The sequence below is a fragment of the Sphingobacterium psychroaquaticum genome (assembly GCF_900177625.1).
Taxonomy (GTDB): Bacteria; Bacteroidota; Bacteroidia; order Sphingobacteriales; family Sphingobacteriaceae; genus Sphingobacterium; species Sphingobacterium psychroaquaticum.
The window spans coordinates 230,687-288,357 of record NZ_FXAU01000003.1 but is presented as its reverse complement, the minus strand read 5'-3'; the positions used below and the strand labels follow the sequence as shown (position 1 = coordinate 288,357).

The 57,671-nt window shown below is 41.6% G+C and carries 50 protein-coding genes, 2 tRNA genes and 1 riboswitch (1 of these 53 cut by a window edge); of the genes, 27 read left to right on the top strand and 25 right to left on the bottom strand.

All coding sequences use genetic code 11. From position 1 onward, the window contains the following. The 6 genes from B9Y69_RS09640 to B9Y69_RS09615 all read right to left on the bottom strand — a co-directional run. On the bottom strand, window positions 1-494 hold the 5' portion of the coding sequence (locus B9Y69_RS09640) for a helix-turn-helix domain-containing protein (protein ID WP_085472737.1). Its footprint begins 403 nt before the window's first position; only the first 494 of its 897 coding nucleotides appear in the window; it begins with the start codon at window positions 492-494; its stop codon lies beyond the left edge, outside the window. 117 nt (window positions 495-611) lie between these two features. Beyond that, window positions 612-3,173, bottom strand: a complete 2,562-nt coding sequence (locus tag B9Y69_RS09635; protein ID WP_085472736.1) for a BamA/TamA family outer membrane protein — start codon at window positions 3,171-3,173, stop codon at window positions 612-614. Between the two features lie 14 nt (window positions 3,174-3,187). Further along, window positions 3,188-5,506 carry a hypothetical protein gene (locus B9Y69_RS09630; RefSeq protein ID WP_085472735.1) on the bottom strand — a complete coding sequence of 773 codons (2,319 nt, stop codon included), beginning with the start codon at window positions 5,504-5,506 and terminating at the stop codon, window positions 3,188-3,190. 54 nt (window positions 5,507-5,560) lie between these two features. Beyond that, window positions 5,561-6,643, bottom strand: a complete 1,083-nt coding sequence (locus tag B9Y69_RS09625; protein ID WP_085472734.1) for a metallophosphoesterase — start codon at window positions 6,641-6,643, stop codon at window positions 5,561-5,563. Beyond that, window positions 6,643-7,539 (bottom strand): SdiA-regulated domain-containing protein, encoded by an 897-nt coding sequence (locus B9Y69_RS09620; RefSeq protein WP_159451826.1) that lies wholly within the window; start codon window positions 7,537-7,539, stop codon window positions 6,643-6,645. Before B9Y69_RS09620 ends, B9Y69_RS09625 begins: the two co-directional genes overlap by 1 nt. 105 nt (window positions 7,540-7,644) lie before the next feature. After that, complete coding sequence (locus B9Y69_RS09615) at window positions 7,645-8,817, bottom strand: Pycsar system effector family protein (protein WP_085472732.1); 1,173 nt, start codon at window positions 8,815-8,817, stop codon at window positions 7,645-7,647. Window positions 8,818-8,979: 162 nt separating this feature from the next. Here B9Y69_RS09615 and B9Y69_RS09610 point away from each other — a divergent pair, with 162 nt between their 5' ends. Then, window positions 8,980-9,444, top strand: coding sequence for a hypothetical protein (locus B9Y69_RS09610; RefSeq protein ID WP_085472731.1), 465 nt, complete (start codon window positions 8,980-8,982; stop codon window positions 9,442-9,444). Here B9Y69_RS09610 and B9Y69_RS09605 read toward each other — a convergent pair. After that, on the bottom strand, window positions 9,428-10,012 hold the full coding sequence (locus tag B9Y69_RS09605) for a Crp/Fnr family transcriptional regulator (protein WP_085472730.1): 585 nt from the start codon (window positions 10,010-10,012) through the stop codon (window positions 9,428-9,430). The genes B9Y69_RS09610 and B9Y69_RS09605 overlap by 17 nt on opposite strands. A 79-nt stretch (window positions 10,013-10,091) precedes the next feature. Between B9Y69_RS09605 and B9Y69_RS09600 the strand changes: the two genes are divergently transcribed. After that, a complete protein-coding gene (locus B9Y69_RS09600; RefSeq protein WP_200811775.1) occupies window positions 10,092-10,781 on the top strand; it encodes an HAD family hydrolase in 690 nt (229 codons plus the stop codon). Window positions 10,782-10,785: 4 nt separating this feature from the next. Next, window positions 10,786-11,412 (top strand): chloramphenicol acetyltransferase, encoded by a 627-nt coding sequence (locus tag B9Y69_RS09595; RefSeq protein ID WP_085472728.1) that lies wholly within the window; start codon window positions 10,786-10,788, stop codon window positions 11,410-11,412. A 13-nt stretch (window positions 11,413-11,425) separates the two neighbouring features. Here B9Y69_RS09595 and B9Y69_RS09590 read toward each other — a convergent pair whose 3' ends face one another. Continuing rightward, window positions 11,426-11,869 carry a carboxymuconolactone decarboxylase family protein gene (locus B9Y69_RS09590; protein ID WP_085472727.1) on the bottom strand — a complete coding sequence of 148 codons (444 nt, stop codon included), beginning with the start codon at window positions 11,867-11,869 and terminating at the stop codon, window positions 11,426-11,428. Between the two features lie 61 nt (window positions 11,870-11,930). Beyond that, on the bottom strand, window positions 11,931-12,506 hold the full coding sequence (locus B9Y69_RS09585; protein ID WP_085472726.1) for a Crp/Fnr family transcriptional regulator: 576 nt from the start codon (window positions 12,504-12,506) through the stop codon (window positions 11,931-11,933). Between the two features lie 137 nt (window positions 12,507-12,643). Between B9Y69_RS09585 and B9Y69_RS09580 the strand changes: the two genes are divergently transcribed. Genes B9Y69_RS09580 through B9Y69_RS09560 form a run of 5 tightly spaced genes read left to right on the top strand, consistent with a single transcriptional unit; the run spans window position 12,644 to window position 18,616 of the window. After that, window positions 12,644-13,804: a porin family protein gene (locus tag B9Y69_RS09580; protein WP_085472725.1), complete on the top strand. Its 1,161-nt coding sequence runs from the start codon at window positions 12,644-12,646 to the stop codon at window positions 13,802-13,804. Between the two features lie 25 nt (window positions 13,805-13,829). After that, on the top strand, window positions 13,830-15,260 hold the full coding sequence (locus tag B9Y69_RS09575; protein WP_085472724.1) for an anion permease: 1,431 nt from the start codon (window positions 13,830-13,832) through the stop codon (window positions 15,258-15,260). A gap of 11 nt (window positions 15,261-15,271) precedes the next feature. Next, on the top strand, window positions 15,272-15,925 hold the full coding sequence (locus tag B9Y69_RS09570; RefSeq protein WP_085473035.1) for a succinate dehydrogenase cytochrome b subunit: 654 nt from the start codon (window positions 15,272-15,274) through the stop codon (window positions 15,923-15,925). Between the two features lie 12 nt (window positions 15,926-15,937). After that, window positions 15,938-17,854 (top strand): fumarate reductase/succinate dehydrogenase flavoprotein subunit, encoded by a 1,917-nt coding sequence (locus tag B9Y69_RS09565; RefSeq protein ID WP_085472723.1) that lies wholly within the window; start codon window positions 15,938-15,940, stop codon window positions 17,852-17,854. Window positions 17,855-17,863: 9 nt separating this feature from the next. Then, window positions 17,864-18,616 carry a succinate dehydrogenase/fumarate reductase iron-sulfur subunit gene (locus B9Y69_RS09560; protein WP_085472722.1) on the top strand — a complete coding sequence of 251 codons (753 nt, stop codon included), beginning with the start codon at window positions 17,864-17,866 and terminating at the stop codon, window positions 18,614-18,616. A 159-nt stretch (window positions 18,617-18,775) separates the two neighbouring features. Here the strand turns inward: B9Y69_RS09560 and guaB are convergent, their stop codons facing one another. Further along, on the bottom strand, window positions 18,776-20,251 hold the full coding sequence (guaB, locus tag B9Y69_RS09555) for an IMP dehydrogenase (RefSeq protein WP_085472721.1): 1,476 nt from the start codon (window positions 20,249-20,251) through the stop codon (window positions 18,776-18,778). A gap of 213 nt (window positions 20,252-20,464) precedes the next feature. Between guaB and B9Y69_RS09550 the strand changes: the two genes are divergently transcribed. The 4 genes from B9Y69_RS09550 to gap (B9Y69_RS09535) all read left to right on the top strand — a co-directional run bounded on the left by B9Y69_RS09550 (window position 20,465) and on the right by gap (B9Y69_RS09535) (window position 26,003). After that, a complete protein-coding gene (locus B9Y69_RS09550) occupies window positions 20,465-20,944 on the top strand; it encodes a hypothetical protein (RefSeq protein ID WP_134431837.1) in 480 nt (159 codons plus the stop codon). A gap of 296 nt (window positions 20,945-21,240) precedes the next feature. After that, on the top strand, window positions 21,241-24,231 hold the full coding sequence (gene secDF / locus B9Y69_RS09545; protein WP_085472719.1) for a protein translocase subunit SecDF: 2,991 nt from the start codon (window positions 21,241-21,243) through the stop codon (window positions 24,229-24,231). A 156-nt stretch (window positions 24,232-24,387) separates the two neighbouring features. Next, a complete protein-coding gene (locus B9Y69_RS09540) occupies window positions 24,388-24,993 on the top strand; it encodes a TlpA family protein disulfide reductase (RefSeq protein ID WP_085472718.1) in 606 nt (201 codons plus the stop codon). After that, on the top strand, window positions 24,993-26,003 hold the full coding sequence (gene gap, locus B9Y69_RS09535; RefSeq protein ID WP_200811773.1) for a type I glyceraldehyde-3-phosphate dehydrogenase: 1,011 nt from the start codon (window positions 24,993-24,995) through the stop codon (window positions 26,001-26,003). The genes B9Y69_RS09540 and gap (B9Y69_RS09535) overlap by 1 nt, the downstream gene beginning before the upstream one ends. On the opposite strand, the gene B9Y69_RS09530 is transcribed toward gap (B9Y69_RS09535), so the two are convergent. Next, window positions 25,980-26,759 (bottom strand): TIGR02757 family protein, encoded by a 780-nt coding sequence (locus B9Y69_RS09530; protein WP_085472716.1) that lies wholly within the window; start codon window positions 26,757-26,759, stop codon window positions 25,980-25,982. The two genes, gap (B9Y69_RS09535) and B9Y69_RS09530, sit on opposite strands and share 24 nt — an antisense overlap. A gap of 110 nt (window positions 26,760-26,869) precedes the next feature. On the opposite strand from B9Y69_RS09530, the gene rlmF reads away from it, so the two are divergent. After that, window positions 26,870-27,775 (top strand): 23S rRNA (adenine(1618)-N(6))-methyltransferase RlmF, encoded by a 906-nt coding sequence (rlmF, locus tag B9Y69_RS09525; RefSeq protein ID WP_085472715.1) that lies wholly within the window; start codon window positions 26,870-26,872, stop codon window positions 27,773-27,775. A 44-nt stretch (window positions 27,776-27,819) separates the two neighbouring features. Here rlmF and glmM read toward each other — a convergent pair whose 3' ends face one another. Beyond that, window positions 27,820-29,202 (bottom strand): phosphoglucosamine mutase, encoded by a 1,383-nt coding sequence (gene glmM, locus B9Y69_RS09520; protein ID WP_085472714.1) that lies wholly within the window; start codon window positions 29,200-29,202, stop codon window positions 27,820-27,822. A gap of 308 nt (window positions 29,203-29,510) precedes the next feature. On the opposite strand from glmM, the gene B9Y69_RS09515 reads away from it, so the two are divergent. Continuing rightward, window positions 29,511-30,107 carry a phosphatase PAP2 family protein gene (locus B9Y69_RS09515; RefSeq protein ID WP_085472713.1) on the top strand — a complete coding sequence of 199 codons (597 nt, stop codon included), beginning with the start codon at window positions 29,511-29,513 and terminating at the stop codon, window positions 30,105-30,107. Continuing rightward, complete coding sequence (locus B9Y69_RS09510) at window positions 30,104-30,925, top strand: ZIP family metal transporter (protein WP_085472712.1); 822 nt, start codon at window positions 30,104-30,106, stop codon at window positions 30,923-30,925. The genes B9Y69_RS09515 and B9Y69_RS09510 overlap by 4 nt, the downstream gene beginning before the upstream one ends. Before the next feature lie 6 nt (window positions 30,926-30,931). Here the strand turns inward: B9Y69_RS09510 and B9Y69_RS09505 are convergent, their stop codons facing one another. Continuing rightward, window positions 30,932-31,402 carry a MarR family winged helix-turn-helix transcriptional regulator gene (locus B9Y69_RS09505; protein ID WP_085472711.1) on the bottom strand — a complete coding sequence of 157 codons (471 nt, stop codon included), beginning with the start codon at window positions 31,400-31,402 and terminating at the stop codon, window positions 30,932-30,934. Between the two features lie 127 nt (window positions 31,403-31,529). On the opposite strand from B9Y69_RS09505, the gene B9Y69_RS09500 reads away from it, so the two are divergent. From B9Y69_RS09500 to B9Y69_RS09490, 3 genes are read left to right on the top strand one after another with little or no spacing between them, the layout of a single operon-like run. Continuing rightward, the gene (locus tag B9Y69_RS09500) at window positions 31,530-31,775 is read left to right on the top strand and encodes a FeoA family protein (RefSeq protein WP_085472710.1); all 246 of its coding nucleotides are present in this window, start codon (window positions 31,530-31,532) and stop codon (window positions 31,773-31,775) included. Next, a complete protein-coding gene (gene feoB, locus B9Y69_RS09495) occupies window positions 31,772-33,874 on the top strand; it encodes a ferrous iron transport protein B (RefSeq protein ID WP_085472709.1) in 2,103 nt (700 codons plus the stop codon). The genes B9Y69_RS09500 and feoB overlap by 4 nt, the downstream gene beginning before the upstream one ends. A gap of 7 nt (window positions 33,875-33,881) precedes the next feature. Further along, window positions 33,882-34,031, top strand: a complete 150-nt coding sequence (locus B9Y69_RS09490; RefSeq protein WP_085472708.1) for a FeoB-associated Cys-rich membrane protein — start codon at window positions 33,882-33,884, stop codon at window positions 34,029-34,031. Between the two features lie 38 nt (window positions 34,032-34,069). On the opposite strand, the gene B9Y69_RS09485 is transcribed toward B9Y69_RS09490, so the two are convergent. Together B9Y69_RS09485 and B9Y69_RS09480 are read right to left on the bottom strand one after the other, a co-directional pair. Further along, window positions 34,070-35,062: a tetratricopeptide repeat protein gene (locus B9Y69_RS09485; protein WP_085472707.1), complete on the bottom strand. Its 993-nt coding sequence runs from the start codon at window positions 35,060-35,062 to the stop codon at window positions 34,070-34,072. Window positions 35,063-35,381: 319 nt separating this feature from the next. Then, entirely contained in the window at window positions 35,382-36,155 is a 774-nt protein-coding gene (locus tag B9Y69_RS09480) for a C40 family peptidase (protein ID WP_085473034.1), read from the bottom strand. 72 nt (window positions 36,156-36,227) lie between these two features. Here B9Y69_RS09480 and B9Y69_RS09475 point away from each other — a divergent pair, with 72 nt between their 5' ends. Then, window positions 36,228-36,695 (top strand): universal stress protein, encoded by a 468-nt coding sequence (locus B9Y69_RS09475; protein ID WP_085472706.1) that lies wholly within the window; start codon window positions 36,228-36,230, stop codon window positions 36,693-36,695. On the opposite strand, the gene B9Y69_RS09470 is transcribed toward B9Y69_RS09475, so the two are convergent. The 8 genes from B9Y69_RS09470 to B9Y69_RS09435 form a co-directional block, all read right to left on the bottom strand. Next, the gene (locus B9Y69_RS09470) at window positions 36,692-37,876 is read right to left on the bottom strand and encodes an RsmB/NOP family class I SAM-dependent RNA methyltransferase (RefSeq protein ID WP_085472705.1); all 1,185 of its coding nucleotides are present in this window, start codon (window positions 37,874-37,876) and stop codon (window positions 36,692-36,694) included. The genes B9Y69_RS09475 and B9Y69_RS09470 overlap by 4 nt on opposite strands. Next, on the bottom strand, window positions 37,876-39,180 hold the full coding sequence (locus B9Y69_RS09465; protein ID WP_234991188.1) for an ABC transporter substrate-binding protein: 1,305 nt from the start codon (window positions 39,178-39,180) through the stop codon (window positions 37,876-37,878). Before B9Y69_RS09465 ends, B9Y69_RS09470 begins: the two co-directional genes overlap by 1 nt. Beyond that, a complete protein-coding gene (gene guaA, locus B9Y69_RS09460) occupies window positions 39,137-40,687 on the bottom strand; it encodes a glutamine-hydrolyzing GMP synthase (RefSeq protein ID WP_085472704.1) in 1,551 nt (516 codons plus the stop codon). Before guaA ends, B9Y69_RS09465 begins: the two co-directional genes overlap by 44 nt. Window positions 40,688-40,840: 153 nt before the next feature. Next, window positions 40,841-44,014 (bottom strand): efflux RND transporter permease subunit, encoded by a 3,174-nt coding sequence (locus tag B9Y69_RS09455; protein WP_085472703.1) that lies wholly within the window; start codon window positions 44,012-44,014, stop codon window positions 40,841-40,843. 15 nt (window positions 44,015-44,029) lie between these two features. Beyond that, window positions 44,030-45,088: an efflux RND transporter periplasmic adaptor subunit gene (locus B9Y69_RS09450; RefSeq protein ID WP_085472702.1), complete on the bottom strand. Its 1,059-nt coding sequence runs from the start codon at window positions 45,086-45,088 to the stop codon at window positions 44,030-44,032. A gap of 39 nt (window positions 45,089-45,127) precedes the next feature. After that, a complete protein-coding gene (locus B9Y69_RS09445) occupies window positions 45,128-46,471 on the bottom strand; it encodes a TolC family protein (RefSeq protein ID WP_085472701.1) in 1,344 nt (447 codons plus the stop codon). A 21-nt stretch (window positions 46,472-46,492) separates the two neighbouring features. Beyond that, window positions 46,493-47,098, bottom strand: a complete 606-nt coding sequence (locus tag B9Y69_RS09440) for a TetR/AcrR family transcriptional regulator (protein ID WP_085472700.1) — start codon at window positions 47,096-47,098, stop codon at window positions 46,493-46,495. A 134-nt stretch (window positions 47,099-47,232) separates the two neighbouring features. After that, window positions 47,233-47,895, bottom strand: coding sequence for an NUDIX hydrolase (locus B9Y69_RS09435; protein ID WP_085472699.1), 663 nt, complete (start codon window positions 47,893-47,895; stop codon window positions 47,233-47,235). Window positions 47,896-48,032: 137 nt separating this feature from the next. Here B9Y69_RS09435 and pfkA point away from each other — a divergent pair, with 137 nt between their 5' ends. Genes pfkA through gap (B9Y69_RS09420) form a run of 3 tightly spaced genes read left to right on the top strand, consistent with a single transcriptional unit; the run spans window position 48,033 to window position 50,887 of the window. Continuing rightward, window positions 48,033-49,028 (top strand): 6-phosphofructokinase, encoded by a 996-nt coding sequence (gene pfkA, locus B9Y69_RS09430; protein WP_085472698.1) that lies wholly within the window; start codon window positions 48,033-48,035, stop codon window positions 49,026-49,028. A gap of 10 nt (window positions 49,029-49,038) precedes the next feature. Then, window positions 49,039-49,887, top strand: a complete 849-nt coding sequence (locus tag B9Y69_RS09425) for a hypothetical protein (protein ID WP_085472697.1) — start codon at window positions 49,039-49,041, stop codon at window positions 49,885-49,887. Between the two features lie 4 nt (window positions 49,888-49,891). Continuing rightward, window positions 49,892-50,887 (top strand): type I glyceraldehyde-3-phosphate dehydrogenase, encoded by a 996-nt coding sequence (gene gap / locus B9Y69_RS09420; RefSeq protein ID WP_085472696.1) that lies wholly within the window; start codon window positions 49,892-49,894, stop codon window positions 50,885-50,887. 41 nt (window positions 50,888-50,928) lie between these two features. Here gap (B9Y69_RS09420) and mnmA read toward each other — a convergent pair whose 3' ends face one another. Beyond that, window positions 50,929-52,020 (bottom strand): tRNA 2-thiouridine(34) synthase MnmA, encoded by a 1,092-nt coding sequence (mnmA, locus tag B9Y69_RS09415; RefSeq protein ID WP_085472695.1) that lies wholly within the window; start codon window positions 52,018-52,020, stop codon window positions 50,929-50,931. Window positions 52,021-52,205: 185 nt separating this feature from the next. On the opposite strand from mnmA, the gene B9Y69_RS09410 reads away from it, so the two are divergent. From B9Y69_RS09410 to B9Y69_RS09390, 5 genes are all read left to right on the top strand, one after another. Further along, window positions 52,206-52,278, top strand: a tRNA-Phe gene (locus B9Y69_RS09410). 40 nt (window positions 52,279-52,318) lie between these two features. After that, window positions 52,319-52,394, top strand: a tRNA-Phe gene (locus tag B9Y69_RS09405). Window positions 52,395-52,544: 150 nt separating this feature from the next. After that, a riboswitch (SAM riboswitch) is annotated at window positions 52,545-52,658 on the top strand. A gap of 241 nt (window positions 52,659-52,899) precedes the next feature. Next, window positions 52,900-54,210 carry an O-acetylhomoserine aminocarboxypropyltransferase/cysteine synthase family protein gene (locus B9Y69_RS09400; protein ID WP_085472694.1) on the top strand — a complete coding sequence of 437 codons (1,311 nt, stop codon included), beginning with the start codon at window positions 52,900-52,902 and terminating at the stop codon, window positions 54,208-54,210. Window positions 54,211-54,253: 43 nt separating this feature from the next. Continuing rightward, window positions 54,254-55,312 carry a homoserine O-acetyltransferase family protein gene (locus tag B9Y69_RS09395; protein ID WP_085472693.1) on the top strand — a complete coding sequence of 353 codons (1,059 nt, stop codon included), beginning with the start codon at window positions 54,254-54,256 and terminating at the stop codon, window positions 55,310-55,312. Between the two features lie 9 nt (window positions 55,313-55,321). Then, the gene (locus B9Y69_RS09390) at window positions 55,322-56,503 is read left to right on the top strand and encodes a homoserine dehydrogenase (protein WP_085472692.1); all 1,182 of its coding nucleotides are present in this window, start codon (window positions 55,322-55,324) and stop codon (window positions 56,501-56,503) included. A 311-nt stretch (window positions 56,504-56,814) separates the two neighbouring features. Here B9Y69_RS09390 and ispE read toward each other — a convergent pair whose 3' ends face one another. Then, the gene (ispE, locus tag B9Y69_RS09385) at window positions 56,815-57,627 is read right to left on the bottom strand and encodes a 4-(cytidine 5'-diphospho)-2-C-methyl-D-erythritol kinase (protein WP_085472691.1); all 813 of its coding nucleotides are present in this window, start codon (window positions 57,625-57,627) and stop codon (window positions 56,815-56,817) included. Window positions 57,628-57,671 lie beyond the last annotated feature (44 nt).

Sequence of the window (57,671 nt, the reverse complement as noted above, 5' to 3'; positions counted from 1 at the left end):
CACATCATATCGTTGCCATAGTAGTTTTCTGTGGTACGTTTATTAAGCGTAGCCAATTCGTCCATATGAAAGGAAAGACGTCTAAAGAGATCTGACTCATGGCGGATAATATAGGAAGGGTTATTTGAAAAGCTCTTCAAAATGTCATTAGACCGGTAGTTGAATCCAGCATCTGAAATCATATCTATCGAGAAGAAGATCTGCTTAACACGCACATCCGGTGATACATAAATCAGTTTAAACGCTTCCTGCGGGACGCAGAAAAGAATATCACCCTTTGTAATTTGGTATTCATGGTCGCCGATACTATAATACGAGCTTCCTTCTTGCAACAGCATCAATCCAAAATATCCAGCACGATAAAGTTTCTTCGGTTGGATACGTAGATTTTTACTGTTTCCATCTAACACAAAATACTCCTTATTCCGAAGCGGCGGGTCAGCTGTTTCGGTTAGATCTTCTAATTTCAGGAACGTAATTATATCGTCGGACATAAAAGAAAAAAAGTGAGCAACGAAAATAGTACTTTAATTTTCAAAAAAATGAACCCGTAATATTTATTGCTTTAGTGTGACTAGAGTACCCTCGTATCCACTTCTTTTTCTAAAAAATTAAAAGCTCAGCCCTACCCGAATATACGGTAAGGTAGCTTCTCTGCTGAATCCGAATGCCGCTTGTATAAGCAACAGATCCGCAGGCATAAAATAAAGGCCTCCACCGTAACCACTATGCCATGTATTAGACTTTTCTTCACGCATCCATACGCGTCCCACATCATAGAAAGTTAAAAGCCCCATTGTCCCGGGAATGAGATAGGAATTAAAACTGAGAAGCTTCAACCTTGTCTCTAGGTTGTTATACAATGCTGTTTTCCCTGTAAACCGTCGCGAATTATAACCGCGAAGGCTATTTTCTCCACCAATCTGGGCGTGTTGGAAAAAGTATGGCGAACCCCAAACGGCATCTAGGCCAGTCCGATTGGCGATAGTCAACCTATCTTTTCCAAACGTATGATAAAAATTAACGACATTTTTTAAACTGGTATAGCTCTTATGATCACCACCTAATTCTGCGTTCCAGTTAAAAGCTGTTTCCATATAGATCCCGGATTTCGGATTGGTCTTATGATCTCGCGTATCGAGAACCGCTCCAACGGATGCACCGGTAAACCATTTGCTCCCAAAAAAGGCCTCTTCGGGATGCGCTATCTGGTAGTCTTCCAAGAATCGTTCCTCATTATTCTTTACGGAGCTAGCGTAAAATTCAGAAGAGGAACCGTAATAGAAAATCATATTTTTGAGCAAGCGCTTCGCTAGAAAGATATCCCCAGAAACAACATCATAACGATTACGATAATAGTCAATACCTCGGTCCTCACCTTTCTCAAACACGGTTTCATTACCATAGCCAAAGAAATTACTCAGATTCTTTGGCCCCAACGATGAAACATTAACAACAAGATCATGTCCCGCCACCAGCTGTTTGAACTCTCCTTTATAATCGAACATAAACGATTTCCGACCGGTGAGGTAATTAGCCATAATGGTATGTCTATATGCAAATGGAGACTTGCGGAACCCTTGGTTTTCTATCACGTACCCTGCGCCAAGAATTAATCCTCGATCTATACCATAGTTAAAATTTACCAACACACCTTTCCGATCGTAAACAAAGTTGTCATATTCAAACCGATGTACAGCGGTGTCTTTATCGAGTCGGTAACGAATAGACTTGCCTGAAACAGGGGAGTCTGTTAAAGCATCTTTACTATCGTATATATATAGTCGCTTACCGTTTTTAAAATCTTCGGAAACAGAATAACGATCATCTTGTTGGCCACCAATAAGTCGTACGCGTATCGGTGATCTTCCACCCCCCTGGACTTGGTACTCATCTTCACCCGAAAGACCGTAGATACGTACTTCCTTGGTTTCAGTCGGACTAAATTTACGATCCATTAATGTTCGCCCCACACTACCGTCTTTCTTTTTATTACGAACCAGTACACGCACGGCTCCATCCTCCTGATACGTGACATCGATAAACTCTGTCTTCGCTGACAAAGGTATGTCCACTACGCGGCTTAGCGCGCTATAGTATTCCAGTCCGGTCACAAGCAACTCATCCCTACGTGACCGTACATTATGTTCCAGCTCGGCAGCACTCAGCTTCACTATGGTATCCGGCATGGCCAACATAGCTTCATGAATCAGTGAATCGGTCATCACAGCCTGCATATAGCGAATCTCCTTCTCCCAGCCTTCCCTATCCAGTTTATAGAGAAAAAAGCGATCAAAATGCCGGGCATTGAAGTTCCAGTGTGCCACATTACGAATATGCGGACTGAAGGGCTGTAAGTGTGCTTTCAGCCATTGGTAAGATAAAAGTACAGGGAAAACACCTGAAGTTTTATAATAAACTTTATCTCGATCTCGTGGTACAGGTGTATAAATCTTCTTCCCTTTATCTTTCTCGGGATCCCAGCGCCAGTTATCTTCATGTCGATCCCAATCCCCTAAGAGCATATCTAAAAAACGAGCCCGCAAAGTAAGCTTCTGATCGACCTCAATATCATTATCTTCTTGTAACTTACGGATAACCTTTTCCGTATTATCCGTCTTCTCATCTGCAAAAGGCATTCGCGCTTCAAACATGTATGGCCTATTTTTGAAGATATCACGATATTCTCCTAGTCGCGCATCGTCTCCAACATAAATAAGCTCCGGCACAACATGCGGAATATCCAGTGCACGATTAAATGGAGGAACTGTTAACGCTCCAAAAGGATGCGCGATAGAAATCTGATCTTGAACAATATCTTTTGCAATTGTTTTACGCAGACTTTCTGGCAAACTTCGTTCTGGAAACTTCTGAATAGAACGCAAAACCCATTCACGGCCGGTCGGGTCTACCATCCGTAAGGACTGCGTTTGCATCCCCCCACCAAGCTTGATGACTGTTAAACCTCCCTTTTCTGTACTCAAATCTGCTACCCGCATCTTGACCGGCGTATTATATAGCTTTCGATAACTATCGCCTAACCAAAACCGGTGCGTGGCACCAACTTGATCATATTCAGCGGCAATTATAGTGGTAATACTATCGGTTTGCTGCGCGGCTGCGACGGAAACGAAGCAAAACCACAAACAGAAAAGACGGAAACATTTGTCCATAGTTTTGTATCTATTTAACGGAATAAAGCTGTTTGTCCAAATCCAGCTATACGAACCCGCAATGCACGTAATTCATTCAAACCTTGTAATTCCTCCAGCACGAGACTCTCAATATTTGCACCGATCAGTCCCATTTCATGAACTTCCTTCAGAATACCTTTCAACTCTTCCTCTACACGTCTTGTCGCATATACCAAGGCAATACATCCCGGTTGGACCAATCTTTCTTTCGTATCCTTAATAAGCGCCTTGTCAATACGTTTTTTAATCATCTGGTATCTGATATTATATCCACCTTCCACATCGAAACGGCGTTCATCCTGTCGAAAACTTATGGCAATCGGATTGGGGTGAATAAAAATGAGCTGGGTTGTTTCCAAAGCAATGGGCAGATCATCAATAATCGCGTGCGCCTGTTGTCCGATTTCTGCCATCGATATGACTTGCTGTTTCCTAAACTCTCGCAGCAATTCCACATTAAAGACTTTCGCGGGTGTAATAGATTGGCCAACATACGCATCATACTCCACCCCATCGGTACGAAATTTTTCAAAATATGAAGGGTATCGATCCTGTATATATTGGTTAAATGTAGTCAGCTCCTTATTGATCATCTGGTTTAGTGTAGATAAGGACTGTTCAAAGGCCATAGCGAAACGATTGTTCTTTCCACGAACGATATCCTCACCTTCGCGATACATATCGCGTAATTCCTGTATCTCGGCGTTATCGAGCGGTAAATTATCCATAAAAACAGGAACCTCTTCTTGAAAGAAAGATAAAATATCAACAAGATACTTATCTATATACCCCTCATTCAACCACTGTGTGATATGTTCCAAGCGCATCATAAACTGTTGCTCTGTAGCACGATGAACTGGGATTGTTCTGAGGATTTGATCCAGTTGGTTAATACGGTATAAACTATCTTTCTTATAAGCCAGATTGCGTAGTAAAGTTGAATTTTTAATATCAACGGCCCCGTAGAGTGGATACACGTTCTCAAAGAGAATTTTTTCAAGCTTTGGTTCCAACAGGTAATGGGCTGCCACCTGATTAAATCGCCATTGAACGGCCTCTTGCAGGGAGGTGAAATTCTGAAGTATAACTTGATTCAACTTTGCTTTAAAGCCGACCGCGAGCTCGTACGCCAATAAAGTTAGCATCGGCATATAAGGCGCAATACTTACCACCTTTTCATTATCAAATTTTAAATCTCGGCTATAAAGCTCCAAAAATCCGACCAGGTCACCATTATGCCGTAAAGGAAAACACACGTATGAGGCAAGTTTCAACTGCTTTAAATGCGCTATTAAAGTCTCATCAAAGCTGTCCATCCCTGTTTCCACACCATAGGAAATGGTATAAGGGGCTTTCAAGTAATCAAAAATTCCACTCTGACATTTTTCGCGTTCCTTCAATATCAATTCTCCAAAAAAGATACTGTCTTTCACTAAATCTGACTTCAGGATAGGAAAGCCATTTAACTCCAAAACAGGAAAAAAAGAATGGGAAATAGCAGTCGTTCCCACCATCGTAGACAAAATACTCGAGACATCCCGATGGAAGGATTGTTTTTCAAACCGGCTCAGATCGGCTACAATTTGTTGCACTTTATTAAAAACCTGCTCCCGATTGCAATCCACAAAACGTAAGATGGAGATACCCGTAAAACTAAAAGCTTCGAGATTAATGGAAGAAAGTAGCGGTTCTATATCATCAAACCCTTCCACATTTTTATCCCGGAGACAGCTAAAATCTAATCTGGGAAGCTCACCTTTTAAGGCGACTTCCACAAAGGAAAAATCGACTTTCAGTTCCACATATTGTGGTACACCATGCTTAAAATAAACATAGCGCATATTGGAGTCAACTCCTTTGATCCCATAAAAGCGCTCCAAGACAAGAATGTACAACAGTTTATTCGTAAAGGCTATATCGGGATAAAAAGGGGCTCCCCCGCTATCGGGCAGCAACGTCAGATCGCTATCGAGTAGGTCATAAAAAGTGTCCCGTCCAAAAAATGCTTTATCCGGAACAGGAAAGGCCAAGCCCCAAAAACGATCGTCCAGATTCGTAATACTATTTGTCAACCGATGAATCAATCCAAAAACATCTGTAAACTCCGATAAATTTTCAGGAGTCGGTTCCCCGCGCTCCATCAAAACACCTTCCAAATATTCCATCACAAGTTTAGGAATAATGTTACTCTGCTGAACCGGATCAGCTATATTTTTTAATAAAAAGCGTTGAAACGGCATTAATGATAAACGCTGTTCCAAGCCTAAGGTTTCTTTAATATTGCTATTTATTGCTACGCTCTTGATTAGCATAATTCTACTTTCTTAGTCACTTACTTTCGATACACCACCTCATTTCTCTTAATCTTATTGATGTGCAATAATATATTCAAAAGTTTGGTGCACCTTACCATTCTCATAAATAAAAAAAGTCACGGTAAGGTTCTTATTTTCCCAATAATCCAGCATACAGAATCCTTGTTTTTCATATTTATAAAGCAAGTCTTTACTGTTCCTTATATGCGAGCTTTTAGACCCTGATCCACTCACTATTTGTTTAAAATTTTCATCCTCGATATATTGCAAACCGTGATCATGTCCCGACACATATAGTAGATTGCGGTGTTCGCCAGCAGCTTTTGTAACGGCATCCGTCAACCCTCTATACAAAGGATGTTTGAGGTCTTCTGCTGTTTTAAAAGCTGTAGACCGCAACAGGGGATATAAAGAGCCAACAAGTGGGAGCGGCACATATGCAACTGGCCATTTAGCCGTCAACGGAAATATGTGTTGTTTCCATGAAAAGGAAAGACCATGCTCGCCATAAGACCGCATGGGGTGATGAGACAACAAGAGTAGCGTTTTGTTTTCATTTTTTGCAATGCGCTCTGCGAGAGCGGCACGGAATACGCTGCGATCACTTTCAAGCCTTGCCTGAATCGCGTCTTCATGATAAGGAAACAACCAATACTCGCTATCATATAACAATGCGACTAGATCTTCAGCTAGAGAAAGTTCAAAAATAGCAGTTGTGCCTGCTTGAGGTACAAAATGCAGGCCGGGGTCATTCAATTCCTGAATATAGCGCTCCTGTTCTTGAATTTTCTTCAATCCATCGACTCCCGATTTATCCCAATCGTGATTACCAGCAATAAAATATACTGGCGTTTCCTTGCTTCGGAACGGCGTAAATTGTGCTTGTAAACGAGCCGCCGTAGCCTCCCGCTCGACGCCCTCTAAGCCCATTCCTACCGGATAGATATTATCCCCGAGAAAAAAGGCGACCGTTTTGTTCGCAACAGTCATCTGGGCAGCCGCTTCCAGGATTGCCCACTGTTTCACATTGATCTCACCAGCATCTCCGATGAGAATAAGGCGCTGGACCAATTTTTCTTGCGCCGAAAGTACCAGTGTACCGAACAGAAGTATCCATGTAAACAGTCCGCGCATTATTTAGTCGGTTTAAGCTGATAAATAACACCTTGTCCTGTATCGCCTGCTTCACTGCTTATGTATAAATTATCCGCACCATCAAAAGCCAACCCTTCTGGTTGTTCATAGTCCTTTCTCGAAAAGCGAACAACCTCTTTCGGATTAAAATCAGCATCCGTAATCAGCATCAACTTATCGACGGATGAAATTATGTACCATTCATTTGTCGAAGCACGCCATGTCATTGCAGACGGGCTAAACTTACGTCGTTGTTTCTCGTCAACTGTCGTGGCCTGAGATAAATCTACGATGAATTCATTCCGATATGTCAAGGTGCCATCGGTATTTACAGTTAACCGATAGCCAGTAGCCTGTCCTTTCTTTTGATCTACCTTACAACTTTTGCATAAAACATAAAGTTCATTTAACATTGAATTGTAAGCCAGAGACTCATACTCACCTTTCGGAAGTAAACCTTCATATACTTTTGTCGCGTTAGCACGATGTTTTTTATCAATAGGTAAGCTATACACCGCGCCATTACTCTTCAACACGTAGAGTTGCTCGCCATCATTTGCAATATCCTCAAAATCTCCCTTGCCAGCAAAAGGTATCTCATGATCCATTCTCCTGTTCTTCAAATCATACACATATACAATACCTGATTCATCTTGTATCGTATAGGCTACATCTGCGTTTCCCCCCACAAAAGTGAGACCCGAAATCTCATCCAGAATTGGCGGTAAAGCATACGTTACCCGATCACTCAAATTATAAGGAATCTGGTCGCCGATCTGGGATTGTGACTGCGTTTGCTTGTCTTTCCCTCCTTCACCCTTCTCTTCTGTTTGCATTCGACAGCCCTGAAAAAGCAGCGTTACAGCAAACATATATGGCACTAAAAAAATATTCATAGATAACTTGTTTACTTCATTCAACAATCTAACCGTCATGTAGTTTTTCACCATTTATCTACTCGATACTTGGCGAACAACAAGAAGACAGAAACAACCTTTTTATTACTTCCCTAATGTTAAAATAGAAACCACAAAAGTAAGTACGCAAACGACCAGACCAAACATAAAAATCCCGTAGGCGTACCGTAACAACCGATATTTACGGCCCAAGACCACGCCTTGCGAATAAACATCCTTGGTCAACATACCGTACAAGAAATCCTTATCGTCCATCACACGCTCCATACTTCGTTTATAGTCTGATAGTGGCATACGATAAAAATTACCAAAGAAAAGTAAGTTTACACTTTTATTTTCGACATCTTCAGCCGTATACCGACCTTCAGGAATCTTAGGAATCGTCGCCAAAATAGCAAACACCATAACCGTCACGACAACGACCATCAACAATATCGTCGGAAAAATGAGATGCGGATTATTATCCAAACTCCGAAGCAATACCGATACCACCAACGATAGAATAATTGAGGTTACCGTTAGTAGGATATTTGCTTTATTATCGGCCATATCACTCAGACGCTGACTGTTAGAGGATGTAATGCGAAACATGGTTTCAATACCGCGCTCCGGCTTTCCATTTCGCTCGCTCAGCTGGGGTTTGTCTTGTTTACCTTCGTCCTTTTTCTGCTTCTTGAGCAAGGCAGCGAGATTAGCTGCTTTACCAGCACTCAATTTATCAATCGCATACGCGGTATGATATCGGTGATCTTTCATCAGTTGGATCGTAAAAGTACGCCAAAGAGACTTATCCACTTTATGACCATTCACCTTTTCGATTTCCTGGTGCATCAACTTATTACGTACGTCAAAATCCGAGCTCCCCAGATGAAAAAGGTCTGCATCACAAATAATCTCCTCCAAAAGCCCCTTCGGGGCCTGCGGCATCTGCGTGGCCAAAATACAGCGAGCTACGGCTTCCTGAATCTCGACATCTACCGATAAAGATTGAAGAAAATCGGTCGCCAAGGCTGCACTCCTCCTTTCATGTCCCGAAGCCCCTCCATTCTGATACCCTAAATCATGAAAAAAAGCGGCAGCAACGAGTATAAACTCTTCTCTTTCACTTAGTTGATAATGCGCCACCATTTCCTTGACCGCATCTACAACACCTTGTGTATGTGTTCTATCGTGAAAACAATACGGTGCACTTTGGCCTTTCTCAAGATAAGCTTGAGCAAATTGTTCTACCTGCCGGGTTAAATCTCTGAAGTCCATTAATTTATTTTTTTCGTATAAAGCGTCAGTTTTCTTTAATCAACAATAAATATAATACTTTACAGGTAATACTTCATAGGCTAAACACGATATTATAGTACATCGTTTATACCCAATACTTTTATAGTTATTCCTACCTTAGCGCCGATAAAGCAAATAATAATGTTTACGTATCTCTTACCTTTACATTCCTGGATACGCTGGTTTGTGTTAGCGGCTCTTCTCGTGGCAATCGTTCGCGGGTACTATGCTTGGCGTCATAAAAAGGAATATACCAAAACCGATAATGCCTTGCGGCACTGGACGGCAACAATTCTACATATTCAGTTAATATTAGGTCTATGGCTGTACAGTATCAGCCCAATCGTCCGCTATTTTATACAAAATTTTCAAGAAGGTGTGCGGATGCGTGACATCCGCTTTTTCGGAATGGAGCATAGCCTGATGATGCTCATAGCGGTCGTTGTGGTGACCATCGGGTCTGCTAAAGCCAAACGAAAGAGCACGTCGGCTGAAAAATTCAAAACCATGACGATTTGGTATAGTATTGGTTTATTAATTATTCTGTCCTCCGTTCCTTGGGAATTTTCTCCCTTAACCAGCAGACCGTCTATCCGATATTTTTAATGTCTTTCCCAATTTTTTGAAGTGAACGATTGAGCGTACGAATAGTAATACCCAGATACGCCGCCATATCTTCCTTGGTAATTCCTAGTTGGTGATTTTCCTGAAACTCCAACAATTTAGACAAGCTATGATCAACGGTATACAACTGTTGATATGAAGCTCTGCTTGAAGTGTTAATTATGCGTTCTGCAAAGACCTGAAGTAACATATTATTTAACTGCATATCTGTTTGGATCAGCAATCTAAAATAAGGCAGAGAAAAAGAGTAGACAGAAATATCTGTCATAGCTTCGATCGAACAAAGACAACTAATATTTCGAAGAAGTTCAATCTCTCCAATAACCTCTCCCTTCCCTAAAAACTCCAGGATAAATTGCTTTCCATTTTCCTCGCTAAAAAAAACTTTTGCGATTCCACGACAAATAAACATAACCCGCGTCAGCTCTTCTCCTTGCATAAGTAGCAAACTGCCTTTAGAATAATGCTTTATGACAATATCGTCTTTACGCGATTGGTCATCGTAAAGCTGCTTGGCATAAGATAGAAAATCTTCGTTCGTACGTATCATAGATGTTATCGGGACAAATGTCCTTTATTATGCAATCTAAGATATTGACTTTTGTCGACAGTATATGATAAAAACGACGATGGATAAAATAGAAACAATCGCTTTCGATGCGGATGACACCTTGTGGATCAATGAAAACTACTTTCAAGAGGCTGAAAAACAGTTTTGCGAACTACTAGACACCTATCTGCCGGCATATCAAGTTTCTGCGTTATTATTAAAAACAGAAATAAAAAATCTTCCCCTGTATGGATATGGTGTTAAGGGTTTCGTACTTTGCATGATTGAAACTTCTCATGCTATAACTGGACCGTATACCGATAAAAACATCGTTAGTCGTATCATAGAAATCGGACATAGCCTCCTACAACAACCGGTGGTGCTCCTCGACGGTGTTTTAGAAACCTTAAAAGCGTTACAGGGGCGCTATAACCTTATTGTAGCAACAAAAGGTGACCTCTTGGATCAACAACGGAAGTTACGTAATTCAAGTCTGGAAGAATATTTCTCACATGTAGAAATTATGAGTGATAAAACAACAAACGATTACCGTAAGCTATTAACCCAGCAAAAGTGTTTGCCGCAACACTTCCTTATGTTGGGAAACTCCCTCAAATCCGATGTGCTTCCGGTATTGGAACTTGGTGGGTTTGCGGCACATATACCATATGAAATCACTTGGGCTCATGAGGAACATACGGAAATCAACAACAAACATAATTTTTTAAAAATCAACAAAATAGAAAATATACTTAATCACCTACTATAACTAAATGAAAAAACATATCATAGACATCAACGGTTGGTCGCGCCGCGAGCAGTACCTCTTTTTCTCTACATTCGAAGAACCATTCTTTGGGATCATATCAAAGGTAGACTGTACACAGGCGTACGATCGCGCCAAAGTGCAGAATAAATCCTTTTTTCTCTACTATCTGTACCGCGTGCTTCAAGCAGCTAACGCGATCGAGAATTTTCGATATCAAATTATAGAAGAGCAACCATATTGTTTCGAAAAACTAACAATCTCTCCCACGATAGGTCGAGCGAACGAAACATTCGGTTTTGCCATTATAGACTACGAAGAGGATGAAGAGCTCTTTATCGCAAACGCAAATAAAGAAATAGATAAGGTAAAAAACACAAACACCTTATTTACATCTGATTCTAACGAAAAACTCATACACTTTTCGGCCTTACCATGGATCGATTTCACAGGGTTATCACATGCCCGTAGATATTCGACATCAGATAGCTGTCCCAAAATTTCTGTAGGAAAAGTCGTGTCTGAAGGAGACCGAAAAACCATGGCTATCTCCGTACATGTACACCATGCGCTAGTAGATGGAATGCATGTTGGGCTCTTTCTGGACCAGCTTCAAGCGTTATTAAATGAATAGCAGGAGAAGGTAGCTACACCTTCTCCACCTTTAACCGTGTGCTTACCCCCACTCTATTCCAGGCGTTAATCATAACAATAGCCATAATCAACGCACTCACATATACTTCGCCAAATGCTTCCACAGCCAACAAATACGTCGCATCTGTTAAACCATCTTGATGAATAAGCGTTATCTCTTCCGTCATGGCCAGTACTATACGTTCTTCTTCACTAAAGAGATCTGTTTCCCGCCAGGCACTCGTTAAAAATAAACGTTGTGTACTTTCACCATCAGCCAATGCATCGAGGCTATGCTTGCTCACGCAAAACGAACAGCCGTTGATTTGGGAGGCGCGAATGTATATCAAATGCAGATGGGTATGGGACACATCGCTACTATGTACATACCGATCCAATCCCAATAAATACTTATAACCGTTAGGTTGTAATTCCTGTAAATCAATTCTTTTTTCCATTTCCTTTTTTTTTGTATACAACAAAGGTAAAGGGAGAAAAGTTCAAAAAACTTAAGCTGGTTTAAGAACGTCTTTTTGCTTTTATTTCGCTAAGGTATTCGGGTGTCATATTCAAGTACGAAGCTAGAAACTGTTGAGGCACCCTTCGTGCAAATTCTGGAAAATTCGTATTGAAGTGGTTGTAAAATGCCTCTTTGGAAAAATCATACAAATATCGCGTCCTAAACTGCGATGCGGCATACGCTCGCTCATATATAAGGCGAAAGTAACGTTCAAATTTTGGAAATCGCTCCAACAGCAGTTCCTGATTGGTAAAACTAAGTTCTTGCACGGTCGTTTCCTCCACCGCCTGAATCATAAAGGAACTCCTCTTCTGTTTAGCATACGCGTCATAATCTGTGATCCACCAATTCTCCAGGGCAAACTGAACGGTCTGCTCCGCACCCTTTGGATCTATATAAAACAGGCGAAGACAACCAGATTCTACAAAATAATGATTTCGACACACCATATCCAGCGACAACAGATTACTTTTTTTAGATACGGTGACGGTGTTGAAAAAATTTAATATTTCGTTAACCTCCGTCTCATCGATCGAAATATATTTCCTAAAATGCGTTATAATGGGCTTGCTCATCCACTTACTTTTTTGATTCCTACAGGCTAAAGATATGAAAATTGAAAATGTAGGCTACCATGATGGATAAATGCAACAAATATCTTTAACTCCTTCGAAAACTTTTTAAAATTTTTATTGTTATACAGGAGGAATATATGAACAACCATCCATTTACCTATATGAAAAAGCGCGTCTTAATTTATTTATTCACCTTAGGCTTAAGTTTATTGGCTATAAACACCTATGCCCAGGTTCCCGACAGTACTTGGGGGGTGGATTTCGAAAACTACCCAACCTTTAAATTCAAAGGATTATTCCAGAGTAGATTCACAACAAGTCTTCCTAAAGACGTCGATGTAACGGGACTTCACCACAGTGAGGGAAAGCTTACAAGCAATGCTTTTTCCATTAAATATATGCGTGTACAGGTGCAAGCTGCAATCAGCAAGCGTACCGAGGTCGTTGCCCTAGTAAATTTAGCAGACTTCAAGAACGACCCCAAAACCAGAGTACTGGAAAATGCCTACATCAAATATTCCTTTGGACCCTACCTGGGTATTACCGCCGGTCAGTTTAGGCCCTGGTTCGGTATCGAGGAGACTTACCCCGTGGATATTATTAAATCACTGGATTGGTCTAACCAATACAGTGAATTTGGAAAAAATGGATGGACAAGCTTTCAATTAGGAATTTCGGCCGGTGGTGTAGCAGAAATTGGAAATATGCCTTTCCAATATGCCCTATCCATTGTCAACGGTAATGGTAAAAATCAAATTCAAGACAACAACAGCGGCAAACAATATCTCGCGCGAACCGTCGCGATGGTTTCTAAAAAATACAAGGTAAATCTCGGTGCTAATGCAGGTGTAGGTTCTGCACCTGCCGGACAGGTTTGGGCCTGGGGTGTAGATGCAACGAGCACCATCCCTCTATCACCAAAATGGTCGTTCGACGTCCAGGTGGAAGGAAAGCAGGCCATAAACCATGCCCTGTATAGCGCAACAGAAAACCCATCGGAACTTATAGACTACCGTATGCGAGGCGTATATGTCCTTCCCAACTTCCGCTATGATATCAAGTATAAAAACTTAACCTCGATCGAAGCATCATGCCGATATGAATACTTCGACAATAACTTTCATCTCAATTCCAATCCACGGCAAACCTACACGCCTATGGTTGGGCTTGAATTCTTAAAAAATTACGGTGCTCGTATTCAACTGGGACTGCAAATAGACCGCTACAAGCATCAAATAAGCAACACCACTACCTACAACGGTAACTTGTTTATTATCCAAGTACAGAGTAGGCTATAAATTGACACCACCAAACATATACTATATGAAAGAAGTTAACATCCGCAACGCAGGTATCACATTAGTGATTGCGATTATTCTCTGGTTAATTCCTGCTCCCGAAGGTGTTAAAGTAGAAGCTTGGCACCTTTTTGCCATCTTCGCTTCCACCATCATCGGAATCATTCTTAAAGCTGCCCCTATGGGGACAATGTGTATGCTCGCTATTGCGTGTACAGCCTTAACCCAAGTACTTGCCCCTGGCAACGCAAGTGCTTCGATCGTAAAATCCTTAAGTGGTTTTGGTGATAAAGTGATATGGCTGATTGGAATATCATTCTTTATTGCTCGTGGTTTTATTAAAACAGGTTTAGGTGACCGTATCGCTTTCATCTTTATTCGTCTGTTCGGAAAAAGCTCCTTGGGGCTTGCGTACGGTTTAGGCCTTGCAGACCTTTGCTTAGCACCTGCTATTCCGAGTAACACGGCACGTGGCGGTGGTATTATCTATCCGATTATGAAATCCATGGCCATGAACTTTGGCTCGGTCCCAGATCAGGTAGCAACCCATCGTAAACTGGGATCATACTTAACCTTGACCAGTTATTATATGAACCTGATTACTTCCTCTATGTTTTTGACAGGTACTGCAAGTAATCCAATGTGTCAAAAATTTGCAGCCGACCTGGGTATCGACATCTCTTGGATGTCATGGGCGGCAGCGGGTATTGTTCCGGGCTTACTGGCCCTGTTCTTAATCCCATTGGTCATGTATAAAATATATCCACCAGAATTAAAACGCACAGGAGATGCCCCTAAAATGGCGGCAGACAAACTGCGCCAGATGGGACCAATGAAAGTGACCGAATGGCTTATGTTGTTTGCTTTTGCTGTACTCTTGAGTTTATGGATTCTTGGTGATAAGTTATCTATTGACGCCACCACTACGGCTTTCGTGGGGTTATCGATACTGCTGCTTACCTCTGTTCTCACTTGGGAAGATATTAAATCTGAAAAAGGCGCCTGGGACACCATCGTTTGGTTTGCTGTACTGGTCATGATGGCCAGTTCGCTTAATGAACTTGGCTTTATGAGTTGGTTTAGTGAGCTTGTGCGCAAGGAGATTGGCACGCTCAGCTGGTCTATTGCTTTTCCTGTTATTGTACTGGTATATTTCTTCAGCCATTACATCTTTGCTAGTGCAACAGCACATGTGGCAGCCATGTATGCTGCTCTACTTGGCGTAGGTGTGTCATTGGGAATCCCTGGAATGTTGCTTGCTATGATGTTGGGATTTATGGGATCTATCTACGGGGTCCTGACTCATTATGGTCACGGTCCTGCTCCCGTCTTCTTCGGAAGTGGTTATGTTGAATTAAAATCATGGTGGATAAACGGACTCATGATTGGTATTGTCCTGCTCGTAATATACATGGGAGTTGGTGGACTATGGATGAAAGTTATCGGTTACTATTAAGAAGAAAAGTTATGTTAACAACACTCTCACGCAAGATGATCATGGCGCTAACAGGAGCGTTCCTCTGTCTATTCTTAACCATTCATTTCTTGGGTAACCTACAGCTTTTCATGGCCCCTGAGAATGCGCGTATTCAATTTAATGCGTACTCTCATTTTTTATCGAACAACCCATTGATAAAGCTGGTCTCTTATGTATTGTACCTGAGTATTATTGTCCATCTGATCGACTCTATCCTTATCACGATAAAGAACAAGAAAGCCGGTACCACATACCAGCAAGATCGGCGCAAGCGGGCCAGTAAATGGTACAGCCGAAACATGGGCATTTTAGGCACCATCATTTTAATATTTCTGGTTATCCATTTCAAAAACTTCTGGTACGTCTATAAATTTGGACATGCCCCCTTAGATAGTAACGGGCAGAAAGACCTGTACGAAATTGTGGTCACTACCTTTCAAGAGTGGTGGTATGTGGTTATATATGTTATTTCCATGATTGCTCTTTGCTACCACCTGATCCACGGTATTTATAGTGCTGCACGCACCTTCGGGTTATACCACCCCAAATATGTACGGTGGGTAAAATATATTGGTATCACATTTTCTGTGGTGGTATGTACAGGTTTTGCACTTATGCCTATCTACATATTTTTCACTTCATAATAAGCTATGACTATGGAACTAAACGCAAGAATCCCTGATGGGCCGTTAGAGCAGAAATGGGAAAACTATAAGAAGAATGCCAAGCTGGTAAACCCGGCAAACCGAAAAAAACTCGACGTAATCGTTGTCGGAACAGGGCTTGCCGGAGCTTCAGTCGCCGCATCTTTAGGTGAAATGGGGTATAATATAAAGTCATTTTGCTTTCAAGATAGCCCTCGTCGAGCACACTCCGTCGCCGCACAGGGAGGTGTAAACGCAGCAAAGAATTACAAAAATGATGGCGACAGTGTCTACCGTATGTTTGTAGACACCATTAAAGGAGGTGACTTTAGAGCACGTGAGGCTAATGTATATCGCATGGCAGAATGCTCGTTGAACCTGATAGATCAAGCCGTCGCACAAGGTGTTCCCTTTGGCCGCGAATATGGTGGATATCTCAATAACCGCTCTTTTGGTGGCGTCCAGGTAAGCCGCACCTTTTATGCCCGTGGTCAAACGGGGCAGCAGTTGCTATTAGGCTCTTACCAAGCGTTAATGCGTCAGGTCGATAAAGGGTCTGTGAAATTATTTGCGCGTCACGAGATGCTGGACCTTGTACTTATCGACGGCAAAGCGCGCGGTATTATAGCACGTAACCTGGATACAGGCGAAATTGAAAGACATGCCGCCCATGCCGTCGTCCTCGCGACAGGTGGCTATGGCAAAATATACTATCTTTCCACATTAGCGATGGGTTGCAACGGTTCCGCTATTTGGCGCGCACATAAGAAAGGCGCATTAATGGCCAGTCCAAGCTGGATACAGATACACCCAACGTCCTTACCTCAATCGGGCGATTACCAATCCAAACTGACACTCATGTCTGAGTCTTTGCGGAACGACGGTCGCATTTGGGTACCTAAGAAGGAAAATGAAGAACGTCCGCCAAATACGATCCCAGAGGAAGAACGTGATTATTACCTGGAACGGCGCTACCCTTCATTCGGAAACCTCGCTCCACGCGATATTTCCTCCCGCGCGGCCAAAGAGCGTATCGACGCCGGTTTTGGTATTGGCCCCTTAAAGAATGCGGTTTATCTCGATTTTAGTAAAGCGATTAAGGAACAGGGAATCGAGAAGATTAAAGAAAAATATGGAAACCTCTTCGATATGTATCTCAAAATTACGGGATACAACGCCTACGAAGAGCCTATGATGATATCTCCATCTGCTCACTTCTCTATGGGCGGATTGTGGGTAGACTATGAGTTGATGAGCACAATCCCGGGCCTATTCGCGCTAGGCGAAGCCAACTTTGCGGATCATGGCGCGAACCGTCTCGGCGCAAATTCTTTGCTCCAGGCATCCGTTGATGGTTATTTTATTGCGCCGTACACCATCGCCAACTATCTATCCACCGAAATACATACCGGAAAAATAGATGCTGACAATCCTGCATTTGCCAAAGCGGAGGAGGAGGTTAAAGCCAAACTTCACCAACTAGCGGGTATCCAAGGCACTAAAACGGTGGACTATTACCATAAAACTGTCGGCAAAATCCTGTACGATTACTGCGGATTAAGTCGTAATAAGGAGGGCCTTGAGAAAGCAATTAAAGAGATTCAGCTCCTTCGTGCTGACTTTAATCAAAACGTAAAAATCCCTGCGGATGTAGACTCGATTAACATTGAATTAGAAAAAGCTGGGCGTGTTGCAGATTATCTAGAAATTGGAGAACTGATGTGCTATGATGCGTTAACCCGCAATGAATCTTGTGGCGCGCATTTTCGCGAGGAATATCAGACGGAGGAAGGCGAAGCGATGCGCAATGATGAGGCGTATCAATTTATTTCTGCATGGGGTTGGAATGGTCTCTCTCAAGAACCGATTTTACATAAGGAGCAGCTCGTTTTCGAATTCATCAAACCGACGGTAAGAAGTTACAAATAAGTAAAAGCTATGAAACTCACATTGAAAATATGGCGCCAAAAGAGCCAACAACAAGCAGGTGAATTAAAAACATATACCTTAAACGATCTCAATTCGCACATGTCTTTTTTGGAGATGTTAGATATTTTAAACGAGCAACTCCTCTTGGCCAACGAAGACCCGGTTACGTTTGATCACGATTGTCGGGAGGGTATTTGCGGACAATGTGGTATGATGATCAACGGCATTGCCCATGGTCCTTTAAAAAATACAACAACATGTCAATTACACATCCGTTCCTTCTCCGACAATGATACCATTATCATTGAACCCTTCCGGGCAGGAGCCTTTCCCATACGCAAAGATCTGAGTGTAGATCGTTCGGCACTCGACCGCGTTATTTCATCGGGCGGGTATATTTCAACAAATACGGGACAAGCGCCAGATGCGCATGCGATCCCTATTACGCACCAAACAACAGAAGCCGCTTTTGATGCGGCCGCTTGCATAGGCTGTGGCGCCTGTGTGGCGACATGTAAGAATGGTAGCGCCGCACTGTTCACCTCCGCCAAGGTAGGTCACCTAAGCTTACTGCCGCAAGGAAAAGAAGAACGAGCAGAACGGGTCATAAACATGGTTAATGCTATGGATGAAGAAGGTTTTGGACACTGCACCAACACCGAAGCTTGCGAAGTAGAATGTCCACAAGGTATATCAGTCTTACAGATTGCCCGGATGAATTATGAATTTATACGCGCGAAGATCTTTGAGAAAGAAAAATAAGAGTTTGTTAAAAAAGGAACGTCTGGGCGGGGAGCTCCAGACGTTACCAAACCAATTATTAACCTAAATTATGAATCTTTAAATCTATCGTTTAAGTTAATAACGTTATATTTTATTTATTGTTGTGCTTTTTTTGAATAAATTTTCAATAAAACACTTCTAACCTCTACTGTTGTAGTTTGGCGCTTCTTTCGTAATTGAAATATTATGTGGATGCGACTCACGTAAACCCGCTCCCGTGATACGAACAAATTGTGCTTCTTTCAACTTATCAATTGTCGCAGCACCACAATAGCCCATTGATGCACGCAAACCACCGATATACTGGTACACTACTTCAGCGAGTGTTCCTTTATATGGTACTCTTCCAACAATACCTTCTGGCACCAATTTCTTAATATCTTCCTCTACATCTTGGAAATAACGATCTTTGGATCCTTTCTCCATTGCTTCCAACGAGCCCATGCCACGGTAAGATTTGAATTTACGGCCTTCGTAAATAATAGTCTCTCCAGGAGCCTCTTCTACGCCTGCAAACAAAGAACCTGCCATAATCGTATCTGCTCCAGCGGCAATAGCTTTAGCAATATCACCTGTTTGTTTAATCCCGCCGTCTGCAATCAATGGAACACCTGTACCTTTCAACGCTTTCGCTACTTCATAAACAGCATACAATTGCGGTACTCCAACCCCAGCAATAATACGTGTTGTACAAATTGAACCAGGACCAATTCCAACCTTCACGGCATCTGCTCCTGCTTCAGCCAATGCTTTCGCTGCAGCACCTGTAGCAATGTTTCCTACAATTACCTGCAATTCCGGGAAAGCTGCTTTTACTTCTTTAAGTTTAAGGATCACTCCTTTCGAATGCCCGTGTGCCGTATCAATTGTTACCACGTCTACGCCAGCTTTTACTAACGCTTCCACTCGCTCCAATGTATCTGCAGTAACCCCTACTGCTGCACCAACCAAAAGACGGCCATGGCTATCTTTAGCTGCATTTGGATAATGCTTATACTTCTGAATATCTTTAAAGGTAATCAAACCTTTTAACGTACCATTCTGATCAACGACAGGTAGTTTTTCAATCTTCTGATTCTGTAAAATCTCTTCTGCCTGAATCAAATCTGTACCAACTGGCGCTACCACCAAATTGGTTTTCGTCATCAATTCATTGATTGGCTTCGTCATATCCTTCTGGAAACGTAAATCTCTGTTGGTCACAATACCTACCAATTTACTTTCCGCACTAATAATTGGAATACCTCCGATCTTATGCTCTTTCATGATTTTAAAAGCATCCCCTACTGTAGACCCTTCCAATAAAGTTACTGGATCTTGAATCATACCACTCTCGGAACGCTTCACTTTGCGCACTTCAGCGGCCTGTTGATCGATTGTCATGTTTTTATGCAACATACCGATTCCACCTGCTTGTGCAATAGCAATCGCCAAATCAGCGCTAGTAACCGTATCCATTGCCGCGGATACTAAAGGAATATTCAATCTTATTTTTCGGGTCAGGTTTGTACTCGTATCGACATCACGTGGTAAAATTTCTGAATAAGCAGGAATTAATAAAACGTCGTCGTATGTAAGGCCTTCGGCTACGAATTTTTGTGGGTCTAACTGCATAGGGCAAATATGTTTGGAGTTTCTATTTGCCAGGCAAATCTACGAAAATTATACAAATAATCAAAACAAAGTATCTTTTTATTAAAGAATGACATTCAGATTATTATCAAGAAACATTTTTTCCTCAAAAAAATTTTGGCAAGCTATTTGTACAAAGGCATCCCAAGATTATTATCGATACTCGACTAATCAAAAATTACAAAATTACAAAACATGAAAAAAGTATTTTTATCCCTAATGACAATCACTGCGGTTGCAGTTGGTTTAAATGAAGCAAAAGCACAAACACCTTTCAAATCTGCTTTAGGTGTTGTTTTTGATGGCAGCGATGGCGCAAATGTAGGTATACAATACAAAACTGCTTTGAAATCAACAACAGCAGCACAGTTCCAAGCAGCTTTCGGTGACAATTGGATTTCTGTTGGCGGTGATTGGCAATATGAAAAATTAATCCCAGGCGCAGAAGGATTAGCATGGTATGCTGGTGTGGGTGCACAATTAGGTTTCGTTACCTCAAAACACGTAGATGATAAAGTATTCATCGGTTTACGTCCGCAAATAGGTCTTGAATACAAAATCCCTACAATTCCTTTCGGTTTACACTTAGACTATAAACCATATTTAGGATTGAACAATGATTCTGGATTCAATGGTGACGGATTCACTTTCGGTATTAAATATATCTTGAAATAAACCGTATCAGAATGTATAGAACGGTCTTACCCTATAACGGTAAGACCGTTCTTCATTTATAGCCCTACACGCTCCCCAACATAGGCATTCACCTCCCTATTTCCCACCGTTCCACCGCACTCCGAAAATCGTAAAGAAAGCCCCTTAACAAAAAAAATGGGTTTTATTTGGATTCATTGTCAATTATCTTTTCATTCTACAAAATTTTTATACCTTTGCGAATCTTGGCTACATATTATTAAGCTTAAAATCGAGTAAAATTTAAACTATATCAAATAAACACACGAATAGAGACAATGCAGAGTAAAGGGCTGATTAAATTCTTGGTAATAGTGGTGTCAATAGCATGCCTCTATTCCCTATCATTTACGTTTGTTACACGTAAAGTAGAAAGCGATGCTGCTAACTACGCTAAAGGCGATATGGCCAAAGAAAAAGCGTATTTAGATTCCATGGCAGGTGAAGAGGTGTACAATTTAGGACTAGCTAAATTTACGTACCGCGAAGCCAAAGCACACGAACTGGCTTTAGGTCTAGACCTTAAAGGTGGTATGAACGTTACAATGGAGATTTCGTTGGACGAGTTAATAAAAAACTTGGCAAACAATCCAAAGGACGAAAAGTTTAATGCAGCGTTAACAAGTGCTGTACAGAAAAGCAAATCTGTCAATAAAGGTGTGGTAGAGCTTTTTGTTGATGAATATAAAGCTTCAGGTGCTGGTACACCATTAGCTTCTTTCTTCGCAACAAAAGATAACTCTTCATTAATCAAAGCGACAAGCTCTGACAATGAGGTTCGTTCGTTCTTGAGTAAAGAATCGGATAACGCCATCCAAAACTCATACAAAGTATTACGTACACGTATCGATAAATTTGGTGTAGCATCGCCTAACATCCAGATTCAACAAGGTACAAACCGTATCCTTATTGAGCTTCCGGGTGTAAATGATGAAGCTCGTGTTCGTAAATTACTTCAAGGATCAGCGAAGCTAGAATTCTATGAAACACACAGTAACTTACAAGTATATCCGCTTTTAGAGAATGTAAACAACCTACTTGCTTCTTCTTTAAAATCCAATGCGCCAGCAGCAGCAGCTAAGAAAGATAGTGTTGCGACGGATACAACGAAAAAAGATGACAATTTATTAGCGAATTTAGGTGCCGGTAAAAACGAGAAGAAAGACTCAACTGCCGTTAGCCCTGAAGTAGCGGCGAGCAACCCCTTGTTCAGTGTATTGAACCCAGCTGTTTATATGGAGCAGAATGGTCAGCCACAGCTGTTGCCTGGCCCAATGGTGGGTAGCGCTAACCTAAAAGATACAGCGCGTGTAAACGCTTACTTAAACCGTCCGGAAGTAAAAGCAAACATCCCTGGAAACTTAAAACTTTTATGGGCTGTTAAACCAGAGCAACGTACACCAAACATGTTATCGCTTTATGCGATTAAACTATCCGGTACAGAAACGGGTGCTGTTATGACAGGTGATGTTGTAACCGATGCTCGTGACAACTTTGACCAACAGAACAACCCTGTTGTTTCTATGGAAATGAACACAGACGGTGCACGTCAGTGGAGAAAAGTTACAGCACAAGCAGCACAAAATAGAGAAGCAATCGCGATCGTATTAGATGGTGTTGTTTACTCCGCTCCTTCCGTAAATGAAGAGATTCCGAATGGTAGCTCACAGATTTCTGGTAGTTTTACTATTGAGGATACAAAAGATTTAGCGAACGTATTAAAAGCAGGTCGTCTTCCAGCTACTGCGAAAATTGTTGAAGAAGCGATCGTAGGTCCTTCTTTGGGTCAAGCTGCGATCGATGCAGGGGTTAACTCTGCGGTAATCGGTATTATCGTGGTTATGATCTTCATGGTTGCATATTACAACCGTGCTGGTATTGCCGCAAATATTGCAGTATTGTTCAACGTATTCTTCTTAATGGGAATATTGGCTTCTTTAGGTGCAGTATTGACACTCCCTGGTATTGCTGGTATCGTATTAACAATGGGTACAGCAGTAGATGCCAACGTACTTATCTACGAGCGTATTCGGGAGGAACTCCGCTTAGGTAAAGGTATCCGCCAAGCAATCGCCGATGGTTACAAACATGCGATGCCTTCTATCTTGGATTCGCAAATCACAACCTTCTTGGTTGGTTTAGTTCTTTTCTTCTTCGGTAGTGGACCAATCTTAGGTTTCGCAACGACGTTGATGATCGGTATTATTACATCATTGTTTACCTCAATCTTTATCTCTCGCTTGATTTTCGAATACATGTTAGATAAGGATATGAAGATATCTGTTTCTTTCCCTTGGTCAGCAAACACCTTACAAAATGCCAACTTCCAGTTTATCAAAAAACGTAAAGTATTTTACGCGATATCTGTTGTAGCGGTAATTATCTTTGTGGCTTCGATCTTCACCAAAGGATTTACATTAGGTGTAGACTTCAAAGGTGGACGTACCTATACCATTGCTTACGAAAAGCCAGTTAATTTGGAAGAAGTTCGTCAACACTTAGATGAAACATTCAAATCAACGACAGAAGTAAAAACTTTTGGTAGCGAGAACCAAGTACGCGTAACAACGACTTACCATATCGAAGAAACAAGTGATCAAGCTGATAAAGAGGTATTAGACAAGCTAAACGCTGGTTTATCTAAAATATCAGGCAACAAGCATGAGATTTTATCTTCTCAAAAAGTTGGACCGTCTATCGCGACTGATATTAAAGACAGAGCAATTTGGTCTGGTATTTTCTCTATCTTGATTATTGCCGGATATATCTTAGTACGTTTCCACAAATGGCAGTATTCTGTCGGAGCTGCTATTGCAACGGTTCACGATGGTATTATCTTGTTGGGTCTATTCTCTTTATTGGATGGATTAGTACCGTTCTCTTTAGATATCGACCAACACTTTGTGGCTGCTATCTTAACGGTATTGGGTTATTCTGTAAATGACACGGTGGTTGTATTTGACCGTATCCGTGAAGACTTGAATAAGCCAGGTGCACACAGTAAAAACTTTGGTGATGTCATCAATCACGCTATCAATACAACGTTAAGCCGTACGGTGATCACATCATTGACCATTATCTTCGTGCTTGTTGTATTATTTATCTTTGGTGGTGATGTTATTCGTGGATTCTCATTTGCGATCTTAATTGGTATCGTAGTGGGAACATACTCGTCGATCATCTTAGCTGCTCCTTCTGTGTATGACCTTGGAAGAGGAAAACACATCACAGAAGAGAAAAAAGAAGTGGCGAAAGTGGTAACGCCCTAACATAAACTACAATTTGTTATAGTATATTGAATAGCTCCCAAATGGGAGCTATTCTGCTTTTAAAGGGAGGTTATTTCATTTTATCATCATTAAATCATTTCATACATATGATTCCCCTATTTTTAGCTAATTTTGAACTTATAAAATATACTTGGAATGAAATATATATTTAGTGCTATTGCATTTTGCGGCTTGGTTAATTTAACCGCTTGCCAATCGAACAGTAATACAGAGAAAGCGGCAACAGAGACGCAAGAAACAACCCAACCTGCGACAGCTGAAAACCCGCATGCAGCAGGTGCGACAAAAACACCTCAAGCCCCGCCCCTAGCGTCCGAAGCAGCAGCTCAAATTCCGGCATTTAAATTTTATAAGGTGAAGTCTGGTATAAGCTTTACAAACGAGGATATCGCAAAAAACAAAAACTCTGTGTTTATCTTATTTGATCCAAGCTGTGGTCATTGTCAACACGAGACAACAAACTTGGCACAAAACTACAGTAAGATAAAAGACGTAAACATCTACTTCGTTTCGATGAATGATCCTGCGCTTATGGCTTCCTTCCTTGATACGTTTGGAAAAGAACTTGTAGACAAACCCAATATTGAAGTATTGTACGACAGAAATCAGGAATTTATTCAGAAATTCCATGTGCCAAAGCAATTTCCAGCGAACTACGTTTATGGTGCTGATGGATCCCTTAAGAGCAACTGGGATGGTGAAAAACCTCTTGATTTCGTGCTAGCAGAATTTACAAAATAATGAAAATTGCTATAAATGGTTTCGGTCGGATTGGCCGAAACACTTTACGTAATATATACCGCCGCGGATTGGAAACAGAGCTCGAGGTGGTAGCCATCAATGACCTGACAGATACCAAAACACTGGCACACTTACTAAAGTATGATTCGGTTCACGGTCCTTTTGAAAAAGAAATCACGCACGATGATGCACATATTTATGTCGATGGAAAGGCTATTCAAGTATTTCGGGAATCAGCTCCTGAAAACCTCCCGTGGGCTGCTCTAGCAATAGATGTCGTTGTTGAATCCACCGGTTTCTTTACAAGCAAAGCCAAAGCGGCATTGCACCGCGACGCCGGAGCAAAGCAGGTCATTATATCCGCTCCGTCGCCAGACAAGGAAGTCCCTACAATCGTCCTAGGAATCAACGATCATAATTTTGATTGGCATACGCCTATTTTCTCGAATGCTTCTTGTACGACCAATAATGTCGCTCCATTAGTAAAAATATTGGATGAAAACTGGGGTATTAAGGATGGATACATCACAACTGTACATTCCATGACCGGGGATCAAAACCTACATGATGCGCCACATCGCGATTTACGGAGAGCGCGTGCCGCCTCTTCTTCCATTATCCCGACGACCACGGGCGCAGCCAAGGCCATTACCAATGTTTTCCCGCATTTGGAAGGAAATCTTGGTGGTGCTGGAATTCGTGTGCCTGTTCTAAATGGATCGCTCACCGATTTTACCTGTACGTTGAACAAGCCGACAACAGTTGCAGCGATCAATGAAAAGTTTAAAGAAGCAGCGAATGGTATACTAAAGAATGTCTTATACTATACCGAGGATCCAATTGTATCCGTAGATATTATCAATAACCCATATTCCTGTGTTTTCGACTCGGAATTAACATCGATTGTCGGCGGCTTGGTAAAGGTGGTCGGCTGGTATGACAATGAGTACGGTTATTCCAATCGGATGGTAGACCTCTTGGCGCGTTTACAACTCACCAACCACGCCTAATCCAAAGAGTGCAAAATCATATTTGACAGGATCCAACGGATCAAAGGCCTTTAGATTGTCGGTAAGTTCCAACGCAGTTTTCCAATGGAGCTTATCGGCAGTAATCAACCCAAATTGGCGTGCGACCCGCTCTACATGTACATCGCAGGGACATACCAGATCTGCCGGACGGATTCTCTTCCATAAACCAAAGTCAACACCACGATCATCCGCTCGCACCATCCATCGTAAATACATATTCAGTCGTTTGCAGCTTGACTTTTGAACCGGTGAACTAATATGTTTACGTGTTCGAATCGGATAGTCCGGTTGGGAAAAAAAATACGCCTTAAATTCATTTAGGGCATTTTCCATAAAGGGACGCCCCGTTTCCACTTGGCTGCCCAACAAAAAGGCATCTTCTAAGCTATCAAAACGATGGTAGTGGTCACGAAAGAAAGAAACAAAAAATAGCAGATCCGTATCATTAAAGGTACGGTGTTTGAAACCGAGCAGTTGTTTCAAGTCGCTATCTTGATGGTTCCGCATAAAATCATAAGGCGCACCGTCAAAACGCGTAATAAGCTCTTTACACTTATTGATAATCGTCTTCCGTTGCCCCCATGCCAAGATTGCAGCAAAGAAACCCATCACCTCAATATCCTGCTTTTTAGTGAATAGATGTGGGATACAAATTGGGTCGTGCGCTATAAATGAGGGTTGATTAAACTGTTCAACCTTTTTATCTAAAAAATCTTTAATATCGAAATCTGCCATAGCTGTACCTGCAAAACTATCAAATCTTTCGGAAAGAATGCTTTGTTTGTGTGCATCGTCTTGTATCCGGTAGAATAATAGTAACTTTGCAAGCTAAGAAAAAAGCTATTATGCGTAGTACCGAACAGAAAAAACAATTGCACCCGCGAAATGTACACAATACGGGTTATGATTTTCAAAAACTAATTCGTATTAATCCTGCATTGAAGGATTATATTGTGGAAACTGTAGCAGGAACTACATCGATAGATTTCGCCGACCCAGCGTCCGTAGTAGAACTGAACAAAGGTTTACTTAAACAATACTACAAAATTGATCAGTGGACGTTACCAAAGAATAGCCTATGCCCTCCTATTCCCGGGCGTGCGGACTATATCCATTACTTAGCGGATCTATTGGCCTCGGAAAAAGAGGGGCAGATTCCTACAGGTGAGGATGTCCGTATTTTAGATATCGGTACAGGAGCATCATGTATATACCCGATCCTGGGGCAACGGATTTACCAATGGAGCTTTGTAGGGACTGATATTGATGAGTCGGCACTAAACCATGCTCAATCTATTGCGAAATCTAATGGCGGTTTAAAAAAACAAATTGAACTTCGTTTCCAACCGGATAACAAGAAAATATTTGACGGTGTCTTAAATAAAGCTGATCGTTTTGATGCCGTCATGTGTAACCCTCCTTTCTTTAAATCCAGAGAAGACAACTGGCAAAAAACATCAAAGAAATTTAACAACCTAAATAAGCGTCCGGATAAACATACCGTACAAAATTTTGCAGGTCATCCCAATGAACTTTGGTGCGAAGGCGGAGAACGCCAATTTGTGCGTACGATGATTTATGAGAGCATGAACTTTAAAAACCAGCTCGGTTGGATCACCACACTAATATCTGATAAAGACAATTTGAAACCGTTAATTGCAGTATTAGAATATAACAAAGCGGCAAAGGTGGAAGTGATCGGGATGCAGCATGGAAACAAGATTATTCGCATTCTAGCCTGGAAGTGGTAAAATATTAAAAGCGGACGGCTACCCTAGGGTAGCCGTCCGCTTTTTTAACCAATAATTTCTTGGATATCATCCATTATCTTTTGTGCTATTTTAGTTGCCGCTTCTTCCGTCGGTCCTTCGGAATAAATACGAATAATCGGCTCTGTATTCGATTTCCGTAAATGTACCCACTCTTCTGCAAAATCAATCTTCAACCCATCGATCGTGGTATACTGCTCCTGCTTATACTTCTCTTCCATCTTAGCCAGCAAAGCATCGATATCGAGGTCAGGTGTAAGCGTAATCTTATTCTTAGACATAAAGTATTGCGGTAACTCCGCACGGTATTCCGAGACTTTCTTGCCTAACTTAGCAAGATGTGTAAGGAAAATAGCCACACCAACCAATGCATCACGGCCATAATGCGATTCAGGATAGATAACACCTCCATTACCTTCTCCACCAATCACCGCATTCACTTCCTTCATTTTTGTCACAACATTCACTTCGCCTACCGCGGCAGCAAAATAAGCCCCACCATGTTTAATGGTCACATCACGCAGCGCTCTTGTAGAGGATAAATTAGAAACTGTATTTCCTTTGGTATGCCCTAAGATATAATCCGCTACCGCCACTAATGTATATTCCTCACCAAAAAGCTCACCATCTTCCATCATAAAGACCAAACGGTCAACATCTGGATCTACAGCAATACCCAAATCTGCCTGGTGTTCTAACACCGCCGCAGATAAATCCGTCAGGTTCTCCTTTAGTGGTTCCGGGTTATGTGGAAAATGACCATTGGGCTCACAATGGATTTTGTAAATCGTCTCTACGCCTAAAGCTTCCAATAAAGCCGGAATAAAAGTTCCACCAGTACTGTTTACTGCATCGACGGCGATTTTGAAACCAGCAGCACGAATTGCCTCGCGATCCACCAATGGTAAAGCCAAAACAGCGTCAATATGTTTTTGTAAATAACTATCATCTTTACGCGCTACGCCTAATGCCTCTACTTCAGCAAAGTCAAAGTCCAAACTTTCACCTAAAGCTAATACTTCTTTCCCTTCTTCATCATTGATAAACTCACCCTTATGATTAAGAAGCTTTAAAGCATTCCATTGACCAGGGTTATGAGATGCTGTCAAAATAATTCCACCCGCAGCCTCCTCAAGGGGAACAGCAAGTTCCACCGTTGGCGTTGTAGACAATCCAAGGTTAATTACATCCGCACCAATACTCTGCAAGGTTCCTACAACAAGGTTGCTAACCATCTCGCCCGATAAACGCGCGTCACGGCCCACCACAATTTTTGTATTACCCGTTTTTTGCATCAATATTTTCCCAAATGCTGCTGTAAACTTCACAATATCGATGGGTGTCAACGCCTCACCAGCGCGGCCACCTATCGTTCCCCGAATACCGGATATCGATTTTATAAGTGTCATGATTCAATATTTATAGGGTAAACATAGATAAATTTGCCTGTATACGCAATACAATACCGAGGATATAAACAAGAAAATTATACGCTACCGTTTGTGTAAGTGTTAAAAAAAATACTATCTTTGTTGCAACATTGTTTCATTTACTTCATTACCTTACGCCAGCTGGATTTTCCATTTATTATAATCACAATAAAAAGGGATTGCAAGCAGAGCGGATAAAACGATAAGCGCTTGTATATAGGCATTATTACATTGCACATAAAAGTGAATTTATGTAAGTTTGAAGTAGACAAACATTAAGAGAATTTATGCTGAATCAGTTAATACATTTTGACCAAGAGGTATTTTTAGCGATCAACCAAGGATTAAGTAATCCTTTTTTTGATTGGCTTTTACCTATTCTTCGAAATCCATACACATGGGCGCCCCTATACCTCTTCTTGATAATTTTCTTTATTAAGCATTATGGTAAAATGGGAATTATTATTGTCGCATTCACCCTGACGAATTTTGCGTTATCAGACGCTGTTTCTTCGCACCTGATCAAAAAGAATGTAAAAAGGGTCAGACCTTGTAATGATTTAGTATTTAAAGAACATGTCAATATACGTGTTCGATGTGGTTCCGGCTTTAGCTTTACCTCGTCCCATGCGACCAATCATTTTGCTATGGCATTTTTCTGGATAGCCTTGTTTAGAAGGCGATGGAAACACGCCTTATGGCTCTGTATCACTTGGGCTTCCCTGATAAGTTTTTCACAAATATACGTGGGTGTACATTACCCTGTCGATGTAATCTGTGGAGCCCTATTAGGCATTCTTATTGGCTTAGGCACTGGTTATTTATTTAAGAGATTTTTCCCAAGCTTCTTTGCTAACGATATTCCCCCAATAACAACATCATGAGTTCATTCTTAATCGTAACTATTTTATTTGTTTCTGCTCTTGTCAGCGGATTGGCAGTTTTCTTTGTCAAACGCGACAATACAAATCTATTGAAACTAATACTTTCTTTCAGTGGAGCTTATTTATTCAGTATTACAGTACTACATCTTATACCGCATGTCTATTTAAGCAACAATACGAGTCCCGAAATTATTGGTTTATACATCTTAGGTGGATTCTTATTTCAATTAATCCTGGAGCAGTTTTCACAAGGGATAGAGCATGGACACCTACACGCACATGATCATAATGTATTCCCTATCGGTATCATGGTTAGTTTGTGTTTGCACGCTTTTCTGGAAGGAATGCCACTGGCGGCAGGACATCAATCAGAGCTTGTTTTTGGTATTGCTATTCACCACATTCCGGCAGCCTTCGCTTTGGGAAGTTTACTGATCAATACAAAACTAACGAAAGGGAAAATCGGCTTTTTCATCCTTCTTTTTGCCGCGATGACTCCCATGGGTTTCTTAACCAGTAAAGGAATAAGTCAAGGAGATATCGGTAATATATCACAATATTTTGATAAGATTATGGCAATCGTTATAGGTATCTTTTTACATATTTCGACTACCATCCTATTCGAATCAGGTTCAGCAGACCATCACAAATTCAATAAAAAGAAAATGATCGCCGTGCTCCTCGGCGTATTGGTCTCGCTTTCAAACTTCCTTTTTGAAGGGCATAGCCACGACCACGGTCACGGTCATGATGGGCATAACCATCAGCAAGAACAGCATAACCATGATCACGACCACGGTCATGATCACGATCATTAAAAGATATTAAACCTCCTCTGGCGGTATAGAACCACGGAATTTATCGAGCAACTCGCTCAGCTGAAAAGCTTCCTGTTCCGATAAATTCTGTGGTAAAAGATCATTCAGCATCATATCGTCCTCAATCTCCTCCAATAAAGCCAACCCTTTTTCCGTAATAAAGAGATCCACAGCACGCTTATCCTCCTTATTTTTACACCGAGAAACCAATCCTTTAGCCACAATTCGATCGACTAAGCGAGAGATATCAGGCGTATTGGTTATCATCCTATTTTTCAACAAATTATTCGTTGACGGGTTAGGTAATTGTCCGCGCAAAATTCGTAAAACATTGAATTGCTGCAAAGTAATTTGCTTCTTAGCGGCACGTTTTTCCAGAATCAAGTTCAGCCAATTCCCCGTATACATAATGTTTATTGAGGCGCGCTGCCAATCACTACTAAAACTCTTTACCTTTATCTCTTCCTCAATTTTCATAGTTTTCTTAATTAAAACAAAAGTGTGACAACATTTAAACGTAGAATCAATCTAAATTAGCTATCTTTGAAGCAAAGACAACAAATATATCCCGAATATAGATTTTATAATTTTTTTAACAGAAAAAATGCAAAAAAGTTTCAGTCTAGATACCCTTACCATTGGTGAATGTGCCCGTATTAGCGAAGTAAACGCCACCGAATTACCTTCTAAATTTCTAGAGATGGGCCTGCTTCCAGGTTGCCTTGTAGAGATCAAACACAAAGCTCCTTTTAATGGACCTATCGGCCTTCACATCCATACTTCAAACACATTAATAGCTATTCGTAAATCTGAAGCTTATCATATTTTAGTTGAAAAAAATTCCCTATGAGTAATCCCATTATCGCGCTGTTAGGCAACCCAAATGTCGGAAAAACATCCGTCTTTAATCGTATTACAAAGTTAAACCAACATGTTGGTAATTACCCAGGCATTACCGTTGAAAAAAGAGAAGGTACCGTTAAAGCTAATGGAAAAACCTATTCGATTATCGATTTACCTGGAACGTACACCTTATTTCCAACATCGCTCGATGAAGATATCGTTTACCAAATCCTTGGAAATAAAGAAAATAAATCACATCCGGACTTAGTTGTTGTCGTGAGTGAGCCCAACAACCTCAAGCGGTCAATTATCTTATATCAGCAAGCACGTGAGCTCGGTGTACCGGCGCTATTTGTGATCAATATGATCGATGAAGCAAAAGGCAAAGGTTTAGAGATTGATTACCAAAAACTTGAACAATACCTAAACACAAAAGTATACACCACCGATGCGCGAAACGGGCATGGTATACACCAATTGATCGAAGCATTTGACGAACGTCCGGGCTATTATAGCAGCAAATTTACGATTGATAGCAGGTTCGTTCCAGCGCTTGAGGAAGCCAAAAAGCTCTTCCCATTACAGACGGAGTATCAGACGTGGCAATACTTGGCGCAAGAGGATGTTTCCTTCCTATCAGCGGACCAACGCCTTGCTCTTAAGAATATCAGAAGCACACACGGATTTACAGCAAATGATCTCCAACGGTGGGAATCTATTTCCCGAAACAAGCAAATTGATAAAGAGATAGATGCAATTGCTGTTCGCAAAGAAAATCTACACTTGACTAAAACGAATAAAATTGACAAGCTTTTACTTCATCCAGTAATGGGGTATATTGTTTTCTTTGCTATTCTGCTTATTATTTTCCAATTGGTCTTCATCTTGGCGACCCCCATCATGGACTGGATTGACGAATCTTTTGCCAGTTTAGTAGATCTGGTGGCAGGTATCCTGCCTGAAGGACCAATATCAAACCTTATTACACAAGGTGTCCTATCTGGTATTGGCGGTATCGTCATCTTTGTTCCGCAAATTGCTATTTTATTTATCCTGATTTCCTTAATGGAAGAAACGGGTTACATGAGCCGCGTTGTTTTCTTGATGGATCGCTGGTTACGTCCTTACGGACTGAACGGTAAGTCCGTAATTCCGTTGATGTCAGGGATCGGCTGTGCCGTACCGGCCATCATGTCGGCGCGTAATATCGAGAACACAAAAGAACGCTTGATTACGATGTTGGTTACGCCATTTATGACCTGCTCAGCACGCTTACCAATATATGTCGTTTTAATTTCACTCGTTATCCCGAATGAAACCTTCTTAGGCTTTGGAATCCAAGGGTTAACCCTGGCCCTACTCTATGTATTAGGTGTGGTCGCTGCCTTAGCATCGGCATGGATCTTAAGTAAAATAGTCAAGACAAAACACCGTTCTTTCCTAATCTTTGAATTACCATCATACAAAGCGCCAGACTGGCGAAATGTAGTAACCAATGTTTGGGATAAAACTTCTGGCTTCCTTTTTGGTGCCGGTAAGATTATCTTATCAATGGCTATTGTATTGTGGGTACTTGGAAGTTTCGGCCCGAACGACAAATTCTACAATCCGGAGAAATATATCCTCGAGGCTAACCCAACAATTGGTGAGGATCATTTAGCCGAAGAGGTTGCATCATACAAACTAGAACACTCTTTCCTCGGTTACATTGGCATGGGTATTGAACCTATTGTAGAGCCTTTAGGATACGACTGGAAGATGGGTATCGGTCTTGTTTCATCCTTTGCCGCGCGTGAGGTATTTGTTGCCACCATGGCGACGGTATATAGTCTAGGGGAAGATGTAGATATTGAGGACGATGCCCAAAAAGAAACCTTGCTCACAAAGATGAAATCTGAAATAAACAGAAATACAGGGCTGCCAGCATACAATTTGGCATCGGGAGTATCCTTACTCTTGTTTTATGCGTTCGCAATGCAATGCATGAGTACAATTGCCATAATGAAGCGCGAGACAGGTTCTTGGAAATGGACACTAATACAAACAGGAATGATGACGGGATTAGCGTATATCGTTGCGTTCCTTGCGTATCAATTCTTAAAATAAAAATATCATGGATACATTAACCATACAATATATTATTATAGCAATAGTCTTTATTGTTGCCGTCTATTTTGTGGTAAAGCGCTTGTTTCCGAGTAAAGGTAAAGCGGGCGGATGTAATAAGGGATGCGGCTGTGCCGTAGACCAATCTAAGAAATAGGAACAAAGCCCTGTCTACAAAAAGACAGGGCTTTGTTTTTAATCTTCATCATTTTCTATCGCAGCAAAACGTTGTCTATCTTCTTCTGCTCCATTCTGGTCGCCCAAGCGATCCTTTATATCCGCCCGATAAGCGTATAAATCTGCATAATATGGGTTAAACGTAATTGCGCGATCATAATCTGCTAGGGCCTCCGTCCACGCTTCCATTTTTTCATAAAGATCAGCCCGCAGTGCAAAGACATAAAAATCCTCCGGGAGCAACATTGTCAACTTATCGAAATCCGCAACAGCACGCTCGTATGCTCCGATTTCCATCAAGAAATTCCCACGCTCTTCATATACTAAACTATTCTCCGGATCTAAAGCCACTGCCACTCCAAAATCCTTTAGGGCTAAATCATGTTCGCGGATCGCAACATACAGCTTTGCCCGCGATACAAAAGCCTGAAATAAAGTAGCATCCCGATCAATAGCCGCATTGAAATCCATTAAGGCAAGATCATATTGTAGTAATCGCATGTATAGCGCGCCCCGGTAAACAAGGACCTGTACTTCCGCTGGAAACCGAACAACAGCATCGCTATAAAGTGCTAGCCCATGCGCATAATCAAACTGCTGAACCGAATGTAATGCCGCGTCCAACAAAGATTTTAAATCAGAAAAAATAGTGGAGTCTCCTGTAGCGAAGGCTGGTTTATTCTCTACCCATTCTAAAAAGATATGATAATTAAAATCGATTTTCTTTGCAACTTGATAATCATAAAAGGCCCCTTCACTATCGCCTAACTCTTCATTGACGAGCGAACGACAAGCAAAGAAAAATGGTAATGTGGGAAATTGCTCAATCGCTTCGCTATAGCAGGCAACAGCCTCCGACAGATTCCCTGCCATATAATGTTGCAGTCCCTGGACAGCGAATCGAATCTCTTCCATGGTTTGCTCCTCCACTAAAAATCGATCTGGAACTGTGGTCGTCAATACCGGTATTAATTGACTACTGGGTAATATATAAAAAGGGTTATTCATCATTCAATATTCATCGTTCATAAAAAAACAAGCACGTACGTTTAAGGTCCGTGGAGCCCTCCTTTGTCGGGATGACGATTATGCTAAAACCTAAACCAAACATCGTTGCAGGCTCAACCTCACAGCGCGAGAAAATTCAGTCAGTCCTCGCCGAAAGATTAACCTAGCGTCATCGAAGGACTAACAAGGTTTCGCCGAAGAACGAACCTCCCATCGCTGGCGCGAGACTTTGGCTCGTGCCCTCCTAAATTAGTCGTAAATAGTAAGTACTAAGTAGCAAGTACAAAGTACAAAGTACTCTATACTTTGTACTCTCTACCAACTACCAATAACGCTTTACGATCCGCAACTTATGCGTATACCGATTCCATTCTTTATTAAATATTCCTTCGGAGTCCATTTTATCCACACGTACACGTGCCGAAGCGTGTAAAATCGTTTCGGCATCCAGCATCATACCAACATGCGTAATCTTTCCATCCGCATTATCAAAGAACGCCAAATCCCCCGCTTTTATCTCAGATAGAAAATCAACGACCTCGCCTAATTCTGCTTGTTGATAAGCGTCCCGTGGGAGATCAATCCCAAAATGACGATAACAAGCCAGCGTAAGCCCTGAGCAATCAATCCCTGCATCGGAACGCCCACCCCATAGATAAGGTGTGTCCTTATAATGTGTTACAAGTCGTTTTAATTCAACATCAAAATCGTCAATTGTGGGTTTCCGTAACTTGCCTTCAATCTCGAACCATTCCGTAGTTGTCGCCCGGTAATCATTAATCATAATCTTCGTTCCGGGAACTAAATGGACCACACGCTCCGCTGTACGGGCTGTAGCACCTTCGACATCAACAACCAACGATTCGATCAAGGACGCTGTCCCTCCAGGCATCGGCTCCAGAGAAACATATTGTCCTTTTTGGATCCATCCTTCATAGACAGGATCATGCAAGCGCACAAAAGCCCAATCAGCTTCCTCCTGAAGTATCACAAACTCTTCACCAAACAACACTTGACTTACCATCTCACTACGATGAGATGCTTCAGCCCGCAGTGGCACAACAGTTAAATTACAACGTCCTAACAGTATATCCATAGTATCCATAAAACAATAAAGAATCGGTACGTGTTTTGTACATACGAAGATAAGTTTAAAATTGTTGTAATTATGAAGTATAACAGATTTAATAGAATTCTGCTTGCGGTGGACGATAGTCCATGCACAGAAAAGGCAATTGCCTATGCAAAAGACCTTGCCCAAGAGTTTAACTCCATTTTGGCACTGATCACTGTAATTCCTCCGACCTCACCTGCCAGCTATGGCGCCGATCCTTTACTGGGTCAGCAACCCATCATTGTACCTGAAGTAGCACAGATACAACTCGAGGCAACGCAAAAATATTTAAATGAGCTGGCGGCCGAGTTCAACAGCGCGAATGAAGTATTCACGTTCAACAAAGTGGGGAACATACGGGACGAAATTTTAGAAACTGCAACACAATGGGCAGCCGATCTCATTATCATCGGATCCAACGGAAGAACCGGATTTGAACATTTTATTTCGGGCAGTGTATCCGAGTCCGTCATTCGTAAAGCGAGTTGTCCGGTCTTGGTAGTTCCCAACAAATGTGACTAGTTTATCTTCCTGAGCCGGGCAACAAACATGCTATCCGCTCGTTTTGTGTAACCGTTAATTGTTCGCGATTCTTCGACGACAAGGCCAAATGTTTTTTCTAGGTAGGCAACGACAGCTTCGTTTTCATCGCTAAAAACAGAACAGGTTATATAGATCAGGGTACCATTACGTTTTAAATAAGGGACCACATTGCGTGCTATTTTTTTCTGTAGGTCAGCAAAGTGCTTAATCTTACCGACACTAAATTGTTGTATCATTTCAGGCGTGCGTCCCCATGTACCCGAGCCCGAACATGGTGCGTCTAACAAGATGCCATCAAACTGCTCACTTCCCAGTATCGCGGATACATCGCCTGTCAGATCAATAATCTTTTGTCGATAAGCCATCGTCTTGACGCCAGCTTCCTCAAATCGTTCATTCAAGTTGCGCAAGATACTTAAGCGTATATCGGATACGAGCAAATCTAATTGTGGATACATATCCAGTAACATCAACGATTTACCACCCGATGCGGCACAGGCGTCCCACCAACTTTCCTTTCCCGCTATCTGGAAGGCGTTAATCGTTTCCTGAGAAGATAAATCCTGCACCTCATAACGCCCCTTAATACCGCGCACATCCTGCAAACGGCTGCCGTTTGCTAATCGGAACCCTGTATCACCTTCGCGCAAAAAAGAAATCTTATGTTTCAGTAAGGCACGCTCTACCTGCTCTACTTCTGCCTTTTTTGCACGAATAAACAAATCCGGCTGAATGAGATGGCTTAACGAAAAATATGTCGGTTCAATCGTCGCGGAAAGATTTTCTGTATACGGGAAGATCGTCTGAGAAACCTCTATTCCTAAACCTTGTAGAAAAGTAATCTTGGTTTCCAATGATTCGCCAGACACCGTTTGCCATTCGGGTTCATATAGGCTAACAATAGGACTACTTGATTCACATAGGAATTCTGCAACAATCAAGCGCTGCATTGGTTCCGCTGTTGGGATAGCCTGCCCCAGGCGAAAAAAGTTATAGCACAAACGGGAGGTCATCCGTCTATCGGATGATCCCATTTGTTTATTTTCTTTAAAAAAACGTGTTAAAAACCGAGCGAAGGGTTCTTCAGCAGTATACTCTTCGAGCGCACGCTCAAAATTACGAACATACAACTCAACTCGACGTGGATTTACTTCCGCCATTAATTCAATTGAAAGGTATTGCCGCGGTATACTTTATACGAAACGGCATTATTAAGATAGCCTGCTGTGTTATTCTTCTCAAAGTTATACGAACTATATATTCCGTCATAACTTTCTTTCGTAACATGGTTCGCATAATCCGCACCATACTTCGCCATTAAATTACCAAAGTAACGCGCTACATCGTAACCTTTAAAAGCATGATCTGAAGGTGCTACTCCAAACGAAGCGGTATATTTTTCTCTAAAATCTTTAACCGCACTAGACCAAGATTTAATATGTGCTTCCGCGGAAATTATCGGGCTGTAATTTTCAAAATTTTCAAAACCACTAAAATCGATACGATCCCAAAGCGGGTGTCCATACAATTTAAAAGTATAGTATCCCTCTTTCACTTTCTTATCTAAATTGCTCAAAAAAGAACGTAGTTCCGTTTTCTCGGTTGTTCCGACCGCAATTAAATTAGAACCGGTCGTAGTCATTGCTTCATTTAACTGCGCAAGAGAAGAAACTGTTTTAATTTGTGCACTTGGTTTTACTTTACGAATCTCACCTGCGAAGCCCGTCAAAAACTGTTTTCCATCAGCATCTCCCGTACTGTAAATAATCAACACATCCCCACTCCCAGCGTCGCGCGCCATCTGGCTCGCCATGGCACGGGTATGCATCGTTATCGATGGCGTCAGCGATACTAAGTTGGACAAATTATAATCCGTAGCACGTGACGCTGCCAAAGGGTTAATCTGTAACACGGACTTATCCACCAAGCCTTCACCAAAGGAACGTATCTCTTTTGGATACACGGGACCAACAATCAACGATGCCCCACGGACATCCAATGAATTTGCAATCCGGCTATTATGTAATTCGTCATCCCGAGAATCAACCACATCAAGCACAAAAGACTTTCCTTGCTTGGCCACCTCATCCAATCCCATCTGAAAGCCTTGATAAAAGTCAAGCGCAATCGAAGAACGTGTAACATCAGCTTTTGAAAGAGCTGCCGGATTCACTTTATCCAACTGAAAAGGAAGTACCAGTGTAATACTGTTGTTTTTCGATCGTTTTTCAGCGATAAACTTCGCCTCTCTTTCCTCCTTCGTTAACTCTACTTTATGTGCTGAGGTAGACTTATTATCTTCTTTCTTTACGGGTTGTCCGCTCACCATTCCACCCTGATGGCCCGGAGACTGTAGGACACCCGTAGTTTTGGGCGAACAAGCGCCCAAAGCTAGGATAATACCTAAACCAGTAAGAATTTTATTCCCACTCAATCGTTGCTGGTGGTTTTGAACTGATATCATAAACAACTCGGTTGATTCCTTTAACATGATTGATGATTTCGTTTGAAATTTTCGCTAACAAATCATATGGCAAGTGAATCCAGTCGGCTGTCATTCCATCTAACGAGCCTACGGCGCGCAAAGCAACAACATGTTCGTACGTACGCTCATCGCCCATTACGCCAACGGATTGAACAGGAAGAAAGATCGTACCTGCCTGCCATACTTTATCGTACCATCCACTTTCCTTTAGATTGCGAATGTATATATCATCAGCCTCTTGCAAAATCCGTACCTTTTCTTCCGTTATATCGCCTAAAATACGAATACCTAAGCCTGGACCTGGAAAAGGATGTCTACCCAAGATATTAGGATCAACCCCTAATGTCTTTCCTACTCGTCTTACCTCATCCTTAAACAACGTCTTCAATGGCTCTACGACTTTAAGTTTCATAAAGTCAGGTAAACCGCCCACATTGTGGTGTGATTTGATTGTTGCCGATGGACCTTTTACGGAAATAGATTCGATAATATCCGGATAAATTGTTCCTTGACCTAACCATTTCACTTCCAAACCAGCTGGTAGTTCCTTTTGCACTTCCTTAGCCGCTTCATCAAAGACATCAATAAATGCGCCTCCAATGATCTTACGCTTTTGCTCTGGTTCAGAGAAACCTGCTAGCTTACCGTAGAATAGGTCTTTTGCATGGATACCTTTAATATTAAGTCCCATATTTTTGTAGGAATCCAATACTTGCTCATACTCATTCTTGCGAAGTAAGCCGTGATCCACAAAAATACAATGTAAATTTTTACCGATTGCATGGTGCAATAACACCGCCGCAACTGTAGAGTCTACACCACCTGATAGTGCCATGATTACGTGATCATCACCTAATTGTTCTTTAAGCTCTGCAACTGTAGTTTCTACAAACGCTGTTGAGGTCCAATCTTGTGAACAACCACAAATATCAACAACGAAATTTTTCAATAGAACTTGTCCGTCTGTGCTGTGTGTCACCTCCGGGTGAAACTGAATACCGAACGTTTGCGTTCCTTCGACCTGATACGCCGCAACACGAACTTTATCCGTACTCGCAATAATCTTAAAGTTAGAAGGTACTTCTTTGATGGTATCGCCGTGCGACATCCATACCTGCGATTGTACAGGGACTCCCTTTAAAAGGGGATTATCATGATCTACAAACTGTAGATTTGCACGACCATACTCTCTAATCTCTGATGGTAAAACCTCACCGCCTGATTGTTGTGCTAAATATTGTGCCCCGTAACAAACACCTAACAACGGAAAACGCTCTTGAATAGATTTGTAATCTACCTGTGGCGCATCCTCTTGTCTTACCGAATATGGACTACCGGAAAAGATAACACCTTTTACGCTATCGTCAAACGTAGGCAAGTTATTGAACGGATGTATTTCACAATACACATTAAGCTCACGAACGCGTCGCGCAATTAACTGCGTATACTGCGAGCCAAAATCAAGGATGATAATTTTTTCAGACATGGCGCAAAGTTACATATTCGTCCTGTATTTTATTCATCCAACATTGCAAAACTTTGCATTTTATCACGACCTAACAAAATGAACAAAACCCCATTAAACAAATACGCACCACCCGAGGGTAGTGCGTATCGTATATATGAAGGGAGCTAAGCCTTAATTTTTAGCATCCATTTCGTCTACATAATTTTCATTTGGCACATAATCAGCAACAATTAATTCCGCATAATTTGTTTTTTCTTTCTTGCCAAAGCGTCTCCCCAAGCTATCAAAGATAGAATACACCACAGGAACGACAACCAATGTTAAGAATAGAGAGGAAAGAAGCCCCCCGATAATTACAATGGCCAAACCGCGGTTCATATCTGCTCCATCTCCCGTAGCCATCGCAATAGGCACCATACCGATTACCATCGCAATGGTGGTCATCAGGATAGGACGGAAACGTGCATGGTTCGCCGCAATCAACGCATCGTAGGTACTTGCTCCTGCATCTTTTTTGTGGTTCGCAAAATCCACCAACATAATCGCATTCTTCGCAACCAAACCAATCAACATAATGATACCGAGGATCGTAAAGATATTCAATGTTTGATTTGCTAATGCCAATGCCAGAAGCGCACCGATAAATGATAAAGGAATAGAGAAAAGAACCACGAAAGGTGTTACAAAGTTATCATACAAAGCAACCATAACCAAGTACACTAAGATGATAGAGGCTAATAAAGCCACACCTAAAGTACCAAAACCTTCTTGTTGGTTCTCCATATTACCGCCCCATTTGTAGGAAACACCAGGTTTAAGTTCGACTTTCTCAAACTCTTTTTGCCATTCTGCAGCAACCGTACCGGCTGGCTTACCTACCACTTGTGCTTGTACTGATACCGAAGGTGACTTATCACGACGCTCCAATAATGACGGACCAGAGCTGAACTCTACATCAGCAAACTGCTCTAATGTAATCGCTTGTCCATCTTGATTGATAAACTTCAAGTTTTTCACGTCATTGATATTACCACGACCAATCTCATCGTAACGGATATTAATATCGTACTCCGTATCCCCTGCTCTAAATTTAGTATCTGTATTTCCAGAGAACGCAGTCTGCATGGTCATACCTACAGTGGACACATTTAAGCCCAAAGAGTTCATCTTATCACGATCTACTTTGACACTAATTTCGGGGTTACCATCCTCTGAGGTCAACTTCACCTCGGATGCACCAGAAACCTTACGCAATAGATCTGCAAATGTACGCGCAGTCTCTAGCGCTTCTGCTTGTGATGCACCAATTACAGTTAGTGTCAGTGGTGCTTGCTCGGCTCCCATCAAACCCATATTTACGGTTTTCACTTTCGCGCCGACCAGCACATTCTCCATCTCCCGTCTCAATTTTGCCGAGTAAACTTTTGTTGCCTCTTTTTTATTGTGACCGTCCTTCAGGATAATATGAATTTCAGACTTATATTTTGTTCCAGATGTATTAACCATACCATCGGACGCTTGTCCAACAGTCGTAATCATACGCTCAATTTCTGGCTTCTGTGATAAATAGTTTTCAGCCTTCTGTGTCATGAAGTTCGTTTGCTCCAAAGAGGCATCTTTATTCATCTCTAGTTGTAGATAGAACTCTCCTTTATCATTACCTGGAAAGAAGTCAGACCCAATATAGCCTTTACCAACCAACATAAATGCTCCAATCAATAGCACAAACGAAAGCAAGAGCGTTAAAAACTTATTTAATCTACTTTTCAAGCCCCATTCCAACAACCCTGAAATTCCATGGGTCAATTTGCTCAACCCTGCTTCAAAGCCATATAAGATACGACCAAAGAAACTATCCTTATTGATATGCGAAAGTTTACCGATACGGGAGTACAACCAAGGCACTATAGTAAACGATACGACAAGCGATAGCAATGTAGACACCATGACCGTCACACAGAATTGACGCAAAATATCGGACACCAATCCGGAAGACATCGCGATCGGCAAGAATACCACCACAATTACCAATGTAATCGCCGTTACGGTAAACCCGATCTCTTTCGCTCCGTCAAACGCAGCACGCACCTTATTCTTACCCATCTCCATGTGGCGGTGAATATTCTCAATTACCACAATCGCATCATCCACCAAAATACCAACGACCAAGGATAGCCCTAGAAGCGACATCAGATTCAGCGTATACCCCATCATATTCAAGAAAATGAACGTAGCGATCAAGGATAACGGAATCGCAACAACTGCAATAAAAGCGTCCCGTAAACTGTGTAAGAAAAACAACATGATAAATGCTACCAAACCGATCGCAATCATCAAATCGTGGATTACGTTACTCGCTGCATTTAGGGTATAATCTGTTGTATCGTTTGCAACAATAATCTCAACACCTTGCTTACTGTAATCCTTCTTTACCACATCAACGGTCTTCTTCACCAATTCTGATACGGCTACAGCATTCGCATCCGACTGCTTAAACACCTGCATTAAGATGGTGTTTTTACGGTCAATACGAGAAATCTTCTCTACATCCTTAATACCATCCTGTACATCCGCAATATCGCTCAAACGGATCATAACCCCACGCGGTGTTGATATTGGCAGGTTACGCAATTCATCAAGCGTAGCAAACTTACCCGACAAACGTAAGGTTGTCTGGTTGTCGCGTGTTTTTACGTTACCCGTCGGGAAGTCCAAGTTAGCTGCAGCAATCATCTGCTGTACCTGTGTAATCGTCAACCCATAACCTTCCAGTTTATCTGGGCTTACACTCACCTGGATTTCACGCTCTTCACCACCAACCATATCTACTTTTGCAACCCCATTAATACGGGCAAAAACGGGTTGTATCTTCTGGTCTAATAAATCGTACAGATCCTTCTCTGACAAATTAGACGTCACCGATAAGTTCATGATCGCAACGTCATCCAACGAGAATTTTGATAAAGCGGGAGTTTCCACATCATCGGGTAGCTCGTTGACTACCGCATTTATTTTCCGTTGCGCATCCGTCAACAGGAAGTTGACATCCGCCCCGGTATTCAGTGTAATCATGACGACGGAAACAGACTCCATCGATTTTGATTCAATTTTCTTTACGTTCTCTAAGGAGGCGACCGCATCTTCAATCACTTTGGTAACCGACGTCTCTACCTCGGACGGCGCTGCCCCCGGGTACAACGTCTGTACCGTAATTACGTTTACCTCAAACTTTGGCACCAGCTCGTATCCCATTTGCGAATACGAGAAAATACCACCAAGCGTAAGTATAATAAAGAGTACTATAATTATACTTGGTCTTTTTATTGAAATTTCTGATATTTTCATGAATTAGATTTCAGCTTACTTAATAATTTCTACAGGTGTTCCATTCAACAAATTGATCTGTCCGGATGTAATAACTTGTGTTCCTTGTTCAAGTCCCGAAACAATCTCGATGTAATCGCCAAAGCTACGTCCAGAAACTACTTCTTTCAATACCGCTTTACCTCCTTCGATCGCAAAAACCTGATTCGAACTCACACTACCAACAAAAGCATTTCTTGGAATGACTAATAAATTAACACGCTGATCTGCGCCAAAATAAGCTGTACCATACATACCTGCTCTTAAGTCATTCGATGCATTGTTCTGAATTTCCAACTCTACAGGAAAGTTCAAGCTGGCATCTGCTTTAGGCGCGATAAAGCTCACTTTTCCCGTAAATGTCTTCTCCGGAAGTACCGGCGACTGAACTTTAATAGACTGCCCCAATTTCACTTGTGAGATATTTTTCTCATCTACACTAATTTTCAGTTTTAGGGTAGAAACATTTACAATTTCGAATAGCTCATTGCCTGGAGAAACATAAGATCCCGGTTCAATATTGCGTTTATTTACCACCCCTGAAAAAGAAGCTGTAACATTAACATCAGAAGCTTTGATCTGTGAAGATTTAAGGTTGTTACGTGCATTTTCAAGCTGTAACTTAACCTGATCCAATTGTTGTTTTGTTACCCCGCCTGTTGCGAAGGCACTTTCAAAACGAGCTACTTCAGCCTTTGCGTTATTGTACACCGCTTGTGCATTGGAAACATCTACGGTTTGCTTATCGCCATTAATTACAGCGAGTGTCTGTCCTGCTTTCACATACGAACCTTCACTCACGAGTACACGAATTACTTTACCAGAAGCTTCAGCCGACAATTTCACCTCTTGCTTTGGGGCAAACACACCATTGGTGATATACTCCGCATTAACCTCTTTCAGATCGACCACTTCAGCGCGGACAGCTACTGCTGCGTTTTGGATCGCTACGACAGCTGTCTCCTCTTCGTTCTTAGCCTTGTTCTTATTTAAAAGAAACATAATACCAGCGAATGCTGCTGCGATAATTACTACGGTTATTATTATACGTTTCATATATATTGTTTGTCTATTAAGGTCTTAACGTTTATTCTCTTATTCGTTTACTAATGTTTTTAATTTTCCATTTGCTTTCACCAATTGAATTTCAGCAACTTTATAGTTTAGCAAGGACGTATTTAAGTTATTCTGGGAATCAGCATAAGCTTGCTCTGCATCAAGCAATTCAGTAAGTGTTGCTAATCCATTACGGTAGTTGTTCGAGGTATTATCGAGCACCTCTTTTGCCAACTGAACGTTTGCCTGATTGGTATTAACCGTCAACAAACTATTCTTCACTTGCGCTTTTGCATTCTCATTGCCTAAGCTAAGCGCCAATTTGGTATCCATCAAGTCAATCTCTGCTTTCTTGATATCCACATTCGCCTGTCTCACCTTAGAACGTGTTTTAAAACCATTAAATACCGGAAATGCTAAATTCAAGCCCACAGAGCTAAAGTTAGCCCAGTTAACAGAAGGGTGATTATTGAAGATCGGAAACTGTGCTCCAAACCCGGTATACCCGTAGTTAGCAGTAAGTGATAATGTTGGATAGTAAGCTGATTTTTCAGCTTTCATATTCAGATCCAACAACTCCAACTGTTTTTCCAAGACCTTAACTTCCGTACGGTTACTCACATCAGCCACTTCATGAAGCACTTCGGCATCGATCTTAAAGGTCTCCTTCGGCATTTCGATCGGTTTCGTAATGTCCATCCCCAAAGCAAACTTCAACGCATTTTCCTTCAGCTCCAGGCCATTGATCAATTGTTGTTTTTGCGCTTTCAGGTTATTGATATTTACGACGATACGATCTAGGTCGATCTTTTTCGCCAAACCTGCCTGAAATAAACCTTCAATAATTTTCTGATTCTTTGAAGCGTTATCGATATTGGTTTGTACCGTTTGCAAATTCAGCTGCGATGTATACACATCATAATAGGCATTAGCAACCTTTTCAATCAATTGTTCTTCCGTCAATTGATCGTTTATAATATAAAACTCGCGCGTTGTATTCGCGGCTTTAAGTCCGGTAAATACGGTCTGGTTGAACAATTGCTGATTCAAAGAAAGTGTCGGTGTCGACTGCCAACGTTGCCCCATGGTTACCAAAACGGTTTCTCCCGGTTTCCCCATCAAGGCACCATCCAACGCAACCTGCTGAATAATCGGGTTGTACGTTACTCCGGCACTGAGGTTAACCTGAGGCAATGCTCCAGAGCGAACCTCGTCAATCTTATTCTGCGCATTGATGACATCCAACTTGGATTTTTTTGCATCCGCTTTATTTTCCAATGCAAATTTAATGGCCTGTTGCAAGGTCAGCAACTCTTGTGCTTGTACTCGGCTTAGCTGAAGCACAAGTCCAATGGCTAAAACACTTAGATATTTCAATTTCATCGGTTCGAAAATTATCTGCTTTTATTGTGTGATGTTAAGTTTATTACTAAAAATAAGGCTTACTGCCGCCTTCTGGCTTACTAAGATTTCGTCTACTTTAGTCGGGTTTGGCATACCTGAAATGATATCCGTAATACTACGTATCAAACCAAGGCCACGCACAATCTCACAAAAAGAGGCTGCCGCCTGTTGAATATTTGCAAGCTGTAACTCACCATATTCGACAGCTTTTGTAAACAATTTGTTTACCACAGCAATATCTTTGAGCAGGAGCTCTACTAAAATATTTGCTACCCCCTCACCCTTAACCCATTCCATACTTTCATTGAGGTGCAACACGTAGTACTCTTTCATATACTCCGCTCTTAAGTCCAACATTTCGTTGATCACCTTTAACAGATCCCCGTCATACCCATCGACCAATTCTTCTTCCTTTGCAGAAATAGAACCAGCGATACACTCCAGTACATCGATGATCAAGGCATTCTTATCTGGGTAATAATAATACAGATTAGCCTTTGTGATGTTCAAGTCCACAGCAATTTCATTCATCGTGGTTTTTTGAAAACCAAAATGGGCGAAACGCTTCAGTGCTGCTCGAACAATTTGTTCCTTTTTGCTATCCATTTTTACTTTAAACTTTTTGACTTTTTTCTAAAAACGTTCAAAAATATAAAAACAAAATGGTTTACGCACAAAGAATCAAGCGCAAATTGTAATTTTAACGTAATTTAAGCAATAAAAGCAGGCTATTAGCTACATTACTCTACACCAAAAGACTTCTGAAATTTTCTTTTATCGAATTTGTAAAGACGAGCTGCCCGGTAGGAAACTCCTTTTTGAACCTCGGGAAGTTCTTTTAAAAAACCAAGATTGGCTATCTTTTTTCTAAAATTCCGCTTATCCAGCTCCTTATTTAGAATAGACTCATACACTTGTTGCAGTTGGGTCAGCGTAAATTTCTCCGGCAATAACTCGTACACCGCAGTAGAATAATTAACCGTAGATTTTAACTTCTGCAAACTCTTATCTATAATTTCCTTATGGTCAAAAGCCAATTCTGGAAGCTCTTTAACCGGAAACCATTTTGCTTGTCGCATATAGTCAGTAACAGGTTTAATCTGTGACTTCACATCATCATAGCGCACAATAGTAGAATATGCAACCGTTAGAATACGTCCTTGTGGATGACGCTTTACACCTGCAAATGCCCCAAGCTGCTCCATAAAGACATCTTTCAGTCCAGTAAGTTCATAAGAAATACGTTTCACAGCATCCTCCATCTCTTCCAGATTCCCGACAAAAAATCCGGGCAAAGCCCACCAATCTTTGTATGGATACTCATTACGCTCCGTGAGCAATACCTGTAAATCCCCCTCAAAAAAACTATAAACTACGCAGTCGATGGTAAAATGTGTCTGCAAAACAATCTCAAATTTAAGTTAGTATTACCTACCTGTTAACTAGTAACAAAACTACCTTAATTATATTACTAAAACCTAAAAAAAACAAAAAAAATTTAATAGTGTAAGAAATACACACTATATTCGTAAAACCTAAAATGAGCAATCGAGTGAAAGAAATCAATAGAATTGGCGTTTTTACTTCTGGCGGGGATGCCCCGGGCATGAACGCGGCCATTCGCGCAGCGGTAAGAACAGCTTTGTATAACGGAAAAAAGGTGACCGGTATCTATCACGGTTACCAAGGGATGATTGAAGATAGCATGTTTGACATGACCAGTCGATCGGTTAGTTCCATCATTCAAAAAGGTGGTACGGTTTTAAAAACAGCAAGATGTCTGGAATTTAGAACCGAAGAAGGAAGAGCAAAAGCATATGAGAATATAAGAAAAGCAGGTATTGATGCGTTAGTAGCTATTGGTGGTGATGGAACATTTACGGGAGCAGAGATTTTCTCCCGGGAGTATGATATACCTGTTGTCTGTATTCCGGGCACGATCGATAACGATCTAAACGGAACAGATTTGACTATCGGTTACGATACAGCAAATAATACAGTGATTGATGCAATCGATAAAATACGAGATACAGCGGCTTCGCACAACCGTCTTTTCTTTATCGAAGTAATGGGGCGTGACTCTGGATGTATCGCGCTGAATGCCGGTGTAGCGGGAGGTGCGGAAGCTATTTTACTTCCGGAGAAAGATACCGCTATAGATGAGCTTATTGAGATGTTGGAGCACGCTGCAGACCGCAATAAGTCATCCATGATTGTTATTGTTGCCGAAGGGGACAAAAACGGTGGAGCGAGCAATGTGGCCAAAAGGGTGAACGAAAAATTCGATTACTATGATACAAAAGTTAGTATATTAGGACACCTGCAACGTGGCGGCTCACCAAGTAGCGCCGATCGTGTACTGGCTACGCGCATGGGATACACCGCTGTAAACGAACTCCTTAAAGGGAACAATCGGGTAACAATCGGAATCCGTGGTTCGAATATGGTGACCACCCCACTGGAAGAAGCATTGAGTAAAAAAGAATTGAAGCTTAATGAAGACCTAGTGGAAATTGCAAAAATTATGGCTTTTTAGTATAATAAATATGATTGTTGTTGTTTTTAGTGGTTCTCGATACGCCGATTGGCGTATTGCCGACAAAAATAGAGTGCTTCATGGCTTTCGCACATCGGGTATAAATTCGTATATCCAGGACGAAAGGTACATCCTGCAACTCTTAAACAAAAGCAATCACTTGATCAACAATGCGGAAAAAATTCGCAAAATATATTTCTTTGGTGCTGGCGCATCCTCGCCGGAGCGTCAAGAGAAAATAGAACGTGTCTTTAAACAATTTTTCAAAAATGCACGTGTAAAGGCAAGTCATGACGTATTGGCTTCGGCCATATCGACATTCGGCGATGAAAAGGGTATTGTGGGGATTATTGGTAGTGGATCAAATGCCGCATACTACAATGGAAAAAAAATTATTCCTAATAACTACGGGCTAGGGTATATTTTAGCGGATGAAGGATCGACAAATTGGTTAGGACGACGGTTACTGAAAGACTTCTTGACCGAAGCCATGCCCTTCGGTATCCGGGAGAAACTGCTTCAAAAATACAACCTCGATCGCCGTATGATCTTAGATCGCGTGTACTACAACCCCAACCCAAATCTTTTCTTGACCAGCTTTGCCGATTTTATATTTGAGAACAAAGACGATAGTTATATCAGTCAACACATAAAAAAGGGATTGGAAATTTATGTAAAGACCTATCTCCTCCCCTTGTCAGAAAACTATCCCGATGCACAATTTAACTTCACAGGGTCTGTCGCAAATAATTATGCAGATTGGCTCAAAGAAATTTGTCGGGAACAGGGGCTGCAGATTGGTTCTATTATAAAAGAGCCTGTTCAAAACCTCGTAAAGTATTACATTAACAAAAACTAATAAAATGAAAATTGGAATTAACGGATTTGGCCGTATTGGCCGTTTAGCATTTAGAGCTGCCATCAACCGCAGTGATATTGAAGTAGTAGGTATCAATGACTTAGTAGAGCCAGATTACCTAGCTTACATGCTTAAATATGATTCTACACACGGTCGTTTCGACGGTACGGTAGAAGTTAAGGACGGTAACCTTATTGTAAACGGAAAAACAATCCGTGTTACAGCGGAGAAAGATCCTGCAGACTTAAAATGGAATGAAGTAGGTGCTGAAGTAATTATTGAATCTACTGGTTTCTTCCTTACACAAGAGACAGCACAAAAACACATCGACGCTGGAGCGAAGAAAGTTGTTATGTCTGCCCCTGCGAAAGATGATACCCCAACATTTGTAATGGGTGTTAACCACAAAGATCTAAAAGCAGAGTACACAATCGTTTCTAACGCTTCATGTACAACAAACTGTTTAGCTCCTATCGCTAAGGTATTGAATGATAAATTCGGAATTATCGAAGGTTTGATGACTACCATCCACGCGGTTACAGCAACACAAAAAACAGTTGATGGTCCTTCAGCGAAAGACTGGAGAGGTGGTCGTGGCGCATACCAAAATATCATCCCTTCATCCACAGGTGCAGCTAAAGCTGTAGGTCTTGTACTTCCTGAATTGAAAGGTAAGCTAACAGGTATGTCGATGCGTGTTCCTACGGCTGACGTTTCTGTTGTAGATTTAACAGTACGCTTAGAAAAAGGTGCTTCGTATGAAGACATCAAAAAAGCGATGAAAGAAGCTTCTGAAGGCGAATTAAAAGGAATTTTAGGTTACACAGAAGATGAGGTTGTTTCTACAGACTTCTTAGGTGATGCACGCACATCAATTTTCGATGCTAAAGCTGGTATCTCGTTGAACGATAACTTCGTGAAAGTAGTATCATGGTACGATAACGAATGGGGTTATTCGAACAAGATCATCGATCTAGCACAAGAGATTGGTAAATTATAATATCACATAAAAAAAGCGGCAATCTAGATTGCCGCTTTTTTTTACTTCATTAAGAACCCGCCTCCAAGGAGATCGTTTCCTTCATAGAATACAGCCGACTGCCCTGGGGCAATCCCTTTTACATTGTGCGTAAAATCCACCTGCATAATATTGCCTTGTTGCGTCAAAATAGACTGCGCACCAGCATCTTTATATCTGATTTTTGTAATCGCTTCCATCGGCTCTTCTAAGGAGGCATATTTAACAAGATTGATATCCCGAACGAAAGCCTGTGATTTTTCGAGCTCATGCTCCTCGCCCAACACGACCGAGTTGCTCTCTGGAAGGATTTCGATTACAAACATTGGTTTTCCCAATGCAATACCTAGCCCTTTACGTTGTCCGATCGTGAAGTAAGGGTAACCAATATGCTTACCAACTACGGTTCCATCAGACAAGATAAAATTTCCTGGACCAATTTCCTCATCAAGGGACGGACGTTTGTGTCTTAAAAAGGCTCTATAGTCGTTTTCCGGCACAAAACATATCTCATAGCTTTCTGACTTCTGTGCCAATTCCGCCTGCCCCATATCCAATGCCATTTGGCGAATTTCCTTTTTGGTGAAATTCCCTAATGGAAATTGCGTGCGCGCGAGATTCTCTTGTGAAACACCCCACAACACATAAGACTGGTCTTTATTTTCATCTCTTCCTTTAGAGATGACGTATCGGCCGTTATCGTGCATCCGGATATTCGCATAGTGCCCCGTCGCGATAAATTCGCAATCGAGCTTATCCGCACGCTTCATCAATGCAGACCATTTGATATGCGTGTTGCACAAGACGCATGGATTTGGTGTGCGTCCGGCAATATACTCGTCGACGAAGTTATCGATCACATAATCGCCAAACTCATCTCTGATATCTAATATATAATGTGGGAAACCATAACCTACGGCTAAAGAGCGGGCATCATTGATACTATCCAGGCTACAGCATCCCGTTTCCTTGGACGATCCGCCTGCCGACGCATAATCCCAAGTTTTCATCGTGATACCGATCACCTCGTACCCTTGTTCATGTAACATCACAGCAGCGACAGAACTATCAACCCCACCACTCATTGCCACTAAAACTCTACCTCTTTTACTCATATTATTTTTGTGAAGTGCAAAGATAGCCTAATTTGAGTAATTGGTATGTTTATTTGATGTAATTTTATCTCAATAAGAATCAAGAGGTTGAAATAAACCTCGAAAATAATTGTCTCAAAAATTTTAGAATTCAAAAAAAGAACCTACATTTGCAACACAATAAAGGAAAACAATTATTGTAAAAAGGTGCCATAGCTCAGTCGGTAGAGCAAAGGACTGAAAATCCTTGTGTCGCTGGTTCGAATCCAGCTGGCACCACCCAAAACCTGCTTAGCACAGGTTCAAAACAAAGCTAAAAGGTGCCATAGCTCAGTCGGTAGAGCAAAGGACTGAAAATCCTTGTGTCGCTGGTTCGAATCCAGCTGGCACCACCAGAAAAGCCCGTCTCCATTACGAGATGGGCTTTTTCTTTTTTTAACCTATTTCAAAAAAACACTTTTTTCTTTTGCATATGTTTCAAAAAAACATATATTTGCGGAGTACTTCGTTAGTGGTACACTAATCAACACCTTTTATCAGGTCTTGATTTATAAAGAAGTGGCGAGAGACTGGCTCTATGACCCACTGGCAACCTTCAATAGAAGTTGAAAAGGTGCCAATTCCTGTCCAAAGCAATATCGCTTTGGAGCATATAAATGAAATAAGACAATGATAGCGATCAAACAAATTTCAGCAAATACGTCCTTATTGTATCCGACCGGAACAACAACATGTTGTACGATGTCTTCGGCTATGCGAATGCGCTAGTCGTTCGTGATAATGGATAAATTGTAACCCAACCTCTTTTTACATTCCTTATCATTCGTATAGAACGACCACTCCTTCATCCCTTAGGTTGGCTTTAACACGTATTTTACAAAATTCAAAAACAACACCATTATGTCAACAGATAATAAAAACCTAAAATTCGAAACATTACAAGTTCACGCTGGCCAAGAAGTAGACCCTACAACTGGATCCCGTGCATTACCGATATATCAAACATCATCTTACGCGTTTGAAAATGCCGAGCATGGCGCTAATCTTTTTGCGCTAAAGCAGTTCGGAAACATCTACACCCGTATCATGAACCCGACGACGGATGTATTCGAAAAACGTATAGCCGCCCTTGAAGGCGGTGTGGCGGCTGTAGCTGTTGCTTCCGGACAAGCCGCACAATTTATTGCAATCAACAATATCGTCGAAAGTGGCGAGAACTTCGTTGCCGGATCGAACCTTTATGGCGGAACATACAATCAATTCAAGGTAGCCTTCAAACGCATAGGCATCGAAGCGCGTTTTGCATTAGATAGCACGGTCGAAAATATCGAAGCACTTATTGACGATAAGACAAAAGCAATCTACTTGGAGACGATCGGTAACCCGAGCTACAACATTCCTGATTTCGAAAAAATTGCTGCTTTAGCAAAGAAACATGACCTGCCTATCATCGTAGATAACACATTCGGTGCCGGTGGCTATCTTTTCAAACCGTTGGAACATGGCGCTCATGTTGTTGTAGAATCGGCAACAAAATGGATCGGTGGACATGGTACGAGTATCGGTGGTGTAATTATCGACGGCGGAACATACAACTGGGGAAATGGTAAATACAAACAATTCTCTGAACCATCAGAAGGCTACCATGGCTTAGTATTCTCCGATGTGTTTGGCATCAACGGACCTTTCGGGAATATTCAGTTTGCTATTCGCGCACGTGTAGAAGGCTTACGTGACTTTGGTCCTGCCCTATCACCGTTCAACTCCTTCTTGCTGGTACAAGGCTTAGAAACCTTATCCTTGCGTGTACAGAGACACGTGGACAATGCGCTGGAGATTGCTCAATGGCTAGAAGCACATCCACAGGTAGAAAAAGTAAGCTACCCTGGTTTGAAAAGCCATCCATACCACCAAAATGCACAGAAATATCTGAAGAACGGATATGGAGCTGTACTGTCCTTCACGATTAAAGGTGGCGCACAAAAAGCTAATGATTTCATCGACGCCCTAGAGCTAATCAGTCATGTGGCCAATGTAGGGGATGCGAAAACATTGATTATCCACCCATCGGCGACGACACACCAACAGCTATCGGCAGAAGCACAAAAAGCCGCAGGTGTGTATCCTGGTTTGCTGCGTTTATCTGTAGGTATTGAGCATATCGATGATATCAAAGCCGATCTGCAACAAGCATTTGATAAACTAAAATAAGAAAACTACAATTTACAGTAAAGGGGAAAGATTAAGGTAAAGAATGAGTTTAAAATATTATAAATCGGAGACAGCCTTCCAATTCGAAAATGGCGCCACGATTGATGAGCTAACAGTAGCTTATCATACCTATGGCACCTTAAACGAGAAGAAAGACAATGTGGTATGGGTATGCCATGCCCTAACCGCAAACTCCGATGTATTCGATTGGTGGCCGGGATTGTTTGGTGAAAATGAGTTGTTCAATCCACATGATTATTTTATTGTTTGCGCCAACGTGTTGGGTTCGCACTACGGTACGACAAACCCATTGAGCATAAACAAGCAAACGGGAAATCCATATTTTTTAGATTTCCCACAGTTTACAATCCGTGACATCGTAGCGGTAAATCAGCGATTAGCCGATTATCTTGGGATTCAACAGATTGAAATATTGATTGGTGGATCTCTGGGCGGACAGCAAGCACTGGAATGGGTTGCCGCAAAAACAATTGCTGTAAATCAACTCATTGTAATCGGCACCAGCGCACAATCGTCGCCTTGGGGCATTGCCTTCAATGAAAGTCAACGGCTTTCTATTGCAGCTGATCCAACCTTCTTTAGTAACACCGTAGATGGAGGGGTGAACGGTTTAAAAGCCGCACGTAGTATAGCGCTCCTCTCCTATCGGAACTACCAGACTTATACCAAAACCCAAGAAGAAACAGACGCAGAGAAATCAGATAGCTATAAAGCATCTTCGTACCAACAATACCAAGGCGATAAACTGGTGAAGCGCTTCAACGCGTATAGTTATTGGTACCTGACCAAAGCAATGGATAGCCATCACTTGGGTAGAAACAGAGATTCTGTTGCCAAAACGCTCCAGTCTTTTACCCCAAAGACACTTGTTGTTGGTATACCGACAGACGTATTGTTTCCGTCATCAGAGCAGGAATTTATTGCAAACAATATCCCTGGAGCAGCCTACTATGAACTTAATTCGTTCTATGGCCATGATGGTTTTCTTATTGAAACCAAGACACTCACTGAAGTGATTGGACAATTTCTTCAGCGTACACCGAAAACAACTAATGAATCAATAAAAGAACAATATAACTAGACCTTTAAAATGAGTAAAAAAATAATCATCGGGATGTTCGGTTTTGGTGTCGTAGGACAAGGACTGTATGATATAATTAAGACAAAAAAATTAAACCTCGAAATAAAACGCTTCGTCATCAAAAATGCAGATAAGAAAAGAAGTCTCCCTGCAGAGTTATTTACGACAGAAGCTGATGTTATCCTGAATGACCCAGAGATCAACACCGTTGTCGAGTTGATCGACGATGCCGAAGCAGCTTTCGAGATCACGAAGCGTGCTTTAAGTTCGGGTAAGAATGTGGTCTCCGCAAATAAGAAAATGATTGCTTGTCACCTCGAGGAATTGGCGGCTATACAACAAGAACATGGCACCTCTCTGCTCTATGAAGGCGCCGTATGTGGTAGTATTCCAATTATTCGTAACCTGGAAGAATATTACGACAATGAGCTCTTGCATTCCGTAAGTGGTATATTTAACGGTTCCTCAAACTATATTTTATCGAAAATATTTAATGAGAACCAAAGCTACGAGGGAGCGCTAAAAAAGGCACAAGAGCTAGGTTTTGCAGAGACCGACCCCATTTTAGATGTCGGAGGTTATGATCCAAAATACAAGTTAGCTATTGTAGCATCACACGCCTACGGTATTTATGTAGATCCGGAAAAAATCTTAAATCTTGGTATCGACAAGCTTGGCACACAAGATATTCGCTTCGCAAAAGAAAAGAACTTCAAAATCAAGCTTATTCCTTTAGCGAAAGAAATCGACAACAATCGTGTAGTGTTATATGTGCTTCCGAAATTTATAAGCGCAGACAACCTGCTGTACAATGTTGAGAACGAAAACAATGGTGTGGTTGTGAAAGCAGCCTTTGCCGATGAACAATTCTTCTTTGGTAAGGGGGCTGGTGGCCACCCGACTGGATCAGCGGTATTATCAGATATCACGGCCCTCCGTTACGGCTACAGATACGAGTATAAGAAACACCTCGATGCAACGCAGATACAATACAGCACAGATTACGTGTTGCGTGTTTATTTACGTTACACGGACGAGGCAACACTGGAGAATATTAAGTTCAATAATATCTCCGAACGTTATTATAGCGAAGACTTCAAGTATGTTATTGGGGAGATAAACCTCCAAGAGATCATTGAAAAACGAGACCTGATTAATCAACCTGGAAACTTTATCGCTGAATTAGTTTAACACATGGTTATTGGTTTGTAGGAACCTTTGATCGTTCGACATGCCTACGGCAGTCAGACAGGCTCAGGATGACAACGTTAGTTTCATTCTGAGCCTTTTTCGGTCATATAGACCCATTGAAACATGTAAAGAATGAACGTCTCTCTTAAACAACGAATAAATCCTTCAACAGACCGGCCTACTGCAGGCAAGCTCAAGATAACAAAGGCACCTCACTTAACTACTAGACACAAGATTTAGCTACGCTGAGCCCTTCGGGGTTTGTGGCCCTATAAAAAACTACCAACTACGATCAACTATCTACCAACTACCTACAACGTCACCGGATAATAAATCGTTCCCAAGGGAGCTAGTTCATCAATATTACACTTCTCATCAAAAATCGCGAAAACTGCGGATCCAGAGCCCGACATTGAAACATAGACCGCTCCCAGTGCATAGAGTGCCAACTTCAGTTCCCGAACAGATGGATATTGCGCAAACACAGACTCTTCAAAATCATTCTTGATATGATACTTCCACTCTTGAACCGGTAATCGAACCAACTGCCGTAAATTGCGTTCTGGTTTGCGTGGCTGAACATGCCGATACGCCTCTGCCGTTGGGATACTAACGGGAGGTTTAACCAAAACCATATAATACGCCGAAAGGTCCAATGCAATATCCTCCAGCTCCGTCCCGATACCTTCCGCATATGCTGGCACATCACGAATAAAAAAAGGACAGTCAGCGCCTAAGGTTGCAGCTAAAGATTCCAATTCAATCTCCGGAATCTCCAAACCATACCTTTTATTTAGCATATTCAACAACGTAGAAGCGTCCGAAGAGCCCCCGCCTAAGCCTGCTCCAAATGGGATTTGCTTATGTAGATGAATATGTTGGTTTGGAATATCAAACCGTGATTGAAGTAATCGAAAAGCCTTTAGGCACAAATTGTCCGCATCGACAGCTAAATCTAAACCCGTAATCTCGAGCGTAGTTTCTCCATTTTCCTTTTCCGATATTTCGATAATATCATACAGGGAAAAAGGATAGAATACCGTTTCCAAATTATGGTAACCATCTTTTCTCTTCTCCGTAATATCGAGACCGATGTTTATTTTAGCGTGTGCATACGAAATCATATACAATAATAGGCAACTTCCCGAATACTTGGAAGCATCCTAAA

Bases quoted from the DNA above. Each gene is read 5' to 3' on its own strand.
- B9Y69_RS09575 (WP_085472724.1), top strand. From the start codon at position 13,830: ATGAAAGAAGTTAACATCCGCAACGCAGGTATCACATTAGTGATTGCG.
- B9Y69_RS09445 (WP_085472701.1), bottom strand. From the start codon at position 46,471: ATGAAATTGAAATATCTAAGTGTTTTAGCCATTGGACTTGTGCTTCAG.
- B9Y69_RS09455 (WP_085472703.1), bottom strand. From the start codon at position 44,014: ATGAAAATATCAGAAATTTCAATAAAAAGACCAAGTATAATTATAGTA.
- B9Y69_RS09570 (WP_085473035.1), top strand. From the start codon at position 15,272: ATGTTAACAACACTCTCACGCAAGATGATCATGGCGCTAACAGGAGCG.
- B9Y69_RS09505 (WP_085472711.1), bottom strand. From the start codon at position 31,402: ATGAAAATTGAGGAAGAGATAAAGGTAAAGAGTTTTAGTAGTGATTGG.
- B9Y69_RS09565 (WP_085472723.1), top strand. From the start codon at position 15,938: ATGGAACTAAACGCAAGAATCCCTGATGGGCCGTTAGAGCAGAAATGG.
- glmM (WP_085472714.1), bottom strand. From the start codon at position 29,202: ATGACACTTATAAAATCGATATCCGGTATTCGGGGAACGATAGGTGGC.
- gap (WP_085472696.1), top strand. From the start codon at position 49,892: ATGAAAATTGGAATTAACGGATTTGGCCGTATTGGCCGTTTAGCATTT.
- ispE (WP_085472691.1), bottom strand. From the start codon at position 57,627: ATGATTTCGTATGCACACGCTAAAATAAACATCGGTCTCGATATTACG.
- B9Y69_RS09615 (WP_085472732.1), bottom strand. From the start codon at position 8,817: ATGGACTTCAGAGATTTAACCCGGCAGGTAGAACAATTTGCTCAAGCT.
- B9Y69_RS09590 (WP_085472727.1), bottom strand. From the start codon at position 11,869: ATGGAAAAAAGAATTGATTTACAGGAATTACAACCTAACGGTTATAAG.
- B9Y69_RS09480 (WP_085473034.1), bottom strand. From the start codon at position 36,155: ATGGATATACTGTTAGGACGTTGTAATTTAACTGTTGTGCCACTGCGG.
- secDF (WP_085472719.1), top strand. From the start codon at position 21,241: ATGCAGAGTAAAGGGCTGATTAAATTCTTGGTAATAGTGGTGTCAATA.
- guaA (WP_085472704.1), bottom strand. From the start codon at position 40,687: ATGTCTGAAAAAATTATCATCCTTGATTTTGGCTCGCAGTATACGCAG.
- guaB (WP_085472721.1), bottom strand. From the start codon at position 20,251: ATGCAGTTAGACCCACAAAAATTCGTAGCCGAAGGCCTTACATACGAC.
- B9Y69_RS09605 (WP_085472730.1), bottom strand. From the start codon at position 10,012: ATGATACGTACGAACGAAGATTTTCTATCTTATGCCAAGCAGCTTTAC.
- B9Y69_RS09440 (WP_085472700.1), bottom strand. From the start codon at position 47,098: ATGGATAGCAAAAAGGAACAAATTGTTCGAGCAGCACTGAAGCGTTTC.
- B9Y69_RS09540 (WP_085472718.1), top strand. From the start codon at position 24,388: ATGAAATATATATTTAGTGCTATTGCATTTTGCGGCTTGGTTAATTTA.
- B9Y69_RS09425 (WP_085472697.1), top strand. From the start codon at position 49,039: ATGATTGTTGTTGTTTTTAGTGGTTCTCGATACGCCGATTGGCGTATT.
- rlmF (WP_085472715.1), top strand. From the start codon at position 26,870: ATGCGTAGTACCGAACAGAAAAAACAATTGCACCCGCGAAATGTACAC.
- mnmA (WP_085472695.1), bottom strand. From the start codon at position 52,020: ATGAGTAAAAGAGGTAGAGTTTTAGTGGCAATGAGTGGTGGGGTTGAT.
- B9Y69_RS09395 (WP_085472693.1), top strand. From the start codon at position 54,254: ATGAGTTTAAAATATTATAAATCGGAGACAGCCTTCCAATTCGAAAAT.
- B9Y69_RS09600 (WP_200811775.1), top strand. From the start codon at position 10,092: ATGGATAAAATAGAAACAATCGCTTTCGATGCGGATGACACCTTGTGG.
- B9Y69_RS09465 (WP_234991188.1), bottom strand. From the start codon at position 39,180: ATGATATCAGTTCAAAACCACCAGCAACGATTGAGTGGGAATAAAATT.
- B9Y69_RS09390 (WP_085472692.1), top strand. From the start codon at position 55,322: ATGAGTAAAAAAATAATCATCGGGATGTTCGGTTTTGGTGTCGTAGGA.
- B9Y69_RS09630 (WP_085472735.1), bottom strand. From the start codon at position 5,506: ATGCTAATCAAGAGCGTAGCAATAAATAGCAATATTAAAGAAACCTTA.
- B9Y69_RS09595 (WP_085472728.1), top strand. From the start codon at position 10,786: ATGAAAAAACATATCATAGACATCAACGGTTGGTCGCGCCGCGAGCAG.
- B9Y69_RS09470 (WP_085472705.1), bottom strand. From the start codon at position 37,876: ATGGCGGAAGTAAATCCACGTCGAGTTGAGTTGTATGTTCGTAATTTT.
- B9Y69_RS09620 (WP_159451826.1), bottom strand. From the start codon at position 7,539: ATGAATATTTTTTTAGTGCCATATATGTTTGCTGTAACGCTGCTTTTT.
- B9Y69_RS09450 (WP_085472702.1), bottom strand. From the start codon at position 45,088: ATGAAACGTATAATAATAACCGTAGTAATTATCGCAGCAGCATTCGCT.
- B9Y69_RS09585 (WP_085472726.1), bottom strand. From the start codon at position 12,506: ATGAGCAAGCCCATTATAACGCATTTTAGGAAATATATTTCGATCGAT.
- B9Y69_RS09530 (WP_085472716.1), bottom strand. From the start codon at position 26,759: ATGGCAGATTTCGATATTAAAGATTTTTTAGATAAAAAGGTTGAACAG.
- B9Y69_RS09560 (WP_085472722.1), top strand. From the start codon at position 17,864: ATGAAACTCACATTGAAAATATGGCGCCAAAAGAGCCAACAACAAGCA.
- B9Y69_RS09500 (WP_085472710.1), top strand. From the start codon at position 31,530: ATGCAAAAAAGTTTCAGTCTAGATACCCTTACCATTGGTGAATGTGCC.
- B9Y69_RS09510 (WP_085472712.1), top strand. From the start codon at position 30,104: ATGAGTTCATTCTTAATCGTAACTATTTTATTTGTTTCTGCTCTTGTC.
- gap (WP_200811773.1), top strand. From the start codon at position 24,993: ATGAAAATTGCTATAAATGGTTTCGGTCGGATTGGCCGAAACACTTTA.
- B9Y69_RS09580 (WP_085472725.1), top strand. From the start codon at position 12,644: ATGAACAACCATCCATTTACCTATATGAAAAAGCGCGTCTTAATTTAT.
- B9Y69_RS09475 (WP_085472706.1), top strand. From the start codon at position 36,228: ATGAAGTATAACAGATTTAATAGAATTCTGCTTGCGGTGGACGATAGT.
- B9Y69_RS09625 (WP_085472734.1), bottom strand. From the start codon at position 6,643: ATGCGCGGACTGTTTACATGGATACTTCTGTTCGGTACACTGGTACTT.
- B9Y69_RS09485 (WP_085472707.1), bottom strand. From the start codon at position 35,062: ATGATGAATAACCCTTTTTATATATTACCCAGTAGTCAATTAATACCG.
- B9Y69_RS09635 (WP_085472736.1), bottom strand. From the start codon at position 3,173: ATGGACAAATGTTTCCGTCTTTTCTGTTTGTGGTTTTGCTTCGTTTCC.
- B9Y69_RS09490 (WP_085472708.1), top strand. From the start codon at position 33,882: ATGGATACATTAACCATACAATATATTATTATAGCAATAGTCTTTATT.
- B9Y69_RS09550 (WP_134431837.1), top strand. From the start codon at position 20,465: ATGAAAAAAGTATTTTTATCCCTAATGACAATCACTGCGGTTGCAGTT.
- B9Y69_RS09515 (WP_085472713.1), top strand. From the start codon at position 29,511: ATGCTGAATCAGTTAATACATTTTGACCAAGAGGTATTTTTAGCGATC.
- feoB (WP_085472709.1), top strand. From the start codon at position 31,772: ATGAGTAATCCCATTATCGCGCTGTTAGGCAACCCAAATGTCGGAAAA.
- pfkA (WP_085472698.1), top strand. From the start codon at position 48,033: ATGAGCAATCGAGTGAAAGAAATCAATAGAATTGGCGTTTTTACTTCT.
- B9Y69_RS09400 (WP_085472694.1), top strand. From the start codon at position 52,900: ATGTCAACAGATAATAAAAACCTAAAATTCGAAACATTACAAGTTCAC.
- B9Y69_RS09610 (WP_085472731.1), top strand. From the start codon at position 8,980: ATGTTTACGTATCTCTTACCTTTACATTCCTGGATACGCTGGTTTGTG.